This window comes from Micromonospora phaseoli (assembly GCF_900109115.1).
GTDB classification, from domain to species: domain Bacteria; phylum Actinomycetota; class Actinomycetes; order Mycobacteriales; family Micromonosporaceae; genus Micromonospora; species Micromonospora phaseoli.
The window spans coordinates 171,043-226,925 of the sequence record NZ_FNYV01000009.1 but is presented as its reverse complement, the minus strand read 5'-3'; the positions used below and the strand labels follow the sequence as shown (position 1 = coordinate 226,925).

Sequence of the window (55,883 nt, the reverse complement as noted above, 5' to 3'; positions counted from 1 at the left end):
ACATGCCGATCTGGCTGCACATGCTCATCGGTGTCGGCGCCGCGCTGCTCGGTACGGTCATCGCCCGTGCGTCCGGTTTCGCGGAGACCGCCGGCATCGACTGGCGGGAGCTGATGCTCCAGGTGCTGCTGGCCGCCGTCGCGGTCGCGCTGGTCGTCGGTGTGGGCCGCGGTCGCCGGGGTGTCACCCGGTAACAGCTGAGTCTCGAAAGGCGCCCGACCGTCGAGGTCGGGCGCCTTTCGTGTGCGTACGTGCCGGCGGTTCCGCGCCGGCGGTGGTGCCGGGTTGTTCAGCGGAGCCAGGGGATGTTGCGGTCGAGCAGACCGCGCTCCTTGAGCTCCTTGCGCAGCGGGATCTCGTCGTCGATGTAGCCGTCCCAGTTGATGCCCCAGTAGTTCGCGGTGTGGGTGCCCTCACCGAGAAGCTGGCGCTGTACCGGCGTGCGGTTGCGGTACCACTCGCCGTCCTTGTCGGGGTGCAGCTCGTCGAGGGGCCGGATCCACCGGTAGGTGTAGCCGACGAAGAGCATCTTGCGGGTGATGTTCGACAGGTTGGTCGACCGGGAGTGCCACTGGCGGCGGTCGAAGATGAAGGCGTCACCCGGGTTGGCGGTGATCTCCACCGTGCCCTCCGGGTCCGGGTTGTGCACGCTGAGGTCCGTCGGCCGGGCCAGCGAGTTCCGCAGGTGACTGCCCGGGATGACCTTGGTCGCGCCCCGGCCGTTCTCCGACAGGTCGGAGAGGACGTAGGCGACCTTCAGCGAGAACATCGGCCGCGGCAGGTTCGGGTCCATCGTCTCCGGGTCGGAATTCTGCCGGTACCCGTCCTGGTGCCAGCCCCAGTACGGCTTCTCCGGCTCCAGCGCCGGCGGGGTGACGTCGAGGTGGTTGTGGTGGGTGTAGATGTTCCACCCGGCCAGACCCCACATGTAGGGGAATGCGATCGGGTGGGTGAGCAGTTCGCCGAAGAGCTCGTCCCGCTCAAGGAAGCCCAGCAGGTGCAGGGTGCCGTCCTTGGTGGTGTTGCCCTTGGCCTTCTCCTCCTCGTACACCCGGTCGACCGCGGCTTCGAGCGCGGCCCGGTGGTCCTCGGTCAGGACGTTACGCAGCAGGAGAAAACCCTGCTCATGAAACTCCTTGCGGTCGACGTCACTGATCGGTTCATATCCGGTCCGGTCGCCGTAGTCGAATGCCACGTCGTGCCCCTCCCCAAGAGGTGAAACCATTTCTGGCGCAGACGGCCGATCGTAACCCCTCCGCGTGCGTGGTTGGGGGTGCCCGGTCGCGATCTCACAGACGCCGCGACGGAAGGCGGTGGCGCGACTACGTGGCGTTGCGCGGCGCAGTGAGGCGGTGACATTGCGGAGCTTTTGCCGGATTTTGCGGTGACTGCGGGTAAGGAGATCGGGGTCCGTTACGCGTCCGCGAAGACCTCGGCCACGACCTCGGCGGGCTGCGCTGACCCGTCGCCGACCTGGCTCCAGGAGCCGGCCCGGTTGGTCCACTCCAGGTCGCCGAAGCGCACCCGCTTGACCCCGTGGTCGTTGGCGTGTGAGACCAGCCAGTGCGCGTAGCGCCAGCCCGCCCGCTGATCCACCGCGGCCACCGTGAGACCGGTCAGCCCCGCCGTGGTGGCCGCCGAGGTCAGCCCCCAGTCGAGGTTGAGCCCCCGGGTCAGCGCCACGGCGGCGGCCTCGCCGCGCATCGCCGGATCGCCGCCGAAGGTGCAGGCCACCGCGCCGGTGGCGTGGCCGAGCAGGGCGCGGGTGAGCACCTCCGACTCGTCGGCCCACTTCTCGTACGCCTCCGGAAAGGCCGAACGCTGCACCTTCTGCGCGGCGTCGGTGACCCGCATGTCCTCCCAGCCGCGCACCTTCTTGAGCGCGGCGTAGAACTTGTCGGCCGCGTATCGCGGATCGCGGATCTTGGCCGGGGTACCCCAGCCCTGGCTCGGCCGCTGCTGGAACAGCCCCACCGAGTCGCGGTCGCCGCCGGCCAGGTTACGCAGCCCGGACTCCTGGTAGGCGGTGGCCAGCGCCACCACCACGGCCCGGTCGGGCAGTTCGTGCTGAATGCCGATGGCCGCGATCGTCGCCGCGTTGGCCATCTGGTGCGAATCCAGGGTGACCTTCCCGTCGGCCTGCACCGTGCAGCTCCGGCCGGTCAACGGCAGCCGGATCCGCTCGCCGACCTGCCGCATCCCGAGAACGATCCCGAGCGCGGCGATCACCACGAGAACCACCAAACCGGCGACGACTGCCCGAGTCCGCACCCACACCTCCCGTACGACGGTCCGCCAAGCGTACGTCCCTCGTTGGCCCGAACGGGTCGTCCGACCGGTTCCGCCCGCCGCGCGGCACCCCTGGCAGCGGAAGTTCCCCGCCCGGGCCGACCCTCACCTGCCGAGTTCGGCGACCCAGCGCGGCGGCCGCTTCTCCCGGAACGCGGTGACTCCCTCGATCCCGTCAGTGGACAGGAAGTAACCGGTGGAGAGGGCGGCCAGCTCCGCCAGCTCGGCCCTCAGGTCGGTGGCGGCCCGGCGGCGCAGCAACTGCTTCGCGCCGGCCAGTGCCGTCGGAGCGCCGCGCACCAGCGAATCGCAGTACCGCGCCACGGCGGCATCCAGCTCCTCGGCCGGCACCGCGGCGGTCACCAGGCCGATCTCGGCCGCCCGCCGCCCGTCGAAGGAGTCGCCGGTCAGGTACAGCTCGGCCGCCGCGCGGGGGTGCAGCCGGGGCAGCACGGTCGCGGAGATCACCGCCGGGATCACCCCGATCCGCACCTCGGTGAAGGCGAACGTGGCCTCGGCGGCGCAGACCGCCAGATCGGCCGCCGCGATCAGCCCCAGTCCGCCGGCCCGGGCGGGGCCGCCGACCTTGGCCAGCACCGGCTTCGGGCACTCCCAGACCGCCGCGAGCACGTCACCCAGCATCCCGGCCGGCACCGTCCCGCTGGCGTACGCCGCCGCGGTCTCCTTCAGGTCCGCCCCGGAACAGAAGACCGGACCGGTGTGGTCGAGCACGATCACCCGGACCGTGTCATCGGCGACCGCGGTGGCCAACCCGGCGAGCAGTTCGGTCATCAGCGGCGTGGAGAGCGCGTTGCGGTTGTGCGGGCTGTCCAGGGTGAGGGTGGTCACCCCGGGGGCCGTGGCGACCCGCACGAGCGCGTCGGGAGAGGTCATGTGAGGGCACACTAGTGGCCATGCCCGGCCTCCTTCCAGCAGGCGAACCCGTTCCGGCCGACGGGTCGCTGCCCGCGTCCGCCCGCACCACCGTCGGCGCCCGCGGTTTCGGGGTGTACGTGCACGTGCCCTTCTGTGCCAGCCGCTGCGGCTACTGCGACTTCAACACCTACACCGCCGACGAACTGGGCGGCGGCGCGAGCCGGGACGGCTACGCAGACACGGTGCTGGCCGAGCTGGCGCTCGCCGCGCGGGTACTGGGCGACAACCCGCCGCCGCGGGTGCAGACCGTCTTCGTCGGCGGCGGCACCCCCACCCTGCTGCCCGCCGACGACCTGGCCCGGATCCTCGACGCCGTCGACCGGACCTGGGGGTTGGCCGGTGACGCGGAGGTGACTACCGAGGCCAACCCGGAGTCGGTGACGCCCGCGTCGTTGAAGGAGCTGCGTGCGGCCGGGTACACCCGGATCTCGCTGGGCATGCAGTCGGCCGCGCCGAGGGTGCTCGCCATCCTGGACCGCCGGCACAACGCCGGCCGGGCCACCGCCGCTGCGCTGGAGGCCCGGGAAGCCGGATTCGACCACGTCAACCTCGACCTGATCTACGGGACGCCGGGGGAGCGGGCCGAGGACTTCGCCGCCTCGCTGGAGCAGGTCGTGGCGGCGGGGGTGGACCATGTCAGCGCGTACGCCCTGATCGTGGAGGACGGCACCCGACTGGCCGGCCGGATGCACCGCGGTGAGCTGCCGTATCCGGACGACGACGTGGCGGCGGACCGCTACCTGGCTGCCGAGGCCGCCCTCGACGCGGCCGGTTTCTCCTGGTACGAGGTCTCCAACTGGGCCCGTACGCCGGCCGCCCGGTGTCGGCACAACCTGCTCTACTGGACCGGCGGCGACTGGTGGGGCCTGGGGCCGGGAGCGCACAGCCACATCGGCGGCGTGCGCTGGTGGAACGTCAAGCACCCCACCGCGTACGCGCAACGCCTCGCCGCTGGCCGGTCACCCGGGCTGGCCCGGGAGGTGCTGACCGGCGACGAGGCGCACATGGAGGACGTCATGCTGCGGCTGCGGCTGGCCGCCGGGCTGCCGCTGGATGTCCTGGACGACGCCGGTCGGGCGGCCGCGACGCGGGCGGTGGCGCAGGGTCTGCTCGCCGCACCCGCCCACGCCGCCGGCCGCGCCGTGCTCACTCTGCGCGGCCGGCTGCTCGCCGACGCCGTGGTGCGGGACCTGCTGCCCTGACCCTCAGCGCGTCAGCGCGTCAGGAGGCTGCTGGCTCGTCAGCGCTTCACGAATGCGTAGGTCATCGGGTAGCGGTAGAGCGCGCCCTCGTTGGCCTTGACCCCACCGATGATTCCGAAGATCACCGGCACGATCCCGGCGAGGATCGGGAGGAAGAACAGGACCCCGCAGGTGATCGTGGCGAGCACCCAGCTCAGCACTCCGGCGATGGCCCAGGTGAGCTGGAAGTTCAGCGCGGCCACCGAGTGTGCCCGGACGACGGGGGACTGCTGCCCGCGAGTCATCATCGCGATCAGCGGCGCCACCCAGCCGAGGAGGCCGCCACCGACGACCACGCCGAGCGGACCGCCGAAGTGGGCGATCAGCGCCCAGGTCTTGTCCTCGTTGCTGGCGTAGCCGCCGCCGGGAGCGCCGTAGCCGCCGGTCGGGTAGCCGACACCGGGCGCGCCGCCGGGCGGAGGGTAACCACCGGGTGGCGGATAGCCACCGGGCGGCGGATAGCCGGCCGCGGGCGGCTGGTCACCGGGGGGCGGATAACCGCCGGGCGGGGGATAGCCGCCGGGCGGGGGATAGCCGGGCTGGCCTGACGACCCGGACAGTGGGGTCGTGGGTTCGTCGCCGGAGTCTGGGGGGCGAGGTGGTTCAGTCATGGAGGTCACGGTAGGTGCCACCGGCAACGGTGCACCATAGCGACACCGGCGAGTGTCAACCCGCCGATCGGTTCGGGCGCAGAAGGAGGCGTCTTGATCATCGCGTCGACGGGTCCCCCGACGTAGACTGGCACTCGCTACAGTCGAGTGCCAGAGTGTTTCTCCGGCGGCCGTGGCGCCGAGGTCGAGCTGCGACAGGAGGTGGGCAGGATGGGTCTCGACGACCGCAAACTCGCCGTGCTCCGCGCGATCGTCGAGGATTACGTCGCCACCCAGGAGCCGGTCGGCAGCAGGGCGCTGGTCGAGCGGCACCAGCTCGGCGTCTCGCCGGCCACCGTCCGCAACGACATGGCCGTGCTGGAGGAGGAGGGTTACATCCGCCAGCCGCACACCAGTGCCGGACGGGTGCCCACCGACCGTGGCTACCGGCTGTTCGTCGACCGGCTGAGCCGGGTCAAGCCGCTCAGCCCCGCCGAACGCCGGGCGATCGAGCGCTTCCTGGCCGGTGCCGTCGACCTCGACGACGTGGTGCACCGCACCGTGCGGCTGCTGGCGCAGCTGACCCGGCAGGTCGCCGTGGTGCAGTACCCGAGCCTGGCCCGCTCCCGGGTGCGTCACCTGGAGCTGGTCCCGATCTCCACCACCCGGCTCACGCTGGTGATGATCGCCGATACCGGTCGGGTCGAGCAGCGGCTGGTCGAGCTGCCGGCGCCGCTGCTCGCCGACGCCGTCATCGACCTGCGCCGGCTGGCTAACGAGAAGCTGGTCGGCGTGCGCCTGTCGGACACCCCACCGCTGGTGCAGGCACTCATCGACGAGTCTCCGCCGCACCTGCGTCCGGCCATGACGACCCTGTCCACCGTGCTGCTGGAGACCCTGGTCGAGCGGCACGAGGAGCGGCTGGCGCTGGCCGGCACCGCCAACCTCACCCGAGGTGGCCTGCTCGACTTCCAGGGTTCGCTACGTCCCGTGCTCGAAGCGCTCGAGGAGGAAGTCGTCCTGCTCAAGCTCATCGGCGAGGTCGAGGCGAGCACGCTGCGGGTGCGGATCGGCGATGAGAACGAGATCGACAACCTGCGGGCGGCATCCGTGGTCAGCACCGGATACGGCCCGGGCGCGACCATCGTCGGGGGGATGGGCGTGTTGGGGCCGACCCGGATGGACTACCCCGGAACCATCGCCACGGTGAGGGCCGTGGCACGCTACGTGGGCGAGCTGCTGGCCCAGAACTGACCAGTCAGGGCCGACGGCCGGCTGTCGCCGCCGACCGGCGTAACGCGAGACGAACACGAGGACACGGAACGCAGTGGCCAGGGACTACTACGGCATTCTCGGCGTGAGCAAGGGTGCCTCCGACGACGAGATCAAGCGCGCCTACCGCAAGCTGGCGCGGCAGTATCACCCGGACGTGAATCCGGACCCGGAGGCACAGGAGAAGTTCAAGGACATCAACGCCGCGTACGAGGTCCTCTCGGACGATCGGAAACGGCAGATCGTCGACCTCGGCGGCGACCCGCTCGCGCCGGGCGGCGGTGGCGCCGGTGGTCCGGGTGGGCCGGGCGGAGCCGGCCCGTTCGTCGGCTTCCAGGACATCATGGACGCGTTCTTCGGCGGTGCCACCGGTGCCGGACGAGGCCCGCGACCGCGTACCCGGCCGGGCGCCGACGCGATCCTGCGGCTGGAACTGGACCTGCAGGAGACCGCCTTCGGCGTCGAGGCGCCGATCACGGTCGACACCGCCGTGCTCTGCACCACCTGCTCCGGCGCCGGCACCGCCGCCGGCACCCACCTGGCCACCTGCGAGGCGTGCGGTGGCCGGGGCGAGGTGCAGTCGGTGCAGCGCACCTTTCTCGGCCAGGTGGTCTCCGCCCGGCCGTGCACGGTCTGCCAGGGTTACGGCACCACCATTCCGCACCCCTGTCCGACGTGTGCCGGAGACGGCCGGGTCCGCACCCGACGCTCGCTGACCGTCAAGATCCCCGCCGGGGTGGAGGACGGCATGCGGATCCGCCTCGCCCAGCAGGGGGAGGTCGGCCCGGGTGGCGGCACCGCCGGAGACCTCTACGTGGAGATCCACGAGCGGCCGCACGACGTCTTCTCCCGCAAGGGTGACGACCTGCACTGCCGGGTCACCGTCCCGATGACCGCCGCCGCGCTCGGCACCCGGTTGACCATCAAGGCGCTCGACAGCGAGGAGCCGGTCGACGTCAAGCCGGGCACCCAGCCGGGCAGCACCCTGCGACTGCGGGCCCGTGGCGTACCGCACCTGCGCGGCACCGGCCGGGGGGACCTCTACGTTCACCTGGACGTGCGGACCCCCACCAAGCTCGACGCCGACCAGGAGCGCATGCTTCGCGATTTCGCCAAGACCCGGGGCGAGGAGGTCGCCGAGCTGACCAAGCAGGGCGGCTTCTTCTCCCGGATGCGCGACGCCTTCAACGGCCACGGCTGAGGTGTCCGCCCCGCTGTTCCTGGTCGACTCGCTGACCACCGCCGGCTCGATGGTGCTCGACGGCCCGGAGGGCCACCACGCCGCCACCGTGCAACGGCTGCGGGTCGGCGAGGAGCTGCTGCTCGCCGACGGGCGCGGTGGCACCGCCACCGCCGTGGTCACCGCCGTCGGCCGGGGCACTCTCGACCTCGACGTGGTCGCCCGGGGGTACGTCGACGCGGCGAACCCCCGGCTGGTGGTGGTGCAGGGCATCGCCAAGGGCGACCGGGGTGAGCTGGCGGTGCAGGCGATGACCGAGGTGGGCGTGGACGAGATCGTCCCCTGGGCGGCGAGCCGCTCGGTCGTGCAGTGGCGCGGCGACCGGGGCGTACGGGCCCGCGGCAAGTGGGTGGCGACCGCCCGCGAGGCGGCGAAGCAGGCCCGTCGGCCGTGGCTGCCGGTGGTGGCGGGCGCGCCGGACGAGGCGACCACGTCGGTGGCCCGCCGGATCGCCGGTGCCGCCGCCGGGTACGTCCTGCACGAGGAGGCGACGGATCGGCTGACCACCGTCGAGCTGCCCGAACGCGGTGAGATCGTGCTGGTGGTCGGCCCCGAGGGCGGCATCACCGCCGCCGAGCTGTCGGCCTTCGAGGGCGCCGGCGCCCGACCGGTACGCCTCGGCCCCTCGGTGCTGCGTACCTCCACCGCCGGTGTCGCGGCCCTGGCACTCCTGGCCACCCGCCTGCTGCGCTGGTGACGTACCCACCGTGACCCGAAGTCCGGCGGTCGTCAGGTGCGCAGGTAGGACGCGCCGTTCAGGTCGATGATGGTGCCGGAGGCCCACTCCGCCTCGGTGCTGGCGAGCCAGTGCACGGCCGCCGCGATCTCCTCGGGCCGGGCCACCCGGTCGAACGGGCTCTGCGCCCGGATCGCCGCGCCGCGCGGTGACTTGAGGTGCTCGTTGGTCATGTCCGTCGCCACGAAGCCGGGCGCGACGGTGGCCACCGCGATGCCGTACGGCGCCAGCGCCACCGCCAACGACTGGGCCATCGCGTTGAGACCGGCCTTGCTGGCGCCGTACGCCGGATTGGCGGGCTCCCCGCGGAACGCGCCCCGCGACGAGACGTTGACGATCCGGCCACCTCGCGCCCGCATGTGCTGGGCGGCGCACCAGGCGGCGTTGGCCGCCCCGAACAGGTTCGTGTCCAGGACCTCGCGCCAGCGCTGGCGCCACTGCTCGTAGCTGCTGCCGAAGACCGGGTGCGGCGGGTCGGCCGGCCCGAACACACCGGCGTTGTTGACCAGCACGTCGAGTCCGCCGAGCCGGTCCGCGGCCCAGTCCACCATCGTCCGTACGGCGTCGGGGTCGGCCAGGTCTGCGCGGACCACCACGTGGCCCTCGCCCGGCAGCTCCGCCCGGAGCTGTTCGGCCAGCTCGGTCGAGTCGCGGTGGTGGATGGCCAGCCGGTCGCCGCCGGCCGCGAAGGCCCGGACCACCGCCCGCCCGATACCGCGCGAACCGCCGGTCACCAGTACCGCCCGTCCCGTCATGCGCGCCATCCTGCCGCACCCGGCGCCGCTGCTAAGAAGGGACCCTTCCTATACCGGAGACGTTAAGAAGGGGCCCTTCCTTACACTGCTCGGATGGGAAGTGACTGCCTGTTCTGCCGCATCGTCGCCGGGGAGATTCCGGCCACCGTGGTCCGCGAGACCCCCGCCACGCTCGCCTTCCGTGACATCGACCCGAAGGCGCCGGTGCACGTGCTGGTCATCCCGAAGGAGCACTACGCCGACGTGGCCACCCTGGCCCAGGGCGATCCGGCGCTGGCCGGCGAGGTGCTGGCCACGGCCGCCGCGGTGGCCGAGGACGAGGGCCTGCTCGGCGACGGATTCCGGCTGATGTTCAACACCGGGGCGTACGGCGGGCAGGAGGTGTTCCACGCGCACGCGCACGTGCTGGGTGGCGCACCGCTCGGACCGATGCTGGCGCGGAGCATCGCGTGACCGCAGCCGCCGGCCGTACCGCGGCTGCCGGGACCACTGCGGCTGCTGCCGGCACGACTGAGGCCGCCGGGACCAGTGCGGCTGCCGGTCAGCTGGCGCGGATGACCCGGCAGATGCAGGTGCAGGCCCGGGTGCCGGCCCTCGCGGCGGCGGTGTTCCGGGCCGACCGGCCACTGTGGACCTGCACGGTCGGCGGAACCGGCAACGACACGGCGCTGGACGAGCAGACCCGGTTCCGGATCGGTTCGGTGACCAAGACGTTTACCGCCGTGCTGACCATGCAGTGCCGGGACGACGGGCTGCTCGACCTCGACGACCCGTTGGACCGGCACCTCGACCTGCCGGCGCACGGCGAGCTGACCGTCCGCCGGCTGCTGTCGCACACCGCCGGCCTGCAACGGGAGCCGTACGGTGACGTCTGGGACACGCTGCGCGCGCCGGATGCCGAGCAGTTGATCGCCGAGCTGGCCCGGGCCGAGCGGGTGCTGCCGTCTGGCCGCCGCTACCACTACTCGAATCTGGGCATGGCGCTGCTCGGCCGGCTGGTGGAGCAGGTACGCGGCGGCACGTGGGCGCAGGTGCTGACCGAGAAGGTGCTGACCCCGCTCGGGCTGATGGCCACCACGGTCACCCCGGGCCCACGGGCCGCGACCGGGTTCCTGGTCGACGCCTACTCCGACGAGGCGCACCCGGAGCCGCCCACCGACTTCGGCGCGGTCGGTCCCGCCGCGCAGCTGTGGAGCACGGCGCCCGACATGGCCCGCTGGGCCGCCTTCCTCGCCGACCCGGCGGCGCTGGACGCGACGGGCCGGGTGCTCGCACCGACCACGCTGGAGGAGATGCGCTGGCCGGTGACGGTCACCGACGAGTCCGTGTGGAGCGGCGGCTTCGGGCTCGGCCTGATCCTGGTACCGCAGGGGGAGCGGGTGGTGCACGTCGGGCACGACGGCGCGATGCCCGGTTTCCTCGCCGGGGTGTACGGACGGCGGGGCGGCGAGGGCACCCCCGCCGCGCTGGGCGCGGCCGTGTTGGGCTCCTCGGGGACCGCGGCGCAGCTGCTGGAGCTGCCGCACCGGCTGCTCGCGGCGGCGGTCGAGCACGACCCGGCCGACATCGACCCCTGGCTGCCCGGCGAACCGGCACCGGAGAACGTACGCGGGTTGCTCGGCCGGTGGTGGGGCGAGGGCTTCGAGTACGTCTTCTCCTGGCACGACGGGACCCTGCGCGCGCGTGGCGCCGGTGACCCGGCGGGCAGACCGCCGGCGGTCTTCGCGCCGGTGGCGGATCGGCCGGACGTGTACCGCACCGTCTCCGGGCGGGAGGTCGGTGAACTTCTCCGGCTGACCCGGGACTCCGACGGCGTGGTGGTCCGGATGCACTGGGCGACCTATCGGTTCACCCGGCACCAGGAGTCCTTCGACCGCTACGACTTCCGTGCCTGACCTGCCGGCACCTCCTGCCGTGCCCGCCGGTTTTGTCCCGTGGTGCGAGGCCGCCGTACCGGCGGAAATGGGCAGCGTGCCCGCGCCGTTGACCCGATACGATGGCAGGTAACGTCCGCCCGCCGCGGCACCAGGCCCGGCACCGAGATCGAGAGCAGGTGGCGCAGGGCCCCTCGGCCCGACCTATGACCGGCACCCCACCTCCCGGCCCGCCCCGGGTACAGACCAGGATCACGGTCCCCGACTCGAAGATCATGGTCAACCTGCTCGGCGCGGGTGACGAGATCCTGCGACTGGTCGAGCGCTCGGTGAACAGTGACGTGCACGTGCGAGGCAACGAGATCACCATCACCGGTGCCCCCGCCGACAATGCACTCGCCGAGCGGCTCTTCAGCGAGCTGCTCGAACTCATCGAGAAAGGCGAGACCCTGACCACAGACGCCGTCCGGCGTACCGTCGGCATGCTTGAGCAGGGCGGCACCGAGCGGCCCGCCGAGGTCCTGACGCTCAACATCCTCTCCCGGCGCGGGCGCACCATCCGTCCCAAGACGCTCGGGCAGAAGCGCTACGTCGACGCGATCGACGCGCACACCATCGTCTTCGGCATCGGCCCGGCCGGCACCGGCAAGACCTACCTGGCCATGGCCAAGGCGGTCCAGGCGCTGCAGGCCAAGCAGATCAACCGGATCATCCTCACCCGGCCGGCGGTGGAGGCGGGGGAGCGGTTGGGCTTCCTGCCCGGCACGCTCAACGAGAAGATCGACCCGTACCTGCGCCCGCTCTACGACGCGCTGCACGACATGCTCGACCCGGAGACGATCCCGAAGCTGATGGCGGCGGGCACGATCGAGGTCGCCCCCCTGGCCTACATGAGAGGCCGGACGCTCAATGACGCGTTCATCATCCTCGACGAGGCGCAGAACACCACGCCGGAGCAGATGAAGATGTTCCTCACCCGGCTCGGGTTCGGCTCCAAGATCGTGGTCACCGGCGACGTCACCCAGGTCGACCTGCCCGGTGGGACGACCAGCGGCCTGCGTGTCGTACAGGAGATTCTGAAGGGCGTCCAGGACGTGCACTTCGCGCAGTTGTCCAGCGCCGACGTGGTGCGTCACCGGCTGGTCGGGGAGATCGTCGACGCGTACGCCCGGTGGGATGCCGAGTGGGAGAGCCAGCAGGGGCAGGGCGTGCACGCGGTGGCCGGGCGCAGCGCCCAGGGCAACCGCGCCACCCGGCGCCGCTAACCGAGGGAAGACAGTTGTCCATCGAGATCGCCAACGAGTCCGGTGTCGACGTCGACACCGACGCCGTGCTCGCCGTCGCCCGGCACGCGCTCGACGAGATGGGGGTAAACCCCCTCGCCGAGCTCTCCGTGCTGCTGGTCGACGTCGACTACATGACCGAGCTAAACCACCGCTGGATGGGCGGCGACGGCCCGACCGACGTGCTCGCGTTCCCCATGGACGAGGGCAGCGTCGACCACGGGCCCGGTGAGAACGCCGCCGCCGGCGGCGAGCCGGCACTGCTCGGCGACATCGTGCTCTGCCCGGAGGTGGCGGCGAAGCAGGCCGCGGCCGCCGGGCACAGCTCCGCCGACGAGCTGCACCTGCTCACCGTGCACGGCGTCCTGCATCTGCTCGGCTACGACCACGCGGAGCCGGAGGAGGAGCGGGAGATGTTCGGGCTACAGGCCCGGCTGCTGGCCAGCTGGCGGTCGACCCGCTCCCGGTGATGGACACTCCACTGGCCGTGTCCGCCACCGGCCTTCCCGATCTGCAACTACTCGTCTTCGCCGCCGGGCTGGTGGTCCTCGCCGGCCTGATCGCGATGACCGAGGCCGCCCTGGCAGCGGTCTCCCCGGCCCGGGCGGCCGAACTGGCCCGCGACGGCGCACGCGGTGCGCGTACCCTCCAGACGGTCGCCGGTGACGTGGTGCGTCACCTCAACCTGCTGCTGCTGCTCCGACTGCTCGCCGAGCTCACCGCCACCACCCTGGTGGCGCTGGTCGCGGTGGACACCTTCGGGGCGGGTTGGCGGGCGGCACTGGTCACCGCCGGGGCGATGACCGTGGTCAGCTTCGTCGTGGTCGGCGTCGGTCCACGTACCCTCGGCCGGCAGCACGCGTACGCCGTGGGGCGGGCCGCCGCGCCGCTGGTCCGCTGGTTGGGCCGGGTGCTCAACCCGCTCGCGTCGCTGCTGATCCTGATCGGCAACGCGGTCACCCCGGGCCGTGGTTTCCGGGAGGGGCCGTTCGCCACCCAGGTCGAGCTGCGTGAGCTGGTCGACCTCGCCGAGCAGCGGGGCGTGGTGGAGCACGGGGAACGGCAGATGATCCAATCGGTCTTCGCCCTCGGCGACACCATCGCCCGCGAGGTGATGGTGCCGCGTACCGAGATGGTGTGGATCGAGTCGGGCAAGAACCTGACCCAGGCGCTCGCCCTCTTCCTGCGCTCCGGGTTCTCCCGGATCCCGGTGATCGGCGAGAGCGTCGACGACGTGCTCGGCGTGCTCTACCTCAAGGACCTGGTCCGGCGTACCCAGGGCGGCGCGGCGGAGGACCACCAGCTCCCGGTGGCCGAGTTGATGCGACCGGCCACCTTCGTGCCGGAGTCCAAGCCCGTCGACGACCTGCTGTCCGAGATGCAGGCCGCCCGCAACCATCTGGTCATCGTGGTCGACGAGTATGGCGGCACCGGCGGGCTGGTCACCATCGAGGACATCCTCGAGGAGATCGTCGGGGAGATCACCGACGAGTACGACGTCGAGCGCCCGCCGATCGAGCAGTTGCCCGACGGCGCGGTCCGGGTCACCGCCCGGCTGCCGGTCGAGGATCTCGGCGAGCTGTTCGACACCGAGCTGCCGCACGACGAGGTGGAGACCGTGGGCGGCCTGCTCGCGCAGTCCCTCGGGCGGGTGCCGATCCCGGGTGCGCAGGTCGAGGTGGCCGGGCTGCGGCTGGTCGCCGAGGGCACCACCGGCCGCCGCAACCGGATCGACACCGTGCTGGTACGCCGGGTGGAACCGACCGACGCGCGGGAAGGCCCCGGCGGTCCGCCGGCCGCCTCCCGTTCTGATACCGACCGATCCGAGGAGAGGCAACCCGCCGATGCCTGAGTCGCCCGCCGCACCGGCCGTCCGGTCCACCGGCTCCGAATTGAGCGCCGAGGACGGCAAGTTGGTCATCCTCGCCCGGGGTGCCCGGGGTCGGGTGGGGGCCGTGGAGGGTGCCGCGGTCCGGGACCAGGACGGACGCACCTACGCGGCGGCCAGCGTGTCGCTGCCCTCGCTGACGATCACCGCGCTCCAGCTGGCCGTGGCCTCGGCGGCTGCCGCCGGCGCGACCCGGTTGGAGGCCGCCGTGGTGGTGACCGAGGCATCCACGCTGGACGGTGCCGGCTATGCCGCGGTGCGTGACCTGGCCGCGGACGCGCCGGTGCACGTCGCCGCGCCGGACGGCACGGTGCTCGGCTCGGTGACGGCATGAGCGAGCGCAGCGGAGTGACGGCATGAGTGAGCGTAGCGAGCGCGACGGGGGACCGTACCGGGCCGGGTTTGCCTGTTTCGTCGGCCGGCCCAACGCCGGCAAGTCCACCTTGACGAACGCGATCGTCGGGCAGAAGATCGCCATCACCTCGAACAAGCCGCAGACCACCCGGCACATCATCCGGGCGGTGCTGCACCGGCCGGACTCGCAGCTGGTGCTGGTCGACACGCCAGGTCTGCACCGTCCCCGTACGCTGCTCGGCGAGCGGCTCAACGACCTGGTCCGGCAGACCTGGAGTGAGGTCGACGTGATCGGCCTCTGCATCCCTGCCGACGAGGCGATCGGCCGCGGCGACCGGTTCATCACCGGGGAGTTGGCCGAGCTTAAGGCGACCGTGCTGGCGGTGGTCACGAAGACCGACCTGGTCGACCGGAAGCGGCTGGCCGAGCAACTGGTGGCGGTCAGCGAGCTGGGCGAGTTCGCGGAGGTGGTTCCGGTCAGCGCCGTCTCCGGGCACCAGGTGGACACCCTGGTCGAGGTGATGACGCGGTATCTCCCCGAGTCTCCCCAGTTGTATCCGGACGATATGCTCACCGACGATCCGGAGCAGGTGCTGGTCGCGGAGTTGATCCGGGAGGCCGCGCTGGAGGGTGTCCGGGACGAGCTGCCGCACTCCATCGCCGTGGTGGTGGAGGAGATGATCCCCGAGGGGCAGCTCATCAAGATCTACGCCGACGTGTACGTGGAACGGTCCAGTCAGAAGGGGATCGTGATCGGGCACCGGGGCAGTCGCCTCAAGGCGGTCGGCACCGCGGCGCGGCGGCAGATCGAGGAGCTGCTGGGCACCAGGGTCTACCTCGATCTGCACGTGCGGGTCGCCCAGGACTGGCAGCGGGACCCGAAGCAGTTGCGCAAGCTCGGCTTCTGAACCCGCCCGACAGGGATGGGTCGAATCGGACCACTGCTGTCTGATCGGCCGATCAGCACCCAGAATGCCTGATCGGTACCGGTCAGGCATATGGGAAGTTCCACTATCGCGGTAGGTATCTGGTCGTTTCGGTGGCGCACCCCGGAGGGTAGAGGCAGCACGCCTCAATGCCCCCGGACCCAGATGCAGGCTGATGCGAAACAGATACCTGGACCTGCTGCGTCTCCTGGCCATCGTGCGGGTCGTCGTCTACCACGTCACCGGCTGGGCCTCACTGACGTTGCTCTTCCCGGCGATGTCGGTGATGTTCGCCCTCGCCGGGTCGCTGATGGCGACGTCCCTGCTCCGATCCGGGCCACCGGCGGTCGGCCGGCGGCTGCGGCGGCTGCTGCCGTCGCTCTGGGTGGTGGCCGCGATCTTCGTGCCGGCGATGCTGCTCACCGGGTTGCCGCTGACCCCTGGGGTGCTGCTCTGGCTCTTCCCGGTGGCCGACCCGCCGGCGAACTACTGGGGTGCGCTGGCGCTGAGCCCGATCTGGTACCTGCGTGACTACCTCTGGTTCGTGCTCGCCTCCCCGATCGCGATCTGGCTGTTCCGGCGCTTCCCGGTGCCGACCCTGCTCGCCCCGTACTGCCTGCTGCTGGCGATCGAGATGGGCATCTATCCGAACGCGCCGGTCGTGCTGCGGGAGTTCGGCCTCTACTTCGGTGCCTGGCTACTCGGCTTCGCCCACCAGAGCGGGATGCTACGTCGCATGACCAACCGGGTCCTGGTGCCGACCGTGCTCGTCCTGGCCGCGCTCGGCGGGGCCTGGATCCTGGCGAATCCCGGTCCGCGCGGCTACGACCTGAACGACAACCCGCTCGGCAACGCCCTCTGGTCGGCCGCGTTCATCCTGGTGGCGCTTGGTCGGGCCCCGGCGAGCGCGCAGTGGGTGGACCGCAACGCGCTGTTCGGCCGGATCGTCACGGTGTTCAACCGGCGGGCGCTGACGGTCTATCTGTGGCACATGGCGTTCGTGGTGCTGCTCACCCCGCTGGTGGACGTGGTCGGCTGGTCGCATCAGGATCCGCTGGGACTGGCCATCCGGGTGGCCCTGGTATTCCTGCTGGTGGGCCTGGTGACCGCGCTGGTCGGCTGGGTCGAGGACGTGGCGGCGGGGCGTCCGCCGGAGTTGATTCCCGGTGGGCGCCGCACCAGCGGCCGGACGGTGGACGCCGACCGTTCCGCCGGCCCGCCGAGCGCCGAGGGACCGCAGCGCCGCGAGGAGGAGGTACCGGGTCAGCGCGACCCGATCAGCGCGAGGTGACGGTGATGTTGCCGCTGCCGGTGCGTACGTCGAGGACGAGCGCGGCGGACGGGTCGTGCGCCACGTCGAGTTCGACGTCGCCGGAACCGGCCTTGGACCGGACCTGGTACGCACCCGTCGGCACGGTCAGCTCGACATTGCCGCTCGACGCGTGCACCCGCGCGGAGGCCGGTCGGTCCAGTTCGACGGTGACGTTGCCGGACTTGGCCTCCGCGTCGACCTCGCCACCGAGCCGGGTGCCCGTCACATCTCCGGAGGACGCCCGTAGCACCACGGGCGAGGAGACGTCGTACACCTCGATGTTGCCCGAGCCGGTCTCCACCCGGACCGGCCCGGTGGCCTCGGCCACCCGCACGTCGCCGGAACCGACCTTGAGGTCCACCGTGCTGACACGGCTCAGGTCGACGTTTCCGGAGCCGGTCTCGCCCCGCAGGCTGACCCCCTCGCCGGCGGTCACCTCGAAGGAGACGCTGCACCGCTGGCCGCACGAGGTGTCCAGCACCAGTTCGGTGTCCTTGATCTCGTACGTCGTACCCGGCTCGGCGCCCTGGTAGCGCACCACCCGCTTGATGCGTACCCCGTCCACGCTGCCGTCGGCCCGGACCAGCACATCTCCGGCGCCGGGCAGGACCCGGATCGCGGTGATCCGCGCGGACTCGGTGGTGTCGAAGTCCAACCGGCGGAACGAGAGGTTGTCACACCCGACGAGGACGATGAGAGCGGCGGTCGCGGCGACCGCGATGCCGGTCCGGCGTGCGGTGCTGGTCCGGTGTGCGGTGCTGGTCCGGCGTGCGGTGGTGGTCCGGTCTAGAGCCATGCTGAGACGCTACGACCGGTGCGGGCGGGTGCGCATCCGGGTTCGCCGGCACGACGACCCCGAGCGGACCCTGAATTCCGACCCGGGGTCGGACCTGATTTCCGGCCTGGAGGGAGAATGGCGCGATGGCCGGGTACCGCCGACAGCTCTACCGCGACGACGCGGTGGTGCTGCGTGTGCAGAAGCTCGGCGAGTCGGACCGGATCATCACCCTGCTCACCCGGCGGCACGGCCGACTGCGCGCGGTCGCCCGGGGGGTACGCCGGACCACCTCGAAGTTCGGCGCCCGGCTGGAGCCGTTCGGCCACGTCGACCTGCAACTCGCCGGTGACCCCAAGGGGGAGCTGGGCAGTTCGCTGCACAGCGTCAGTCAGGTCGAGGGGATCGACCTCTACGGCAAGCGGTTCCTCGGCGACTATCCCCGCTACACCGCGGCCAGCGCGATCGCCGAGACCGCCGAACGCCTCACCCCGGTGGAGCGGGAGCCGTCGCTGCGGCTGTTCCAGCTCACCCTGGGGGCGCTGCGGGCCCTCGCCGAGGGCAGCCACGCCACGACGCTGGTGCTCGACGCGTACCTGCTGCGTGGCATGGCGCTGGCCGGCTGGGCGCCGGCGCTGATCGCCTGTGCGGTCTGTGGCACCCCGGGCCGGCACCGGGCCTTCTCGGTACCGGCCGGCGGCGCGGTCTGCCCGGACTGCCGCCCACCCGGCGCCGCCCATCCGGCCCCGGCCACCATCGACCTGATGTCGGCGCTGGCGGTCGGCGACTGGCGGGTCGCCGACGCCACCGAGACCGGGGTACGTCGAGAATGCAGTGGACTGGTCGCGGCGCACCTGCAGTGGCACCTGGAGCGCGCGCTACGCTCGCTGCCGCTGGTCGACCGGGGCGGCGGGCCGGCGGCACCCGGCGCGCTCCAGCCACCTGGCGACCTGCCCGCTGTGGTGCCACCGCCGCGGGCCGCCGATGCAGGGCCGCCCGACCGGGCTTCGCAGGACGTGAGCAGGGAGTGAACCGAGTGATTCGATCCACCAGGGCCGGCCGGCGCGCGCCGGTGCCGCCGACACCGCACCCGTCGGGTGCCCGACCGCCGGCGCTGCCGTCGGGGGCGGTGCCCCGGCACGTCGCCGTGGTGATGGACGGCAACGGCCGGTGGGCCAAGGATCGCGGGCTGCCCCGCACCAAGGGGCACGAGGCGGGGGAGTTTTCTCTCTTCGACACCATCGAGGGCGCTGTCGAGCTGGGCATCCCCTACCTGTCGGCGTACGCCTTCTCCACCGAGAACTGGCGGCGCTCGCCGGACGAGGTGCGGTTCCTGATGGGCTTCAACCGCGATGTCATCCGGCGTCGCCGGGACCAACTGGTCGACCTCGGGGTACGGGTGGTGTGGTCCGGTCGGGCCGGGCGGCTGTGGAAGAGCGTCATCAGCGAGTTGCAGACCGCCGAGGAGATGTCCCGCGGGAACTCGACGCTGACCCTGCAGTTCTGCGTCAACTACGGCGGCCAGGCGGAGATCGCCGACGCCACCGCGGCGATCGCCCGGGACGTGGCCGCCGGACGGCTCGACCCGGCGAAGATCACCGAGAAGACGATCGGGCGGTACCTCTACCACCCCGAGGTGCCCGAGGTGGACCTGTTCCTTCGGCCGTCGGGCGAGCAGCGGACGTCGAACTTCCTGCTCTGGCAGAGCGCGTACGCCGAGCTGGTCTTCCTGGACACGCTCTGGCCCGACTTCGACCGCCGCCACCTCTGGTACGCCTGCGAGCTGTACGCCCAGCGGGACCGCCGGTTCGGTGGCGCGCTACCCAATCCGGTGGCGCCGACCACCTGACGCATAGCATCGGGCCGGGCTGGGTATCACCTCCGCAGCAGCCACTGACGGAGGTGAACCCATATGATCCGCAAGCGCGTTGGCCAGTGGGCGGTGATGGCCGTGGCGGTGCCGTTGGCAGCCGCCGGCGCTCGCCGGCTCAGCCAATCGTTGGAGTCTCGCCGCGGCCCGTCCCGAGCGAGCAACCTGCTCACCCGGGGAGCCGACCTGATCCGCCCGCAGAAGGCCCGGCGTAGCCGCTTCTTCTGACCTGCACAGCACCGTGCCCCGCCTTCGAGGTCGAAGGCGGGGCACGGTCCTTTTGACCTGCACAGCACCGTGCCCCGCCTTCGAAGCTGAAGGCGGGGCACGTCAGGTCGTCGCCTCAGGCCTCGACCTCGGCGCGGTCGGGGGTTGCCCAGAGGGTGTGGTAGGAGCCGTCCCGGTCGACGCGGCGGTAGGTGTGCGCGCCGAAGTTGTCGCGCAGGCCCTGGATCAGCGCGGCCGGCAGTCGCTGGGCGCGCAGCGCGTCGAAGTAGGCCAGCGACGAGGCGAACGCGGGCGCCGGCACCCCGGCGCGGGCCGCGTCGGCCACCACCCGCCGCCAGCTCGGCACGCCGTCGCGGACGGTGTCGGCGAACCACGTCGCCACCAGCAGGGTGGGCAGCTCCGGCTGCTCGTCGTACGCCTGCTTGATCCGGTCGAGGAAGCGGGCCCGGATGATGCAGCCGCCCCGCCAGATGGTGGCGGTGCCGCCCAGGTCGATGTTCCAGTCGTACTCGGCACTGCCGGCCCGAATCTGGTCGAAGCCCTGGGCGTACGCGACGATCTTCGAGGCCAGCAGGGCGCGCCGGACGTCCTCGATGAAGGTCTCGCGGTCACTGACCTGCCACTTCTCCCCGGCCTCGGGGAACGCCCGGACCGCTGCCTCGCGCTGACCGACGTGGCCGGAGAGCGACCGGGCGAAGGTCGCCTCGGCGATGCCGGTGATCGGGATGCCCAGGTCGAGGGCGATCTGGACGGTCCACCGGCCGGTGCCCTTCTGCTCGGCCTGGTCCTGCACCACGTCGACGAAGGCCTCGCCGGTGGCCGCGTCGGTGTGTGCCAGCACGTCGGCGGTGATCTCGATCAGGAAGGACTCCAGCTCGCCGGAGTTCCACTCCCGGAAGATCTGCGCGATCTCCGCCGGCGTCGCGCCCAGCCCGGCCCGCAGCAGGTCGTACGCCTCGGCGATGAGCTGCATGTCGGCGTACTCGATGCCGTTGTGCACCATCTTGACGAAGTGCCCGGCGCCGTCCGGCCCGACGTGCTGGCAGCAGGGCACCCCGTCGACGTGCGCGGCGATCTTCTCGAAGATCGGACCGAGCTTGCGGTACGACTCGGTCGAGCCGCCCGGCATGATGCTCGGTCCCCACAGCGCGCCCTCCTCGCCGCCGGAGACGCCGGTGCCGACGAAGTGCAGGCCCTGTGCCCGCAGCGCCTCCTCACGGCGGCGGGTGTCGGCGAAGTGTGCGTTGCCGCAGTCGATGATGATGTCGCCCGCTTCGAGCAGGGGCACCAACTCGTCGATCACCGCGTCGGTGGGGCCGCCCGCCTTCACCATGATGATCACCGCTCGGGGGCGCTCCAGCGCGGCGACGAAGTCCGCGAGGGACTCCGTCGGGACGAAGGTGCCCTCGTCGCCGTGCTCGGCCACCAGCGACCGGGTCCGCTCCGGCGAGCGGTTGTGCACCGCCACGGTGAATCCGTTGCGGGCCAGGTTGCGGGCCAGGTTCCGGCCCATCACCGCCAGCCCGGTCACACCGATCTGCGCCGTAGCCCGATCCGCCATCCTCGTCGCCACCTTCCGCCTTCGACCTGTAGTGCTGCGACGGTATCGCGGTCCCGCGCGTTCGTGCGCCGACCCCCACCGCCGGTCATCAGGTGGTCGCATTGCGCACGTGGAGTAATTCGGGTGCGGTCACCGCCGCCTGCGGCTAGCCTACGGTCATGCGCTACTGACGCCCCTCTTCCGAGCCGGGTCCGCCGCCGTCGTGCCGCGACCCGTGTGCTCCCGGGCGTCCGCGTCTCGCCATCCACCGTAACCGTCGGTGGTGTCCTCCGTGGTCGGTCCCGGGGAGCAGTCCCCATCCGTTCGGCCGCCGTCGCGGCGGTCACCAGACACCGCGGATCAACCGGCTCCGGCCGGTCGCCGCAGAGCAAGGAGGCACGGATGCCCGCCAAGCGCAGCTCCCGCAAGTCCCGTCCGGCCCGTCCCGCGCCCCAGGTCGCGGACCTCACGCCGGCAAACCTCGACCAGGTCGTCGTCGCGCCGGCCGTCGCCCTGCCGGCGGTGCGACCGGCGGCACCGAAGGCCGGCCCGCCGGTGACCGGTGCCCCCGGTGTGGGGCGCGGCCAGCAGGCGGGCTCGGCTCGCCGGTACGCCTTCCGGCGCAGCTGACAGTTCAGCCGGGGTGGTCGCCCGCACCGGGGCGACCACACCCGGTTCAGTGGTCGGCGCAGCAGGGAGTCGGATCCGGCACCTCGAAGGGGGCCAGACCTGTCGAGTGGTGTGGCACGGTCACCAGCACCAACTCGCCGGCCTGCCACTGCGGCCGGACGAAGTCCCGGGTGTGCACCGGGGTGTCCGGCGCGGCCGAGGCCCCGCCCAGCACCACGACCCGTTCGATCGCGCTGGTGGCGAGCAGGTCGCCGACGGTGAGCGTGCCCACCAACCGCTCCGCGCCCGGGAAGCGCACCGCGCGGCCCGACCGGCGGGCCGTGTGCTCGCTCGCCGCCTGGATCGCCGCGTCGTGCAGTTCGGGCGGTGTACTGGGCAGGCCCGCGAGCCGGTCGGGCTCCGGCGTCGCCACGCTGAGGGCCACGTGCGGGTACGGCGCGGCAACCAGGTGGGTGCAGGTGACCAGATTCGGCCCGGCGAGTGGGCCGACGTGCCGGTCCAGCCAGTCCTCGGCCTCCCGGAGGGTCCGGTGACCCAGACTGATGCCGAGGATCACTGCGGCAGAACCCAGATCGGGTTCGCGTAGAACCAGAGGTCCTCCCACGGGTTGGCGGCGCCGGGGACGTCCAGCGCCGGGCCGAACGGGTCCACCGCCGCACCCATCAGGCCGGGCTGGCTGCGCTTGCCGTCCGTGCCACGGATGCGCAGGTAGAACGGCTCGTTGGCCCGACCGAAGGAGTGGCTGACGGAGATTCGTCCGGTGCGCCTGGTCACCTCGAAGGACTTGACCACCTTCGTGTTCGGCGCGGTGAAAGCGTCCTGGTCGGCGACCGGGCCGGTCACCCGGCCGGCGATCACGTCGACGCGAGAGAGCACCGGCACGAACTGCGACCAGTTGGGGACGTCGGCCAGGTCGATGTCGATGGTCACCTCGACGGACGTACCGCGTTTGACCCGCAGCACGCCGCCGAGCGGCGTACCCGAGTTGGCGCGCCGGTCACCGGCGACGCGGGCCCGGACGTCGAGGCTCCTGATCAGACCGCCGTGGTCCACCCAGACCCGGCCGGCCCGCAGGCCGTCCATCACGGCACGGTAGCTGAAGGTCTTCGCCCCGACGTGGGTACGGCTGTACTGGCCGGGCCAGTAGTCGCCGGCCTCGGTGATCACCGGCCCGTGAACCGGGTCGTTGTACCTGCCGTTGAGGTTGAAGTCGCTGTCCGGCCCGCGCTGGGAGGTGTCCAGGTAGTTGACGTGCGAGTCGGAGTTGGCACTGATCCACCAGGCCCGTCCCTCGGCGAGCAGGCTGTCCCAGAGCCCACCGACGGTGGAGGTCATCCAGTCGTACCCGCCCCAGGTCCGGTAGCTCTCCAACGGGTAGCCGGGGAACGAGTTCGCCGAGGGGTTGTTGTCGTAGTAGCCGCGGGCCCGGCCGCCGCTCGCCCGAGGCAGGCCGGCGGCTTGGTGGCCCGGCGCGCCCTCCATGCCGATGGCGACGCTCGGGTCGGCGTCCCGCCAGGCCCGAATCTCGTGCGGGGAGTCGATGCCCCGGCGGGCCGGGTGGTTGGCCAGGAAGAGCGCGCCCTCGACCCGGCGCTTGCGGACCGCCTCGCCCAGGAACTTGATGCCGGCGATGGCGAGCGCCTCGTTGGCCGGGGTGGAGTCGCCGGCGTTGCGGACGCCGCCGTCGAAGGAGTTCTCGAACTCCTTGAGCACCGCGACCTCGTCGCGTCCCGGGTGGACGAAGACGGTGGCGTGCTCGGCCGCCGGGATGTTCCACTCCAGGCCCTGGTAGATCAGCAGGTCCTTGAGCCGGCCCCGGGCATCGACGATGTCCGGGTTGACCTTCTCCACGCCGATCTTCGCATGGGTCGCGCTGCCGTGGTCGGTGACGACCATCCAGTCCAGGCCGTAGGCCCGAGCGTGCCGGGCCTGGTCGATGACCCGGTACATGGCGTCCGAGCTGTACTGGGTGTGGATGTGGTGGTCGCCGGCGAGCCAGCGGAACCCGCCGGTCTTGCCGTGGTCGCCACCGGGACCGTGGCCGTGGCCGCCGGCCGAGGCGGGTGCGCCGGCGGCCAGCACGGTGGTGGCCGCGCCGGCCCCGAGCAGGCCGGCGTTGCGGAGGAAACCACGCCGGCTGAGGTCGGCCGGCGGCAGTTCCCGGTCCGGGATGGACAGGTCGAGCGCCGGGGGTACGTCGGTACCGGTGGTCGAGTCGTGATCGTGGTGGTGCGCGTGGCCGTGGCCCATCTGCTGCTCCGGTTTGTTCGAGGAGACGTCGCAGGCCAATCTGGTCGAGTCAGCCGAACGTCGCGTGTCACCTTCGCGGCGCAGATGCGAACATGCGGCTCCGGCCATATGTGCGTGGCTCGGTCTCCCCGCCGTCCCGCTGTGTCAGCCGATCAGCGGGCGGAAGGTGCCGAGCATGATGCTGATCGCCAGCGCGGTGCCGGCCAACGCCGTCGCGCCGACCACGAGCAGCCAGTCGGCGGCGCCGAAGTGCTGCCGACGGGCGAAACTGCGGGGGACACCGGAGTCGAAGCCGCGCGCGTCCATCGCCACCGCCAGCCGGGTCCCCCGCCGGATCGCTCCGACCAGCAGCGTGAACGCGGTCGAGGCGAACAGCCGCAGCCGGGCCAGCGGGTTGCGGCCCGCCTCGACGCCGCGTGCCCGGCGGGCCATCGCGATCATCTGCCACTCCGCACCGAGCAGCGGCACCAACCGGAACGCCGCCAGCGCGCCGATCGCGAACCGGGCCGGCGCCCGGGCGTTCTGGACCAGCGCGTCGGCCAGGTCGGTCGGGTCGGTGGTGGCGAAGACGATCACCCCGGGTAGGGCCACCGCGAACAGCCGCAGCACCAGGCCGAGCGCGGTGACCAACACTCCCGAGGTGACCAGGACCGGCCCGGCGTCGAGCAGCACCCGTCCCGACCGGTCGGCCGCGAAGAGCACCAGGGTGACCAGTACGCCGCCGGCAGCGGCCAGCAGGGGCCAGGCCCGCCGGACCAGCACCCGGGGGTGGATGCCGAACAGTGGCAGCACCGCCAACTCCACCGCGATCGCGATGGCCGGCGCAACCGGGTCCAGCGTCGCCATCAGCGGGATGGCGAACAGCAACGCCGCCGCCAGCTTGGCCACCGGGTTTCGCCGGGCCAACGGCGCGTCCGACCGGGCGATCGGCTCCAGGTCGATCATCGCTGCTCCGGTGCGCCGCCGGTGGACGCGGCCGGGTCAGCGGTTGCGGCCGGTGCACTGCCGGAACCCCTGGTCGGTGCCGGGGGATGGCCGAGGATCAACGTGCGGTCGGCCAGCGCGGTCACGAATTCGGTGTCGTGGGTGACCGTGACGAGGCCGTGGCCCGCCTCGCGCAGCTCCGCGAAGAGATCCACCAACTCCCACCAGGTCCGGCGGTCCTGGCCGAAGGTGGGTTCGTCGCAGATCAGCAGGCGGGGGGCGGTGGCCAGGGCGGTCGCCACGCTCAACCGCCGGGCCTCGCCACCGCTGAGGGTGTACGGGTTGGCCGCGGCGAGTCGGGCCAGCCGTAGCCGGTGCAGCAGCTCCTCGACGCGGTCGCCGACCGCTGCCTCGATGGCCCCGGCCCGGCGGGGGCCAAGCGCCAACTCGTCGCGAACCGTGTCGGTGACGAACTGGTGCTCGGGGTCCTGGAACACCGAACCGATCCGGCCGGCCAGCGCGGGCGCCCGCCAGCGGTGCGGGGGAGTGCCGGTGTCCTTTCCGGCCAGGTCCCGGCTTGCCGTAAGTCGCCCGCTGCCCGGCTTGAGCAGTCCGCCGAGCAGCAGCGCGAGGGTGGACTTGCCGGCGCCGTTGCGCCCGAGCACGGCGAGCGTCTCACCGGCACGTACGGTCAGGTCGGTGGGGGCCAGCCGGGGTGGCAGGCCGAGTCGGTCCGCGGTGAGCAGCACCTCGCCGGCCGGGCCGGTGGCCCGGCGCGGTGGGATCTCCCGGCCGGGCACCCAGACCCCCTCGGCGGCGAGCGCGTCGCCGTGGGCGGCGAAGATCGCCTCCGGCGCTCCGTCGGCGCGCACCCCGCCGCCGGGTTCGAGCACCACCACCCGGTCGACCAGGGGCAGCGCGTCGGCGACCCGGTGCTCGACCAGGATCAGTGTGGTCTCGTCGCCGACCGCCCGGGTCAGTGCCGCGCGGATCAGGGCGGCGCCGGCCGGGTCGAGGTTGGCGGTGGGCTCGTCGAGCAGCAGCAGGCCGGGACGCAGCGCCAGCACGCCGGCCAGCGCGAGACGCTGCTGTTCGCCGCCGGAGAGGGCGGCCGTGGGGCGGTCCCGGTGGTAGGGGAAGCCGACCCGGTGCAGCGCCTGGTCCACCCGGGGCCAGATCAGCCCGGCCGGTACGCCCCGGTTCTCCAGCCCGAACGCCACGTCGTCGCCGCTGCGGGCCATCACGAGCTGCGTCTGTGGGTCCTGGAAGACGATGCCCACCCCGTCCCGGGCCTCGCCGGCCGGCCGGCCGTCGATCTCGATCGTGCCCTCGTGCTCGCCGGAGTCCTCGGGTAGCAGCCCGGCCAGCGCGGCCAGCAGCGTGCTCTTGCCGGCGCCCGAGGGCCCGAGCAGCAACACCCGTTCGCCGCGCTCTACCCGCAGGTCCACTCCGCGTACCGCCCAGGCCCGACGCCCGGCGTGCCGCCAGCCGAATCCGCGCAGCCTCACCCCACCCACACCCCACCCCTCCCCTCCTGAGCGCTCGACCCTGCCCGGTTGACCATGAGGTTGGCGGGTGGTTCGAAGATCGGACTCCCCGCCAACGCCATGATCAACGCGATGGACGAGGTCAGACGAGGGGTCGGTCGCGGCCGGAGGGGAAGCGGGCGAGGACGCCGGTGCCGGCCAGGGCGCGGGTGAGCAGGTGCGCGCCGGCCCCCGCGATCACGGTGGCGCTGAGCACAGTGAGCAGCGCGTACGGGATGCGGTAGCTGACCAGCGCGTACGGGGCGTTCCAGACGAAGAAGTCGAACAACGCCGCGCCGAGCCCGGTCAGTGCGCCGGCCAGCAACGCGGTCGGCAGCCGGAACGAGCGGTACCGGAACGCGGCGAACGCCAACTCCGCGCCGAGACCCTGGATCAGTCCCTGGACGATGGTGATGCCGCCCCACTCCGAGCCGAGCAGCGCGGAGACCGTCGCGGCGACCGCCTCGCAGAACAGCGCGGCACCCGGCTTACGGATCACCAGCCCGCCGAGCACCGCGGGGACCAGCCAGACGCCGTACATGAGGGCCTGGCTTGCCGGGAAGAACGCGAAGGCCGGGTCGGCGGCCCGCCAGAGCAGTCCCCAGGCCCAGAAGATGACACCGAAGCCGACGGCGATCACCGCAGCCACGACGATGTCGATGGTGCGCCACCGGCTACTTGTCGGTTGATTCATGATTGCTCCCAGTTCAGGGTCGAACCAGGCAAGACGCACGCTCGGCCCGGCGGTGCCGAGCGTGGCGGGCTGGAGGTGGACCGAACTCCCTGCGCTGGCATTACCCAGATCAGGTATCGAGGGTCTGCGGGCGGACCCGCACTCTCAGCGCTGTGCGCTCCCCTGTCGGAGGTGTTGTCTGTCCCGCCGACGCTAGCACCATCGAAGATCGACAGACAATGTGATCTTCGCAGGTCGTGACGGGTGCTCGCGTCCGACGTGGCGGCGCCGGACGGGATCCGGGGCCGGGCCAATTCTGTGACATTCATCGACGTTGCCGGTTCCGAACGGTAATCTCAGGCCGCCGATCCGCAACTGGCCGAGGGGCGACGGGTGACCACAGAAACTGATCAGGCCGCGGCGGCCGGCGAACCGGAGCCCCCAGCTGCGGGCGCGGGCGTCGCCACCCGGGTGCGCGTGCCGGAGCCCGCCGGCGAGCAGCCGCCCCGCCGATGGCTCGGCGACCGGATCGGTTCGGTGGAGGTCCTGGCCGCGCTGCTGGTCCTGCTGATCGTCTTCCGGGATCCGTTGGCCGCCGCACTGGACGATCCCCGTCTGCAGACCTGGACCACCGTCTTCGTCTCGATCATGGTGCAGGCGGTGCCGTTCCTCGTCTTCGGGATCCTGCTCTCGGCCGTGATCGCGGTCTTCGTACCCCGGTCGTTCTGGGCGCGGGCGCTGCCTCGGCATCCGGCGCTGGCGGTGCCGGCGGCCAGCGCGGCCGGGGTGGTGCTGCCGGGCTGCGAGTGTGGCGCGGTGCCGATCGCGGGCTCGCTCATCCGGCGGGGCGTCACGCCGGCCGCCGCGCTGGCCTTCCTGCTTGCCGCCCCGGCGGTCAACCCGATCGTGCTCGTCGCCACCGCCGTCGCCTTCCCCAACAACCCCGAGATGGTCGTCGCCCGTGGCGTCGCCAGCCTGGTCGTCGCAATGGTGATGGGCTGGCTCTGGCTGCGGCTCGGCCGCACCGAATGGATCAGGATGCCGCGCCGGCCGGAGCTGGACGACGCCTCCCGGTCCCGCGCCTTCTGGGCGGCCGTCCGGCACGACGTCACCCACGCGGGTGGGTTCCTGGTGCTCGGCGCGATGGCCGCGGCCAGCATCAACGTGCTGGTGCCGGAGCGGTGGCTACAGAACCTGGCCGACAACGCCTGGCTGTCGATCCTGGCACTGGCGTTGCTCGCGGTGCTGCTCTCGCTCTGCTCGGAGGCGGACGCCTTCGTCGCGGCCTCGCTGTCGCAGTTCTCCCTCACGTCCCGACTGGTGTTCCTGGTGGTGGGGCCGATGGTCGATCTCAAGCTCATCTCGATGCAGGCCGGTGTTTTCGGCCGCCGGTTCGCCTTCCGGTTCGCACCGACCACGTTCGCGGTGGCCCTGCTGGTCGCCACCGGAGCCGGGATGGTGCTGCTGTGAACCGGCAGGCGCAGGCGGTGGTCCTGCTGCTGCTCGGTGGTGCGGTGATCCGGGCCAGCGTCACCGACCTCTACCTGCGATACGTCAAGGAGGGGCTGCGCCCCTTCCTGATCGCCGCCGGCCTGCTGCTGGTGGTCGCCGCGATCATGACGCTCTGGCACGAGCTACGCCCGGCCGCCCCCCGCGCGCTCGTGCCGGCGGGCGGCGCCGCTGACGGCCCCGGCGATGCGCCCGGCCCCGGCGATGCGCCCGGCGACAGTGCCGCCGCCGACCACGACGAGGGACACGGGCACGGCCATCACGAGCCGCGCGTCGGGTGGCTGCTCATCCTGCCCGTGCTCGGCCTGCTGCTGGTCGCCCCGCCGGCCCTCGGGTCGTACGCCGCAGGGCAGGCCGGCACCGCGCTCAGCAGCCAGCAGCAGTCGGACTACCCACCACTGCCCGAGGGCGACCCGGTGCAGGTCAGCGTGCTCGACTATGCCTCCCGGGCGTTGTTCGACCGGGGTGCCTCGATCGGCGATCGGCGGGTGCTGCTCACCGGCTTCATCGCCAGCGGTGCCGGCGGGGAGCCGATCCTGGCCCGGATGGTGCTGTCCTGCTGCGCCGCCGACGGCCGGCCGATCAAGCTCGGGCTGACCGGCGACGTGCCCGCCGGGCTGCCCGACGACAGCTGGGTGGAGGTCGTCGGGCGCTACAGCGACCGGCTGGGCCGGGACCCGGTCAACGACGCGGAGATCCCCTACCTGGAGGTCGAGTCCTGGCGGCAGGTGCCGGTACCCAGGCAGCAGTACGACTGACCCGGCCGGGCAGGCCGGGTGCCGGCCGTCGGTAGGCTGCCGGCATGCGTATCGACGCCCGGGGTCTGCGATTCGAGGTCACCGCCGGGGGACCCGAGCAGGGCGAACCGGTGCTGCTGCTGCACGGCTTCCCGCAACATTCGGGCGAGTGGGACGCCGTGTCGCCCGTCCTGCACGCCGCCGGTCTGCGCACCTACGCCCTGGACCAGCGGGGCTACTCGCCGCAGGCGCGACCCACCCAGGTCGAGGCGTACCGGCTCGGTGAGTTGGTCGCCGACGCGGTGGCGGTGCTGGACGCCCTCGGTGTGGCCACCGCGCACGTGGTAGGACACGACTGGGGCGCCATCGTCGGCTGGGCGCTGGCCGCCACCCGTCCGGACCGGGTACGCACCCTGACCGCGGTCTCCGTGCCGCATCCGGCTGCCATGGCGCACGCGCTGGCCCACGATCCGCAGCAGAAGGCGCGCTCGGCGTACATGCTGCTGTTCCGGCAGCCGGTGGTGGCCGAGAAGACCCTGCTGGCCCTGGGCGCCGCCGGGCTGCGCCGGCTGCTGCACGGAGTCGGCGACGCCACCCGGGTGGCCGGGTACGCCGATCCGATGCGCGAGCCGGGCGCGCTGACCGCCGCGTTGAACTGGTACCGGGCGATGTCCCGGGGGGAGTTGGCGGCGGTCGGCCCGGTGGCGGTGCCGACCACCTACGTCTGGAGCGACGGTGACGTCGCCATCGGAGGCGTAGCGGCGCAGGCCTGCGCCGCCCACGTGACCGGCGACTTCCGGTTCGTCGAGCTGGCCGGGGTCACCCACTGGATCCCGGATGCGGCACCGACGCCGTTGGCCGAGGCGATCCTGGCCCGGACGAGTGCGACCGGCTGAGCGAGCGGAGAGAACATGGTGCCCAGTGCCGAGGACTACCTGGCCACGGTGATCGAGACGATGAACCGGGTGGCGCACGGCCAGCGCGACCAGGTGGCCCGGGCAGCCGACCTGATCGCCGCGGCGGTCCGGGCCGACGGGGTGGTGCACGCGTTCGGCACCGGTCACTCCGAGGCGTTGGCGATGGAGATCGCCGGTCGGGCCGGTGGGCTGGTGCCGACCAACCGGATCGCCCTGCGGGACCTGGTGCTGCACGGCGCGGAGCCGGCCGGCGTGCTGGGCCCGAAGCTGGAGCGCGATCCGGCCGTGGCCCACCGCCTCTACGATCTCGCCCCGGTCGGTCCGCACGACGTCTTCGTGCTCGCCTCGAACTCCGGGGTGAACGGGGCGATGGTGGAGTTCGCCTCGCTGGTCCGGCAGCGGGGCCACCGGCTGGTGGCGATCACCTCCGGGCAGCACTCGGCCCGGATGGAGTCCCGCCATCCGTCGGGGCGCAAGCTCGCCGACTTCGCCGACGTGGTGCTGGACAACGGAGCACCTTACGGTGATGCCACCCTGCCGCTGCCCGGTGGTGGCGCGGTCGGCGCGGTCTCCTCGATCACCGCGGCCTTGCTGGCCCAGCAGATCGTGGTCGAGGTGGTGGCCCGGCTGCTCGCCGCGGGCGAGCGCCCGCCGGTCTACCTGTCGGCCAACATCGCCGGTGGCGACGCGCACAACGACGCCCTCGAGGCTCGGTACGCGGGACGGATCCGCCGCGGCTGTTGAGCCGGTTTCGCGTTGCCGCCGTTCGGGCATCAGCGATGCCGCCGGCAGGATCAGGGCCGGCGGAGTTTCTCCCCCGGAGGTCCGCAGTGTCCAAGGAAACCGAGAAGCAGCGGTGGCAGCGCAACTTCGCCGACCTGCTGCAGGAGTTGCGGGTCGCGCAGACCGGCGTGCAGATTCTCTTCGCCTTCCTGCTCACCCTGCCGTTCAGTAGCGGCTTCAGCCGTACCACGCCGTTTCAGCAGGACGTCTACATCGTCGCGCTGCTCGCGGCGGCCGGCGCCACCGCGATGATCATCTCGCCGGTCGCCTTCCACCGGGCGCTGTTTCGTCAGGGGCGCAAGCCGGAGCTGGTCCGTTTCGCGCACCGGATGGCCAGTGGCGGCCTGGCCTTCATGCTGGTCGCGATGGTCAGCTCGGTGCTGCTGATCACCGACTTCGTGCTGGACCGGCCGATCGCCTTCCTGCTCAGCGCGGTCACCGGTCTCTGGTTCCTCACCTTCTGGGTGGCGCTGCCGTTCTCCCGGCGAAGCTGGGGTGAGGACGACATCGACGACGAGGAGGATCCGAGCGGCCTTCAGCAGAGCTGAGGAGCGAGGCCGTCTCGGATATTGCTGACTACCTTTGGGTAACAAACGCGGGTAGCCTGCTGAACAGGCGGAACAGACTCCAGTGTCCGGATCCAGCCCGGGGGGTTAGCCGTGGCCATCGCCGAGAATGACCGTTCGCCAGCCATCGAAGACCGCAGCGCCGACCCGCCGCCCAGCGGTTCGGGCCAGGCGCCGTCCGGCGCGGCGGGCCAGGCGCCGTCCGGCGCGACAGAAGGGGTCTCCGAGAAGGAAGCCCGACAGGTCGCCGAGGGGGCCCGGCAGACCAGTTGGGACCGGCCCAGCTTCGGCAAGGAACTCTTCCTGGGCCGGCTGCGGCTGGACCTGATCGACCCGTGGCCCCGGCCGGACCCGGCCGAGCAGGCCCGGGCCGAGGAGTTCCTCGGCAAGCTCCGCGACTTCGTGGCGTCCGACATGGATGGTGCGGCGATCGAGCGCGACGCCCGCATCCCCGACGAGGTCTTCCAGGGCCTGGCCCGGTTGGGCGCTTTCGGCATGAAGATCGACCGGGAGTACGGCGGGCTCGGGCTGAGCAACCTGCACTACTGCCGGGCGCTGATGCTGGCCGGCTCGGTAAGCCCGGCGATCGGCGCGCTGCTCTCGGCGCACCAGTCGATCGGCGTACCGCAGCCGCTGAAGATGTTCGGCACCGACGAACAGAAGCAGCGGTTCCTGCCCCGGCTGGCCGCCGGCGAGGTCTCCGCGTTCCTGCTCACCGAACCGGATGTGGGCTCCGACCCGGCCCGGTTGGCGACCAGCGCGGAGCCGACCCCGGACGGCACCGGCTACCGCCTCAACGGCGTCAAGCTGTGGGCCACCAACGGCACCGTGGCCACCCAGCTCGTGGTGCTGGCCCGGGTGCCGAAGACCGAGGGGCACCGGGGTGGCATCACCGCGTTCGTGGTCGACGGCGACGCCGAGGGCATCACGGTCGAGCGGCGTAACGCCTTCGTCGGCCTGCGTGGCCTGGAGAACAGCCTCACCCGCTTCCACGACGTCTTCGTGCCGAGGGAGAACGTCATCGGCGGCGAGGGCAAGGGGCTCCGGATCGCCCTGAGCACCCTGACCACCGGTCGGCTGTCGCTGCCGGCGATGTGCGTCGGTGCCGGCAAGTGGGCCCTGAACGTGGCCCGGGAGTGGTCCGCCGAGCGGGTGCAGTGGGGCCGACCCGTCGGCGAGCACGAGGCGGTCGCGCAGAAGCTCTCCTTCATCGCCGCCACCACGTACGGCATGGAGACGATGCTCGACCTCTGCTGCCTGCTCGCCGACGACGACCGCAACGACATCCGGATCGAGGCGGCGCTGGTGAAGCTCTACGCCAGCGAGATGGCGTGGCGGATCGCCGACGAGCTGGTCCAGATTCGCGGTGGCCGGGGCTACGAGACGGCCGAGTCGCTGGCCGCCCGGGGCGAGCGCCCGGCCGCGGTCGAACAGATGCTGCGCGACCTGCGGATCAACCGGATCTTCGAGGGGTCGACCGAGATCATGCATCTGCTCATCGCCCGCGAGGCGGTGGACGCCCACCTCTCCGTCGCCGGGGACATCATCGACCCCGACGCCGGGCTCGGTCGCAAGGCCAGGGCCGGTGTGCGGGCCGGCGCGTTCTACGCGCGGTGGCTGCCGACCCTCGCGGTCGGCAAGGGACAGCAACCGACCGGGTACGCCGAGTTCGGTCCGCTCGCCGGGCACCTGCGTCACGTCGAGCGCGCCAGTCGGAAGCTGGCCCGGTCCACCTTCTACGCGATGTCCCGCTGGCAGGGGAAGATGGAGCGCAAGCAGGCGTTCCTCGGCCGGGTGGTGGACATCGGGGCGGAGCTGTTCGCGATGAGCGCGGTCTGCGTACGCGCCCACTCGGAGCGGGACACCCGCCCGGAGAACGTCGAGCTGGCCGACCTGTTCTGCCGCCAGGCCCGGGTCCGGGTAGACGCGTTGTTCACCGCACTGTGGGACAACACCGACTCGGTCGACGTGGTGGCGGCCAAACGGATCCTCGCCGGCCGCTACGCCGCCCTGGAGGACGGCATCATCACCCCACCGGCGGACCTGCCCTGGGTAACCCCCTGGACCCCCGGCCCCACCACCGTCACCACCGACGCCCGCCGCCGCATCCCCCCACCCTCCTGACCCGACCCAACCCGCCAGCCCTTGTTGATCAAGAGGTTTGGGTCGGGAATCCCGCGGAATCGTGACTCAAACTTCTTGGTCAACAGGGGGTTGGGGTGGGAGGTCAGCGACGCGGGTCGCGGAGGCCGAGGCGGCGTAGTTCGAGGGCGGCCAGGGCGTCGACGGTGGCGTCGTCACCGCGGCGCCACGCCTCGGCCACGTCCGGGGCGATCCGGGTCAGCTTGCCCAGTGGCTGCCCTGCCAGGGCGCGCAGGGCCAGCAGGTCCCGACCGGCGGGCGCGGCGGCCAGCGCCGCCGCCGAGCCGGCCCGGCGCATCCAGCGCACCCGCAGCGGCAGCCAGCCGAACAGCACCAGGCTGAGCGGGACGATCAGCATCCCGACGGCGAGCGCCAGCGCCAGCTGGTCGACGAGTTCCTGCTGGTCCCGTCCGGCCTCGGCGAGCGAACGGGCCGCCTCGGCCGCCCGCTCGAACGGTGCGGTCAACTCGTCGCCGACCAGCGGTACCCGGCCGACCTTCCCGCCGGCGTCGGCGAGGTTGTCGGCCAGCCCACCGCCGGCCCCCTCCATCTTCTGCCCGGGTACGGCCAGCTTCTGCACGAGATCGTGCAGCCACAGCGCACCCCGGATCGCCGCGTACACCCAGGCGACGACGAGCAGGTCGGTGAGCAGTTGCCGCAGGGCGGTCGGAAAGCGATCAGCGTAGATCTTCACGCCGGACAGCGTGCCACGGCGCGGCCCACCGGGCATCCCGACCTCGGCGCTCGCCGCCCCGCCGATCATGCACTTCTGGTCGCCGGTATGCCCGCCCTTGTCCCGACGAAAAGTGCAAGATCGGCGAGCGTGGTGGGGGCCGCGGTGGGGCCCGGCGGGTTAGCGGGCGCAGGTGGGGCAGGTGCCGAAGATCTCCAGGGTGTGGCTGACGTCGGTGAAGCCATGCTGGGCGGCCACCCGGTCGGCCCAGGTCTCCACGGTGGGGCCGGCGACCTCCACCGTACGTCCGCAGGCCCGGCAGACGAGGTGGTGGTGGTGCCCCTCGCTGCATCGGCGGTAGAGATGCTCCCCGCCGGGGGGCCGCATCACGTCGATCTCGCCCGCGTCGGCGAGACCCTGCAACGTCCGGTAGACCGTGGTCAGCCCGACCCGCTCGCCCCGATCGCGCAGCATCGCGTGCAGGTCCTGGGCGCTGTGGAAGCCCTCCACCTCCGCCAGCAGGGCACTCACGGCGGAGCGCTGGCGGGTGTTACGGACAGCGGTACCGCTCTCGCTCATGACAGCACTCCGTTTCGCTGCGTGCCGCCCTGAGGCGCCACCGCGCTCGGCCGCCTGGTTCGCTGGCTCATGATCCCTCCCCGGCGTGGCTGACGGCGTCGGCCACGATATGCGCGACGTGCTCGTCGACCAGGGTGTACGCGATCTCCCGACCTCGCCGGGAGCCGCGAACCACGCCCGCCCCACGTAGCACCCGCAGATGCTGGGAGACCAGCGGCTGCGTGACCCCGAGTTTGTCCACCAACTCGTGCACGCAACGCTCACCGCCGGCCAGTTCGCTGACGATGGCCAGCCGGATCGGCGCCGAAAGAGCGCGCAGAAGCTCGCTGGCACCCTCGTACGCGTCGTAGCCGGATCCGCTGGTCACCCTGCAACGGTAACCAATACCGGCGCGGACCTCGTGGTCAGGACCCGCCGAGCACGACCTCGTGCGGTTCGGGTGTCGGCGTCGGCTCCGGTCGGGACCGCCGAATCCGGCGCCAGACGGCGGCCAGCAGGGTGACCACGACGAACGAGGCGATCGCGAGCACCACCACCGAGGCGCCGGGCGCGGTGTCGGCGACCGCGGCCAGCCAGACCCCCGCGCCCGCGGCGAAGAGGCCGAGCGCCATCGCCGCCGCCATGGTGCTCCGGAACCCCCGGGTGACCTGCTGGGCGGTGGCCACCGGAACGACCATCAGGGCGCTGATCAGCAGGACGCCCACCGCCCGCATGGCGATCGTCACCGTGATCGCGGTGGTCACCGCGAGCAGCAGGTTCAATGCCCGCACCGGCAGGCCGGAGACGCGGGCGTACTCCTCGTCGTGGCAGACCGCGAAGAGGGCGGGTCGCAGCGCGATCATGGTGATCAGCACTGCGACGCCGAGCACCGCGATGGTGACCAGGTCGTTGCGGGAGGTGGTGGTGAGCGCACCGAACAGGTACGCGTTCAGGTTGGCGCTGGTGCTGTCGGAGAGCCCGACCAGGACCACCCCGCCGGCGATGCCGCCGTAGAACAGCAGCGCCAGGGCCAGGTCGCCGGAGGTACGTCCGCGTTCCCGGATCAACTCGATGACGATCGCGCCGAGGGTGGCCGCGATCACCGCCATGATCACGGGGGAGGTCTGGAAGAGCAGGCCGGCGCCGACACCGGTCAGCGCCACGTGCCCGATGCCGTCCCCGATCAGCGCCAGCCGCCGTTGCACCAGGTAGATGCCGAGCGTCGGCGCGGCCAGGCCGATGATCATCGCGCCGATCAGGGCGCGCACCATGAACTCGTACTGGAAGAGGCTCATCGGGAACTCCACAGCCCGACGGGCTCCTCGGGACCGTGCGGGTGCACGTGGTCGTGGTCCGGCGCGGCGTGGTGCCCGGCCGGTTCGGGCACCACACCGTCGTGCGCGATCAACCCCTGGTGTACGACGATCGCCCGGCTGATCAGCGGTCGCAACGGGCCCAGCTCGTGCGCGACGAGCAGCACGGTCCCGCCGTCGTCGACGAAGCTGCGCAGCGCACCGGCGAAGGCCTCCTGGCTGGCCGCGTCCACGCCGGCCGTCGGCTCGTCGAGCACCAGCAGCTCGGGACGGCCGGCCAGCGCCCGGGCGATCAGCGTGCGCTGCTGCTGCCCGCCGGAGAGGGTGGCCACCGGGTCCTTGGCCCGGTCGGCCAGCCCGACGGCGCGCAACGCCGCGGCGACCGCCTCCCGGTCGGCGCGCCCCGGTGGACGCAGGACGCCCCGGCGGGCCAGCCGGCCGGAGGCGACCACCTCGGCCACCGTTGCCGGTACGCCGCTGCCGGCGCCGAGGCGCTGCGGGACGTACCCGATGCGGCGCCACTGCCGGAACCGGCGCGCCGGCTCGCCGAAGAGGGTAACCGTGCCGGCGCTGAGCGGGACCAGCCCGAGGATGGCGCGGATCAGGGTGGACTTGCCGGAGCCGTTGGCGCCGAGGACCGCGACCACCTCACCGGCGGTCACGGTCAGCGAGACGTCACGGAGCACGGGGCGGCCGTCGTAGCCGACCACCCCGTGCGCGACGGTGATGACTTCAGGTGTCACGAGCAGCTCAACGCCGTCCTCAGGGTCTGCAGGTTGGTGCGCATCACCGAAAGGTAGTCCGCGCCGTTGCCCTCGGACAGTCCCTCGATGGGATCGAGCACCGCGGTCTGGGCGCCGACCTCCTGGGCGATGGTCTCGGCGACCTTGGGGCTGACCAACGTCTCGAAGAAGATCGTGGTCGCCTGGTGCTCCCGGGCCTCCTCGGCGACCACGGCCAGTCGCTGCGGGGACGGCTCGTCCTCCGGGCTCAGACCGCTGATTCCGATCTGCTCCAGCTGGTACTTCTGCGTCAGGTAACCGAAGGCGGCGTGGCTGACCACGATCTCCCGCCGCTGGCAGGTCTTGAGGCCCTCGGTGAACTCGGCGTCGAGCTTCTCCAGCTCGGTACGCAGGGCCGTCGCCCGCTGGGTGTAGTCGCCGGCCCGGTCCGGGTCGACGGCGCCGAGCCGCTCGGCGAGCTTGTCGCCGATGGTGGCAAGCCGGGTCGGGTCGAGCCAGACGTGCGGGTCCTTGGCGCCCGACTCACCTTCGGCGGGCTCCTCCTCGGCGTGCGCCTCCTCTTCGTCATGGCCGTGCTCGTCCTCGTCGGCGTGCTCCCCGCCGTGGTCGTGCCCGCCGGCCGCGGCGTCCAGCAGCGGCTGCACGCCTGCCACGTCGAAGGCGCGGTCACCGGCGTTCTGCTCGACCGCCTCGTCCACGGCGGGCTGGAAGCCGTCCAGGAAGAGGACCAGCTCCGCCTCGCTGATCTGCCCGACCTGGCCCGGGTTCAGCTCGAGGTCGTGCGGCTCGGCGCCGGGCCGGGCCAGGTTGGTCACGGCGACCGCGTCGCCGCCGATCTGCTCGGCGAGGAACTGCAACGGGTAGAAGCCGGCCACCACGTCGACCCGCTCCGGGTCGGCGCCGGCCGGACTGTCATCGGTCGAACACGCGGCGACGCCGGTCAGGGCGAGCAGGGCGGCCGTGGCGGTGGCCAGGGCGCGCGGGGCGGGGCGGAAGGTCATGTCATCGACTCTCCGCGACAACGAGAATGATTGTCAAAAACGCATGATTGCATGTCAGAGCAGCTTCACCAGTCCGGCGGTGACCAGCAGGGTCAGCGCCAGCAGCCGGATCACCCGGGTCTGCGGGGTCTGTACCCGCCAGGTGGTGACCATCAGCGCGCCCAACCCACCGGCCAGCAGCAGGGTCAGCAGCCCGCCGAGGACCCCCGGGGTGAAGAACGCCACCAGTACCAGGAGCAGGGTGACCAGGAACACCGTCGTCGGGTTGACCCGGGCCAGTCGGCCGGTGATCCCGAGCTGCGTACGCTGCATTCCTCAGACTCTACGAGGAGGAGGCCCCGGTGCTGGTGACCAACCGGTTCGTGGTGGAAGACGACGCCGCCGAGGCGTTCCCCGCCCGGGCCCACGCGGCCCTTGCCGCGCTCGCCGCCCGACCCGGCTACCTGCGCGGACAGCTGGTCCGGGCGCTGGACGACCCCCGGCACTGGTGCCTGGTCACCGAGTGGGAGTCGGTCGGCACCTACCGCCGCGCCCTCGGCGGCTTCGACGTGAAGATCACGGCGGTGCCGCTGCTCGCCGAGAGCATCGACGAGCCGTCCGCGTACGAGGAGTTGGCCTCCGCCGCGCCGGGCGGGGACGTGGTGACGGTCGCCAGCGACCGGGCTGCGGGTCCTTACCGCTGAGCCGCCGGGCACTACGCTGACCCCTATGACCGCTCCCGGACCGGCAGCCCCACCACCGGACCCCTCGCTGCCCGGCCAGCAGGGACCTCAGGTCCCGAGCGAGACCGGCACGCTGCCGGGCGGGTCCGGTCCGCCGTCCACCGACGGCACCGGCGTGACCCCCACCAGCCCCGCCGCGTCGACACCTCCGGAAGGCGCCACCCCGGGCGTACCGGCGCCGCCGCCCGGGCCCGGGGTGGCCCCGCCGTTCGCGGCCCCACCGACCGAGGGAGGCCGGTCCCGGCTCTGGCTCGGCCTGGGCGCCGGGGCGCTGGCCCTGCTGCTGTGTTGCGGTGGCGGCGGTACCGCGGTGGTCGGCCTGCTGGTCAGCGGGGTGCAGGCGATCGAGGAGCAGGGCCGCACGGTCTCCGGGGACTACTACCGGGCCCTCGCCGACGGCGAGTACGGCCGGGCGTACGACCAGCTCTGCGAGGACGCCCGGCGACGCGAATCCCGGCAGGAGTTCGAGCGCCGCAGCGCCGCGGAGCCGCAGATCGCCGCCTACCGGGTCGGCGAGGTGGACACCACCACCCTCACCGTGCCGGTGGAGGTGACCTTCGCCGGCGGTGGCCAGGAGCGGCAGCAGGTCGTGCTCGCACAGGACAGCCAGACCGGTGGCATGGAGGTCTGCGGAGTCAACTGACCGGTCGCAGGTAATGTGCTGGGCCGGGGCCCACACCGGCCGTACCGTTGTCCCGGACTGTTCGATCCATCCCACCACGTCCCCGCCGACCGCCAGTCGGCGTAGGAGGAAAAATGCCAGCCGACCGAATCGACGCCGTCGTCAGCCTCGCCAAGCGCCGAGGCTTCGTCTTTCCCTCCAGCGAGATCTACGGAGGCACCCGGTCGGCGTGGGACTACGGTCCGCTCGGGGTGGAGCTCAAGGAGAACGTCCGCCGGCAGTGGTGGAAGACCATGGTCCAGCAGCGCGACGACGTGGTGGGCCTGGACTCCGCGGTGATCCTGGCCCGCGACGTCTGGGCCGCCTCGGGCCACCTGGACGCCTTCGTCGACCCGCTGACCGAGTGCCAGTCCTGCCACAAGCGGTTCCGCGCCGACCACCTGGAGGAGGCGTACGAGGCCAAGCACGGTCGCCCGCCGACCTCGCTGGCCGAGCTGAACTGCCCCAACTGCGGCAACAAGGGCACCTTCACCGAGCCGCGGATGTTCAACGGCCTGATGAAGACCTACCTGGGCCCGGTGGAGAGCGACGAGGGCCTGCACTACCTGCGACCGGAGACCGCCCAGGGCATCTTCGTCAACTACCGGAACGTGGAGACCGTCGCCCGCAAGAAGCCGCCGTTCGGCATCGCGCAGACCGGCAAGTCGTTCCGCAACGAGATCACCCCGGGCAACTTCATCTTCCGTACCCGCGAGTTCGAGCAGATGGAGATGGAGTTCTTCGTCGAGCCGGGCACCGACGAGCAGTGGCACGAGTACTGGCTCGCCGAGCGTTGGAACTGGTACCTCGACCTCGGTCTGTCCGAGAACAACCTGCGCTTGCACGAGCACCCCAAGGAGAAGCTCTCCCACTACTCGAAGCGCACCGTCGACATCGAGTACCGGTTCCAGTTCGGCGGCACCGAGTTCGCCGAGCTGGAGGGCGTCGCCAACCGCACCGACTTCGACCTGTCCACGCACAGCAAGCACTCCGGCGTCGACCTCTCCTACTTCGACCAGGCCAAGCAGGAACGGTGGATTCCGTACGTGATCGAGCCGGCGGCCGGCCTCACCCGCGCGGTGCTGGCGTTCCTGCTCGAGGCGTACGACGAGGACGAGGCACCGAACACCAAGGGCGGCGTCGACAAGCGGACCGTGATGCGCTTCGACCCGCGGCTGGCCCCGGTCAAGGTGGCGGTGCTGCCGCTGTCGCGTAACGAGGCGCTCTCGCCCAAGGCGAAGGCCCTCGCCGCGCAGCTGCGCAAGCGCTGGGTGGTCGAGTTCGACGACTCGCAGGCCATCGGCCGCCGCTACCGTCGTCAGGACGAGATCGGCACCCCGTTCTGCGTCACCGTCGACTTCGACACCCTGGACGACGATGCGGTGACCGTCCGTAACCGGGACACGATGACCCAGGAGCGGATCGCCCTGGACCAGGTCGAGCGCTTCCTGATCGACCACCTCCCCGGCTGCTGACGGGTAAGGAGGGGCCCCTTCTTAACGCCTCGCGTAGAGCAGGGGCCCCCTGTTAACACTCACCACCACCCGCCCCGTCGCCGGCCGACCGGGTGGAGGCTCACCGGCTGGCGGGTTCAGGCGGGTGCGGCGGGTCGATTCGCAGCCGGAGGGTGACACCGAGGCCGCGCCGGGACTCGTACGCGTCCTGCACCGTCTGGCGGATCCGACGCGGATCGCGGCGGATCTGGGCCGGCGTGAAGTGCAGGACCAGGATGCCGTGCCGGCTCAGCTCGTTGTGCCGGTCGAGGGTGCGTGTCCAGTCGCCCGGACGGAAGTGGTACTCCTGTGAGTCGACCTCCAGCGCCACCGCCGCGTCGGGCAGATAAGCGTCGGGCGTCGGCAACGGCGCGCCGCCCGCATCCCGCAGTCGAGGATTCCAGTGGAGCTGCGACAGCACCGGGCTCCCCGCGAGGCACTCCCCGAGCTCGGCTTCGGGCGCCGACCGGGCACCCTGCGACACCTCCGAGAAGGCCTTTCTGATCAGCGCCGTCCGGCTCCGTCGGGCCCGGCGGATCTCCTCCTCCAGGGACGCGAGGTCGGCGTACCCCCGCTGGATGGCCTCGGCGACGACCGCTCGCACCGGACGTAGCTGTCGCAGGTCGCGCGCCGCGTCCACCACCGCGCGAGCCGGCGAGCAGACCGGGTAGAGCGGCGTGGTCCGGGCCCGGGCGTCCAGGGCCAGGGCCCGCGAGATCACCGCGTGGCCGGCAGACTTGCGGCGCGCGTGATGCGGCACGACCAGCTGTACGGCGTCGGTGCGCGGGCTCTGCCGGAAGCCGTACCAGATCAGCGCGGCGAGGCCGGTCAGCTGCGCCTCGGAGCCGGCGTACAGGGCTGCCGAGATGCGCCGTTGCTCATCGGTCAGGACGCCGGTGACCAGTGCGTACGTTGCGGGCAGGACCCGCTGCCACACGGCCCGGCGGGTCTGCCGGTACAGGTACATGTCGTCGAAGCCCGCGGCCAGCAGTTGGGCGCGGGTGACGATCTGCTGTTGCCGCTCGGCCAGGTCGGAGAACTCGGGTGGATGCGTCCGCATGAGGCGCAGCATCGGCGGTGCCGGTCGTCGCTGTCCGGCCCGGCCGGTACGCCTGTGGATGGCCAGCCGGGCTGTGGACAACGCCCCGCGCCAGCCTGGGTGTGTTATGCGTCGCGTTAACAGGGGGCCCTTCCTATGCACGAGGCGTTAAGTAGGGGGCCCTTCCTTACACTTGGGCGGTGCCGACGATCGTTGCTGCCCCACGCCCGCTGAGTATCGGGCCGTACCAGGTGTGGCCGCCGGTGGTGCTCGCGCCGATGGCCGGCATCACCAACGTCGGGTTCCGGCAGCTCTGCCGGGAGCAGGGCGGCGGCATCTACGTCTGCGAGATGATCACCACCGTCGCGCTGGTGGAGCGGAATCCGAAGACGCTGCGGATGATCGCGTTCGGGCCGGACGAGCGCCCACGCAGCCTCCAGCTCTACGGCACCGATCCGGAGACCACCGCCGCCGCCGTGCGGATCGTGGTCGCCAAGGGGCTCGCCGACCATATCGACCTCAACTTCGGCTGTCCGGTCCCGAAGGTCACCCGCCGAGGTGGCGGCGCGGCGCTGCCCTGGCGGCGTCGGCTCTTCGCCCGCCTGGTGCGGGCCGCGGTGGACGCCGCGTCGCCCGCCGGGGTGCCGGTCACGGTGAAGATGCGCAAGGGCATCGACGACGACCACCTGACGTACGTCGAGGCGGGGCTCGCCGCACAGGAGGCCGGCGTCGCCGCCGTCGCGCTGCACGGGCGTACGGCAGCGCAGCGGTATTCGGGCACGGCCGACTGGGATGCCATCGCCACCCTCAAGCAGGCGCTCGACGTGCCGGTGCTCGGCAACGGCGACATCTGGGAGGCCGACGACGCGCTGCGGATGGTGGCGCACACCGGTGTCGACGGGGTGGTGATCGGGCGCGGCTGCCTGGGCCGGCCGTGGCTCTTCGCCGACCTGGAGGCCGCGTTCGACGGCCGCGCACAGCGGCGACTGCCCACCCTCGGCGAGGTGGCGGTGACCATGCGCCGGCACGCCGAGCTGCTGGTCGAGCAGTTCAGCGTGGGTGCGCGCAACCCGGCCCGGGGGGAGCGCGACGGCTGCACCGACTTCCGCAAGCACGTCGCCTGGTACCTCAAGGGTTTCCCGATCGGCAGTGAGCTGCGCCGCGCCCTGGCGATGATCGACAGCCTGGCCCAGCTCGACGACCTGCTCGGCAAGCTTGACCCGGCCGTGCCGTTCCCGGTGGAGACGCTGGGGCAGCCACGCGGACGGACCAACTCTCCGGGCAAGGTCTTCCTGCCCGATGGCTGGCTGGCCAGCCGCGACGACGACACCGTCCCCGAGGGTGCCGAGCTGGACGACTCCGGCGGCTGACGGGTAGCCGCCGGCGCCTCCACGACCTGCTGGCGCGGAGCCTGGAGACGACGAAGGGCCGACCCCGGTGGGGTCGGCCCTTCGTGTGGTCGGGTCAGGAGGTGGCGCTGTAGCCGCGGGTGGCGATCCAGTCGGCCAGGTTGTCGATGCTGATTCGGTAGGAGGCCTGGTTGGGGTCGGCGGAGTCGGCGATCGTGACGATGTCGCCGTTGTCGCGGTAGCCGACGACACTGACGTAGTGGCCGCCTTCGAAGCTGTGGGTGGTGCCGTCGGTGTCGGTGGTGGTGCCGGCGATGTTGGCGACCACGGCCCGGCCCTCGTCCACGGTGCGGACGACGTCGGCACGCAGCTTGTCGGTCTGCTTGTCGTCGGCCTTGGCGCCGGAGATCTCGACGGACTTGTAGACGTCCTTACCGGTCTCCTTGTTCAGCACCGGGGTGATGTCGTTGATCGAGTTGGTGCCGGCCTCGGTGGTGCCCATCTCCTTGGCCATGGCATCCACGTTGATGTCCTTGCCCTGCACGCTCAGGGCGTTACGGGTGGCGGCGGGGCCACAGTAGAAGAAGTTCGGCTGGGCCTCGTAGCGCACGTCGAGCTCGCGCTCGCCACTGGTCTTGCGGTCGGTCTGCACGGTCGTGGTGACCTGCCCGGTCGGGGCCGCGTAGGCGGCGGTGACGGGGCCGGCGATGGCGCCGCCGGTGAAGGCGAGGCCGGCAGCGGTCAGGGCAGCCTTACGAATGATGGCGGTACGCATGATGAGTCACGCCTTTCGTTCGGGGGTTCCGCAGGCCCGCGGGGGATGCGGATGCGCTGCGGGGAAGGGGATGGTGCTCGGGACCGTCGGAGATCCGTAGGACCGTTCACGACGTCCGGGGGGATGTAACGCCGGGCCCGGCGGGGTCATTCCGACCCGGGTGCCTCGGCCCGGAGATGTGCTCGGGGCTGTGCCGGGGGCGCGGCGCCGGGGGACGCTGCGGTTACGCCATGTACAACGACCGGGGTGGGGCCATGATTCCGCCCGGCGGGTGACCCAGGCCACCGGCCAAACAGGGCTTAAACGGACATCTCACCCTTGGTGCTCTGAGATCTTGGAGAGTTTTCGTCAGGAGACGACGGGAGCTTTCCAAGATCTCGTCAGATGTTCCGTCCGTCCCACTGCGTTGGATTGGTGCGGAACGCCGGGCCCTCGGATCTCGGAGGCCTCTTGGTGCCTGGGGTGCAGCAGAGCGAGGACGCGCACTTGTCACCGGCTCGACTAATCGGTCACGATTGTCTGTTTGGTGACCGAATACCCCGTTGGGGGGTATATGCCTGCCTGGTGTGAGATGCGGGTTGTCTTACCGACAGACCTGGGCGCTCTGCCGACGGGTCAGCCCTGAGCGGGCCGGGTCGCCTCCTGGTCGAGCGGCGGCGTTCGAGGAGCGGGGATGCTCGCCGGTGTCGGCCAGGGCACCTCGGGGCTGCGGTGGAAGGCGATCCCCGCCGTCGTCCAGCGGGGCCCGTGCCCGGCCAGCCGGCGCCGGAATCCGTCCCAGCCGTGCGTCGAGCGTGGCGACCAGCCCAACTCGGCGATGGCGGGCAGCCGGGGGAGGAGCATGAACTCGATCTCGGCGAGGGTCGTCACCGACTCGGTCCACAGCGGTGCCTCGACACCGAGCACCGCGTCGGGGCAGACGCCGGTGAGGTGTGTCGCCGGGTCCCAGTCGTACGCGCGGCGCACGTCGACGAGGCCGGCCCAGTCGTGCCCGATCGGGGTGTCCGGGTCGTACTTCATGTCGAGGTACGCATGGTTGCCAGGGGAGAGGATCAGCTTGGCGCCCCGGCGTACCGCCTCGGTGGTGACCGGGTCATCGCCGGCGGTGCCCCACCACTGGAGGATCCGTCCGTCGGCGTGGGCGGCGGGGGCGATCTGGTGCCAGCCGACGACCGTCTTCCCGAGCCCGGCGACGATCCCCTGCACCCGCTCGACGAAGCGGGCGTACACCTCTGCGGGCACCTTGAACGCCTCGTCGCCGCCGATGTGCAGCCACTGGCCGGGGGAGAGCGTGGCGAGTTCGCCGAGCACGTCGGCGATGAAGTCGTACGTGCGCTCGCTGGCCGGGTCGACGTAGCTGAACCCGACCTCGGTGCCGGTGTACGGCGGCGGTGCGACCCCGTCGGGCGCCAGTTCGGCGTACGCGGTCAGCGCCGCGTTGGTGTGACCGGGCAGGTCGATCTCGGGGATCACGGTGATGTGCCGGTCGGCGGCGTACGCCACGATCCGGCGGTAGTCGGCCTGGGTGTAGTGCCCGCCGGGGCTGCCGCCCACCGCGCCGGCCCCACCCACGGCGGCCAGCGCGGGCCAGGAGTTGATCGCGATCCGCCAGCCCTGGTCGTCGGTGAGGTGCAGGTGCAGGCGGTTGAACTTGTACCGGGCCAGGTGGTCGATCACCCGCAGCACGTCGGTGACGCCGAAGAAGTGCCGGGCCACGTCGAGCATCGCGCCCCGGTGCGGGTAGCGGGGGCGGTCGAGGATCGACCCGCCGGGCAGGATCCAGCGTTTGCTGACCGGCGTGGCGCTCTCGACGGCGGCCGGTAGCAGCTGCCGCAGGGTCTGCACCCCGTGGAAGAGGCCGGCGGCGGTGCCGGCGGTGATCCGTACCCCGTCGGCGGTGACGTCGAGCCGGTAGCCCTCCGCGCCGAGGTCGGAGTCGTCGGTCAGGTCCAGGGCGATACCGCCGGTCGGCGCGGGCGCGGTGGCGTCGGTCACCGGCAGTGGATATCCGGTGGCCGGGCGCAGCAGCGCGGCGAGCTGCTCGGCGACGGCCAGGGCGGCCGGGTCGGCGCTGACCCGGATCACCGTGTCGGCGGCGAGCAGGTGGTCGGCGTCCGCGTTCGGTGTGACCTGCTCCGGCGCGGGCACCACATCGCCGAGCCGGACCGGCGGTGGGGGAGCGAGCAGCGCGGCGGCCGCCCGCTCCGCCGCGCCCGCCAGCTCTCCGGCGGTACCCGTCGAGGTGCCCGGCATCTCGCGGACAGCACGCCCGACCGGGCTGCCGCCGACCGGGCTGCCGCCGACCGGGTCCAGCGGATCGGGTGCGGTGACGGGGGACGATGACACGACGACGCCTCCGAGGGGTGTATTCGCGGCGGTTGTGGCAATGGTGCGAGGTGTGGTGACGCTGCGTGCCCCCAAGGGTACGGGGAGGTTGGTGGTTGCTTGTTAGTGCGCGTGGGACCGTTCCCAAAAACTGTCGTGAACGCGGACAGTCGGGATTGCTGTGCCTATTGTCACCGAATGCTCGCGGGCCGCGCCTTGGTCGCTTAACCTTCGCCCACCGACCGGCACAGCTCCCTGGATTACCAGTGGTCAGTCCCGGGGTATCGAAGAACTGAACCTTCGTTAAGTGTCAGTCCGGGCGCGTGGGAGGCTTTGGTGACAACGCAACAGACGGTTGAGCACAAGTACGTCTACGACTTCGCCGAGGGCAACAAGGACCTCAAGGACCTCCTCGGTGGCAAGGGGGCCAACCTGGCCGAGATGACCAGGCTCGGCCTGCCGGTACCGCCCGGCTTCACCATCACCACCGAGGCGTGCAAGGCGTACCTGGAGACCGGCGCCGAACCCGCGGGGCTGGCCGACCAGATCGCCGCCCACCTGGCCGCGCTGGAGCGGGAGATGGGCCGGCGTCTCGGCGACCCGGACGACCCGCTGCTGGTCTCCGTGCGGTCCGGGGCGAAGTTCTCGATGCCCGGGATGATGGAGACCGTCCTCAACGTGGGGCTCAACGACCGCAGCGTCGAAGGACTTGCCCGGCAGGCCGGCGGCTCGACCGACCCGGCGACCTCCGGCGGCTCAAGCGCCCCGGCCGGCGGCGGGGACAGGTTCGCCTGGGACTCCTACCGGCGACTGATCCAGATGTTCGGCAAGACGGTCTGCGAGGTGCCCGGCGAGGAGTTCGAGCACGCGCTCGACGAGGCCAAGCGCGCTCGGGGCACCAGCGACGATCTCGATCTGGACGCGACCGACCTGCGCGGGCTGGTCGACGCGTACAAGAAGATCTTCAGGGAGCACACCGGGCGGGAGTTCCCGCAGGACCCGCGGGTGCAGCTCGACCTGGCCGTACGGGCGGTGTTCGAGTCGTGGAACGCCGAGCGGGCGGTGGTCTACCGCCGCCAGGAGCGTATCCCGGCCGACCTCGGCACCGCGGTCAACGTGGTGGCGATGGTCTTCGGCAACCTCGGCCCCGACTCCGGTACCGGTGTCGCCTTCACCCGCGACCCGGCCAGCGGCGCGCAGGGCATCTACGGCGACTACCTGGCCAACGCCCAGGGCGAGGACGTCGTTGCCGGCATCCGCAACACGGTGCCGTTGCAGGAGTTGGCGCGGATCGACAAGGACTCCTACGACGAGCTGCTCGACTACATGGCCCGGCTGGAGCGGCACTACCGGGACCTGTGCGACATCGAGTTCACCATCGAGCGCGGCAAGCTGTGGATGCTGCAGACCCGGGTCGGCAAGCGCACCGCCGCCGCCGCGTTCGTCATCGCCGGCCAGCTGGTCGACGAGGGTCTGATCGACCTCGACGAGGCGCTGCACCGGGTAAACGGTGCGCAACTGGCCCAGCTGATGTTCCCCCGCTTCCAACTCGACCACGACATCCAGCCGGTCGCCACCGGCATCGGTGCCTCGCCGGGCGCGGCGGTCGGCAAGGTGGTCTTCACCTCGGCCCGCGCGGTGGAGCTGGCCGCGCAGGGCGAGGCCGTCATCCTGGTCCGTCGGGAGACCAACCCGGACGACCTGAACGGCATGATCGCGGCGCAGGGCATCCTCACCTCGCGTGGCGGCAAGACCAGCCACGCCGCGGTGGTCGCCCGGGGAATGGGCAAGACCTGCGTCTCCGGCGCCGACGAGCTGGACATCGACGTGCCGAAGCGGCGGTTCGCGGTGGCCGGGCGGACGGTGACCGAGGGCGACGTCGTGTCGATCGACGGCACCACCGGCAAGGTGTACCTCGGCGAGGTGCCGGTCAGCCCGTCGGAGGTGGTGCGGTACTTCGAGGGTGAGGTCGACCCGGCGAGCACCGACGACGCGCTGGTCGTGGCCGTACACCGGATCATGTCGCACGCCGACGCCCACCGGCGGCTCGCGGTACGCACCAACGCCGACACCGCGGCCGACGCGGCCCGGGCCCGGCGGTTCGGTGCCGAGGGCATCGGGTTGTGTCGCACCGAGCACATGTTTCTCGGCGACCGGCGTGAGCTGGTCGAGCGGTTGATCCTGGCCCGCGAGGCGGGTGAACGGGAGAAGGCGCTCGCCGCGCTGCTTCCGTTGCAGCGGGCGGATTTCGTGGACCTCTTCCGGGAGATGGACGGCCTGCCGATCACCGTCCGGCTGATCGACCCGCCGCTGCACGAGTTCCTGCCCCCGCTGGAGCAGCTCGCGGTCGACGTCGCGGTCGCCCAGGAGCGTGGCGAGGACGTCGCCAAGGAGGAGGCGCTGCTCGCCGCCGTACGCCGGATGCACGAGGAGAACCCGATGCTCGGGCTGCGCGGGGTGCGCCTCGGCCTGGTCATCCCCGGCCTGTTCGCGATGCAGGTGCGGGCGATCGTGGAGGCCGCCGTGGAGTCCGCGAAGGGTGGCGGCGACCCGAAGCCGGAGATCATGGTGCCGCTGGTCGGTGCGGTGCAGGAGCTGGAGACGGTCCGCGCCGAGGCGGAGCGGATCATCGCCGAGGTGACCCGGGAGAGGGCCGTCGACGTACTGATCGGCACGATGATCGAGGTGCCCCGGGCGGCGCTGACCGCCGGCCAGATCGCCGAGGCGGCCGAGTTCTTCTCCTTCGGCACCAACGACCTGACCCAGATGGGCTGGGGTTTCTCCCGCGACGACGTGGAGGGCGCGTTCTTCTGGCGCTACCTGGAGCTGGGCATCTTCGGCATCTCACCGTTCGAGTCCATCGACGCCGACGGGATCGGCCGGCTGGTGCGCATCGCCACCGAGGAGGGACGGGCGGCCCGTCCCGGGCTGAAGATCGGCATCTGCGGCGAGCACGGCGGCGACCCGGAGTCGGTGCACTTCTTCCACGCGGTCGGGCTGGACTACGTCTCCTGCTCGCCGTTCCGGGTGCCGGTGGCGCGGTTGGAGGCCGGCCGGGCCGCGGTGGTCACCACCGGCTCGGACAGCCGCTGACGCTCGACCCTGCCGGGCCGGCCCGATCAGATCGGCGGTCGACGCCAGTTGACGGGATCCCGGCGCGGACGCTGGTTCGGCAGGGTCGCCATCGGGGTTCGCACGGCCAGCGGGGCGTGTGGGTCCGGTTGGTTGGGCAGCAGTGTCGGGCGGCGGCAGGCGGCCAGCGCCGGGCCGGTGCGGTGGACCATGGCCCGCGCCTCCTCGCGCAGCGCCGTCAGGTCCGCGCCCGGCGATGCGACCAGGGTCAGCAGGGCATCCCGGCCGGCCGGGTAGGTGACCACGCAGCCGGCCGCGGTGTGCACCACGGACTCGTGGAACTCGCCGTGCCGGATGGTGGCCGCCATCCGGTGGCCGAGGCCGAAGCTGGCCGCGGCCAGGGCCGCCAGGTGGGTGGCGTCGGTGGTGGGCAGGTCGCTGGAGATGAGCAGGCCGTCCGTGCCGGCCAGGAGCGTGCCGGCGACCTCGGGGCGGCGTCGGCGCAGCCCGCGCAGTTCGGTGCCCACCATCGTTTCCGCGTTCACGAGCGTGTCTCTCCCACCGGTCGTGTCTCGCCGTAACAGGTGACGTTCCGCGATGGCGACGCTACCCGTGGGCGTCGATGTTCGCGATCCCGTGACCGTCGGCAATCAGGCCGCAACTCTCGTCTGATCGGTGGATGTGGACCCGCCGGGCCCACGTCGTCGGCGCGCCGTGCGGGGCGGCCGGGCGTAACCTGAGCTCGCCCGAGGACCGTCGTCGCGAAGGGGTGGCCGGATGAGATCGCGTACCGAGCTGTCGATGGGAAGTTTCGCCCGCGCGGCGGCGGTGTCGGCATGACCAGCGTCTGGGAGAGCTTGACCGTCGACGCCCGCGACCCGGGCCGGCTGGCCCGCTGGTGGGCGGAGGCGCTCGGCTACCAGGTGGTCGACGAGCGGCCGGAGGAGGTGGAGATCCGGCAGGGCGTCGACCGGCTGCCCGGCATCGTCTTCGTGGCGGTCAGCGGCGGCAAGCAGGGCAAGAACCGGTTGCATCTCGACCTTCGCCCGGCGGACCGGGAGGCCGAGGTGGAACGGCTGGTCGACATGGGGGCCCGGCACGTCGACGTGGGCCAGAACGGCGACGACTGGACGGTGCTGGCCGACCCGGAGGGCAACGAGTTCTGCGTGCTGCGGCAGCGTGGGGATTGAGCGCTGCGCCGATCGGGCCGGACGCGGCTCGCCGAGTGGAGGAACCGGCCAAGGATCCCGGTCACGGCCGGTCGCCGTTCGAGCGGGACCGGGCGCGGGTGCTGCACTCGGCGGCGTTCCGCCGGCTCGCCGCGAAGACCCAGGTGCACGCGGCGGGCACGGACGACTTTCTGCGTACCCGGCTGACGCACTCACTGGAGGTGGCCCAGATCGCCCGTGAGATGGGTGCCGGGCTGGGCTGCGACCCGGACGTGGTGGACACCGCCGGCCTGGCCCACGACCTCGGGCATCCGCCGTTCGGGCACAACGGCGAGGCAGCGCTGGACGAGGTCGCCGCCGGCTGTGGCGGCTTCGAGGGCAACGCACAGACGTTGCGGGTACTGACCCGCCTGGAGGCGAAGGTGTACGGCCCCGACGGCGCCTCCGTCGGCCTGAACCTCACCCGGGCCTGCCTCGACGCGGTCGGCAAGTACCCGTGGGCCCGTCGGCCGGGTCGCCGCAAGTTCGGGGTGTACGCCGACGACCTGCCCGTCTTCGTCTGGCTGCGGGAGGGCTCGCCGGCCGGCGAGCGGCGCTGCCTGGAGGCGCAGGTGATGGACTGGGCCGACGACGTGGCCTACTCGGTGCACGACGTGGAGGACGGGATCCACGGTGGTTACCTCACCCTGGAGCCGCTGCTCGCCGACTCCGACGAGCGGGCGGCGCTCTGCGCCGACGTGGCCGTCGCCTACTCGACCGAGTCGCCCGGCTACCTCGGCGAGGTGCTGGTCGACCTGCTCGCCGATCCGGTGCTCGCCCCGCTGGCCGGCTATGACGGCAGCCACCGCGCCCAGGCCGCGCTCAAGGCCACCACCAGCGCGCTGACCGGCCGTTTCGTGGCGACCGCCGTCGCCGCCACCACCGACCGGTTCGGTCCCGGGCCGCATCGGCGGTATGCGGCCGACCTCGTCGTACCCCGGTCGTTGCGGGCCCGCTGCGCGCTGCTCAAGGGCATCGCCCTGCGGTACGTGATGCGTCGGCCCGACGCGCAGGGGCGGTACCAGCGGCAGCGGGAGATCGTCACCGACCTGGTGGCCACGCTGGTGGCGCGGGCGCCGGAGGCCCTCGACCCGGTCTTCGCCCCGCTGTGGCGGGCCGCGCCGGACGACGCGGCCCGGCTGCGGGTGGTGGTCGACCAGGTGGCCTCGCTGACGGACCCGGCCGCAGTCACCTGGCACGATCGTCTGCTCGGCACCTGAGGTCAGGGCCGTCGGGCGCCGGTCAGCACCGGCCCGGCGCGAGGCGGCGATGCGGGTGGCCGGCCGTCCGGCACCGAGTGAGGTTAGCCTAACCGAATGACTGAGCGTCCGAAGAAGGTCACCTCCGCCCGCGTGTTGCGCACCTGGCGGCCCACCGCGCACGTGATCAGGCTGGTGCTCGGCGGTGCGGAACTGGTCGGCCTGCCGGTCGGCGAGTTCACCGACCACTACATCAAGATCGTTTTTCCGGTCGCCGGAGTGGATCATCCCCGGCCGATCGACCTCGCCGCGATCCGCCGCGAGCTGCCGCGTGAGCAGTGGCCCCGGCTGCGCGCGTACACGGTGCGTGCCTGGGACGAGGCGGCCGGGGAGATGACCGTCGACGTGGTGCACCACGGTGACGAGGGGCTGGCGGGACCGTGGGCTGCCGCGCTGCGACCCGGCGACGAGGTGCTGTTCACCGGCCCCGGTGGGGCGTACGCGCCGAGCCCGGAGGCCGACTGGCACCTGCTGGTCGGCGACGAGAGCGCGTTGCCGGCGATCGCCGCGTCGCTGGCCCGGCTGCCGGTCGGCGCGCCCGCACACGTGTTCGTCGAGGTCGACGGACCGGCCGACGAGCAACCGCTGCCCAGCCCGGGCGCGGTACGCCTGACCTGGCTGCACCGGGGCGCTCGGCCGGTGGGTGAGGCGCTGGTGGCCGCGGTACGCGGACTGGACTTCCCGCCCGGCACCGTGCACGCCTTCGTGCACGGCGAGGCGTCCTTCGTCCGCCAGTTGCGCCGTCTCCTGCGGGTGGAACGTGGCCTGTCCCGCGAGTGGTTGTCCATTTCGGGCTACTGGCGCCAGGGCCTGGACGACGAGGGCTGGCGGGCCGCCAAACCCGACTGGAATCGACAGGTCGAGGCCGACGAGCAGGCCCGCAGCCTCGCGCCGCTCGGTTGACCTTCCGGCCGACAACCGGCAAGGTGGCACCCCAACATGCCCGGCCCGGGGGCCGAAAGCCGACCGTCGGGGGTGATTTGCCCGGAACACCGCCGACGACGGCAGCGGAACAGGAGGATGGTCAGGGGTGACCATGAGCGAGCAGACAGACGAGAAATCCGCCGGTACGGGCGGCACGATCGACCGGGTGGTACTCGGTCTCGGCGTGGGCGGAGTGCTCGCCGTCGTGGTCTGGGGCGTGCTGGCGCGCGACTCACTGGCCAGCGTCGGTGAGTCGGGCCTGGCCTGGGTGATCGACACGTTCGGCTGGTTCTTCGTGGTCGCGGCCAACGCCTTCCTGGTGCTCGCGGTGGTGCTGGCGCTGTCCCGGTTCGGCCGGATCCGGCTCGGCAAGGACGACGACGAGCCGGAGTTCAGCTCGCTGGCCTGGATCGCCATGATGTTCAGCGCCGGCATGGGGATCGGCCTGGTCTTCTTCGCCGTCGCCGAACCCATCCAGCACTACGCCACCCCGCCACCGGCGACCGGCGTGGAGCCGCAGACCGGCGCGGCGGCCTCGGCAGCCATGCAGTACACCCTCTTCCACTGGACCCTGCACCCGTGGGCGATCTACGCGGTGGTGGCCCTGGCGCTGGCGTACTCGACGTTCCGTCGCGGCCGGGAGAACCGCATCTCGGCGGCGTTCCGCCCGCTCATCGGTGACCGGGCCGACGGTGCCACCGGCCGGGTCATCGACCTGCTGGCCGTCTTCGCCACCGTTTTCGGCTCGGCCACCAGCCTCGGTCTCGGCGCCCTCCAGGTCGCCGCCGGGCTGGACCTGGTCGCCGGCGTACCCGACAGCACCACGGTGGAACTGATCGTGATCGGGTCGCTCACGCTGGCCTTCGTCATCTCCGCCTTCACCGGGCTGCATCGCGGCATCAAGTGGCTCTCCACCACCAACGTGGTGCTGGCCGTCGCGCTGATGCTCTTCGTCTTCGTGGTCGGGCCGACCATCTACACCCTTGAGGTGCTGCCCGCCGCCATCGGCGACTACCTGAGCGGCCTGGTCGTCATGTCCACCCGTACCGGGGCATTCTCGGACCCGGCATGGCTCGGTGGCTGGACGATCTTCTACTGGGCGTGGTGGATCTCCTGGGCGCCGTTCGTCGGCACCTTCATCGCCCGCATCTCCCGCGGGCGCACGGTCCGGCAGTTCCTGATCGGTGTGCTGCTGGTGCCCAGCGGCGCCAGCGCCGTGTGGTTCGCGATCATGGGTGGCAGCGCGCTGCGGGTGCAGGCCACCGGGGTCCGCGATCTGGTCGCGGACGCCTCGACGAGCAGTGAGCAGGCCCTGTTCGGGTTGCTCGACGCGTTGCCGCTGGCGGCGCTGACCAGCGTGCTGGCCATGGTGCTGGTGGCGCTGTACTTCGTCACCAGCGCCGACTCCGCGTCCCTGGTGCTCGGCTCGCTGACCTCCCGGGGTGCGCTGCGACCGCACCGGGTGCTCGTGGTCCTCTGGGGCATCCTGATCGGCTCGATCGCCGGGGTGCTGCTGTTCACCGGCGGTCTCGACGCGCTCCAGCAGGCCACCATCATGGTCGCGTTGCCGTTCGTGGTGGTGATGCTCGGTCTGGCCGTCGCGCTGATCAAGGACATGGCCCGCGATCCGCTGCTGGCGGCGTCGCCGCGCAACCGCCCGCAGGGCCTGGCCGACGCGGTGCGCACCGCCCGGTCGTACGAGGAGGAGGACCCCCCGCCGGTACGCCGCTACCTGCGCCGTCGCCCCCGCTGACGTCCCGCTCGGGCCGCTGTCGGATGTTAACAAGGGCCCCTTCCTATGCCGCAGGCGTTAGGAAGGGGCCCTTCCTTCGCTGTCGGCCGGGCAGGGCAGGATGTAGCCGAGGAGGTGGCCGAATGGCGGGGCGGATCCGAGACGAGGACATCGCGTTGGTCCGGGAGCGCACGTCCATCGCCGAGGTCATCTCCGACACGGTGACCCTCAGGTCGGCCGGCGGCGGCAACCTCAAGGGCCTCTGCCCGTTCCACGACGAGAAGAGCCCGTCGTTCAACGTGTCGCCCGCCCGCAACGTCTGGTACTGCTTCGGCTGCGGCGCGGGCGGCGACGCGATCAAGTTCCTGATGGACGCCGAGCACCTCAGCTTCGTCGAGTCGGTGGAGCGGCTCGCCGCCCGAGCCGGACTGCAACTGCGCTATGTCGAGGAAGACCGTTCCGCGCCGCGTGGCAACCGTCCCCAGCAGGGGCAGCGGCAGCGGCTCGTCGCCGCGCACGCCGCCGCCGTGGAGTTCTACACCGCCCAGCTGAGCACGGCCGGCGCGCGCGCCGCCCGGGAGTTCCTGGCCGAGCGCGGTTTCGACCGGGCCGCCGCGCAGCGCTACGACTGCGGGTTCGCCCCCGACGGCTGGGACCTGCTCACCCGGCACCTGCGCCAGCGCGGTTTCAGCCACGACGAGCTGGTCACCGCGGGGCTGTCCCGCCCGGCCCGTTCGGGCAGCCTGATCGACCGATTCCGGCGCCGGCTGCTCTGGCCGATCCGCGACCTCACCGGCGACGTGATCGGCTTCGGTGCGCGCAAACTCTTCGCCGACGACGACGGCCCGAAGTACCTGAACACCCCCGAGACGCCGATCTACAAGAAGTCGCACGTGCTCTACGGCATCGACCAGGCCAAGCGGGAGATCGCCAAGCAGGGTCGGGTGGTGGTGGTCGAGGGCTACACCGACGTGATGGCCTGCCACCTGGCCGACGTACCGACCGCCGTGGCGACCTGCGGCACCGCGTTCGGCGGCGACCACATCGGCGTACTGCGCCGGCTGCTGCTGGACACCGACGCGGTCGCCGGTGAGATCATCTTCACCTTCGACGGCGACGCCGCCGGGCAGAAGGCCGCGCTGCGGGCGTTCGAGGACGATCAGCGCTTCGTCGGGCGTACCTTCATCGCGGTGAGCCCCGACAACATGGACCCGTGCGATCTGCGCCTGGCAAAGGGCGACCTGGCCGTCCGTGACCTGGTCGCCCGTCG

General features: G+C 71.9%; 56 protein-coding genes and 1 riboswitch (2 of these 57 only partly in view). Of the genes, 33 read left to right on the top strand and 23 right to left on the bottom strand.

Annotated features, from left to right (window positions below):
* Nucleotides 1-194, top strand: the 3' portion of a protein-coding gene (locus BMY89_RS22455) for a GlsB/YeaQ/YmgE family stress response membrane protein (RefSeq protein ID WP_092382005.1). Its footprint begins 91 nt before the window's first position; only the last 194 of its 285 coding nucleotides appear in the window; its start codon lies off the left edge, out of view; the stop codon is at nt 192-194.
* A 95-nt stretch (nt 195-289) separates the two neighbouring features.
* On the opposite strand, the gene BMY89_RS22450 is transcribed toward BMY89_RS22455, so the two are convergent.
* The 3 genes from BMY89_RS22450 to BMY89_RS22440 form a co-directional block, all read right to left on the bottom strand.
* The gene (locus BMY89_RS22450; RefSeq protein WP_232521490.1) at nt 290-1,195 is read right to left on the bottom strand and encodes a phytanoyl-CoA dioxygenase family protein; all 906 of its coding nucleotides are present in this window, start codon (nt 1,193-1,195) and stop codon (nt 290-292) included.
* A gap of 218 nt (nt 1,196-1,413) precedes the next feature.
* Nucleotides 1,414-2,277, bottom strand: a complete 864-nt coding sequence (locus BMY89_RS22445) for a hypothetical protein (protein ID WP_092382003.1) — start codon at nt 2,275-2,277, stop codon at nt 1,414-1,416.
* A 117-nt stretch (nt 2,278-2,394) separates the two neighbouring features.
* Complete coding sequence (locus BMY89_RS22440; RefSeq protein ID WP_092382002.1) at nt 2,395-3,183, bottom strand: enoyl-CoA hydratase-related protein; 789 nt, start codon at nt 3,181-3,183, stop codon at nt 2,395-2,397.
* 20 nt (nt 3,184-3,203) lie between these two features.
* Here BMY89_RS22440 and hemW point away from each other — a divergent pair, with 20 nt between their 5' ends.
* Nucleotides 3,204-4,427 (top strand): radical SAM family heme chaperone HemW, encoded by a 1,224-nt coding sequence (hemW, locus tag BMY89_RS22435; RefSeq protein WP_092382001.1) that lies wholly within the window; start codon nt 3,204-3,206, stop codon nt 4,425-4,427.
* A 38-nt stretch (nt 4,428-4,465) separates the two neighbouring features.
* On the opposite strand, the gene BMY89_RS22430 is transcribed toward hemW, so the two are convergent.
* Nucleotides 4,466-5,077, bottom strand: a complete 612-nt coding sequence (locus tag BMY89_RS22430) for a DUF4870 domain-containing protein (RefSeq protein WP_092382000.1) — start codon at nt 5,075-5,077, stop codon at nt 4,466-4,468.
* Nucleotides 5,078-5,287: 210 nt separating this feature from the next.
* Here BMY89_RS22430 and hrcA point away from each other — a divergent pair, with 210 nt between their 5' ends.
* From hrcA to BMY89_RS22415, 3 genes are all read left to right on the top strand, one after another.
* Entirely contained in the window at nt 5,288-6,310 is a 1,023-nt protein-coding gene (gene hrcA / locus BMY89_RS22425) for a heat-inducible transcriptional repressor HrcA (protein WP_092382070.1), read from the top strand.
* Nucleotides 6,311-6,383: 73 nt separating this feature from the next.
* Nucleotides 6,384-7,529, top strand: coding sequence for a molecular chaperone DnaJ (dnaJ, locus tag BMY89_RS22420; RefSeq protein ID WP_092381999.1), 1,146 nt, complete (start codon nt 6,384-6,386; stop codon nt 7,527-7,529).
* Nucleotide 7,530: 1 nt separating this feature from the next.
* Nucleotides 7,531-8,265 (top strand): 16S rRNA (uracil(1498)-N(3))-methyltransferase, encoded by a 735-nt coding sequence (locus tag BMY89_RS22415; protein WP_092381998.1) that lies wholly within the window; start codon nt 7,531-7,533, stop codon nt 8,263-8,265.
* Between the two features lie 32 nt (nt 8,266-8,297).
* Here BMY89_RS22415 and BMY89_RS22410 read toward each other — a convergent pair whose 3' ends face one another.
* Nucleotides 8,298-9,059 (bottom strand): SDR family NAD(P)-dependent oxidoreductase, encoded by a 762-nt coding sequence (locus tag BMY89_RS22410; protein WP_092381997.1) that lies wholly within the window; start codon nt 9,057-9,059, stop codon nt 8,298-8,300.
* 93 nt (nt 9,060-9,152) lie between these two features.
* Here BMY89_RS22410 and BMY89_RS22405 point away from each other — a divergent pair, with 93 nt between their 5' ends.
* The 8 genes from BMY89_RS22405 to BMY89_RS22370 all read left to right on the top strand — a co-directional run bounded on the left by BMY89_RS22405 (nt 9,153) and on the right by BMY89_RS22370 (nt 16,675).
* Nucleotides 9,153-9,512, top strand: a complete 360-nt coding sequence (locus BMY89_RS22405) for a histidine triad nucleotide-binding protein (RefSeq protein ID WP_092381996.1) — start codon at nt 9,153-9,155, stop codon at nt 9,510-9,512.
* A 101-nt stretch (nt 9,513-9,613) separates the two neighbouring features.
* The gene (locus BMY89_RS22400) at nt 9,614-10,954 is read left to right on the top strand and encodes a serine hydrolase domain-containing protein (RefSeq protein WP_092382069.1); all 1,341 of its coding nucleotides are present in this window, start codon (nt 9,614-9,616) and stop codon (nt 10,952-10,954) included.
* Nucleotides 10,955-11,139: 185 nt separating this feature from the next.
* On the top strand, nt 11,140-12,198 hold the full coding sequence (locus tag BMY89_RS22395) for a PhoH family protein (RefSeq protein ID WP_092381995.1): 1,059 nt from the start codon (nt 11,140-11,142) through the stop codon (nt 12,196-12,198).
* A gap of 14 nt (nt 12,199-12,212) precedes the next feature.
* Nucleotides 12,213-12,686: an rRNA maturation RNase YbeY gene (ybeY, locus tag BMY89_RS22390; RefSeq protein ID WP_092381994.1), complete on the top strand. Its 474-nt coding sequence runs from the start codon at nt 12,213-12,215 to the stop codon at nt 12,684-12,686.
* Nucleotides 12,662-14,068: a hemolysin family protein gene (locus tag BMY89_RS22385; RefSeq protein WP_175510405.1), complete on the top strand. Its 1,407-nt coding sequence runs from the start codon at nt 12,662-12,664 to the stop codon at nt 14,066-14,068. Before ybeY ends, BMY89_RS22385 begins: the two co-directional genes overlap by 25 nt.
* Nucleotides 14,061-14,438: a cytidine deaminase gene (locus BMY89_RS22380; protein WP_092381992.1), complete on the top strand. Its 378-nt coding sequence runs from the start codon at nt 14,061-14,063 to the stop codon at nt 14,436-14,438. Before BMY89_RS22385 ends, BMY89_RS22380 begins: the two co-directional genes overlap by 8 nt.
* Before the next feature lie 22 nt (nt 14,439-14,460).
* Nucleotides 14,461-15,366 carry a GTPase Era gene (gene era / locus BMY89_RS22375; RefSeq protein WP_092381991.1) on the top strand — a complete coding sequence of 302 codons (906 nt, stop codon included), beginning with the start codon at nt 14,461-14,463 and terminating at the stop codon, nt 15,364-15,366.
* A gap of 193 nt (nt 15,367-15,559) precedes the next feature.
* The gene (locus BMY89_RS22370; protein WP_092381990.1) at nt 15,560-16,675 is read left to right on the top strand and encodes an acyltransferase family protein; all 1,116 of its coding nucleotides are present in this window, start codon (nt 15,560-15,562) and stop codon (nt 16,673-16,675) included.
* On the opposite strand, the gene BMY89_RS22365 is transcribed toward BMY89_RS22370, so the two are convergent.
* Entirely contained in the window at nt 16,662-17,492 is an 831-nt protein-coding gene (locus tag BMY89_RS22365; protein ID WP_092381989.1) for a DUF4097 family beta strand repeat-containing protein, read from the bottom strand. The two genes, BMY89_RS22370 and BMY89_RS22365, sit on opposite strands and share 14 nt — an antisense overlap.
* Before the next feature lie 125 nt (nt 17,493-17,617).
* On the opposite strand from BMY89_RS22365, the gene recO reads away from it, so the two are divergent.
* The 3 genes from recO (at nt 17,618) to BMY89_RS22350 (ending at nt 19,569) form a co-directional block, all read left to right on the top strand.
* Nucleotides 17,618-18,502, top strand: a complete 885-nt coding sequence (recO, locus tag BMY89_RS22360; protein WP_092381988.1) for a DNA repair protein RecO — start codon at nt 17,618-17,620, stop codon at nt 18,500-18,502.
* A gap of 41 nt (nt 18,503-18,543) precedes the next feature.
* Nucleotides 18,544-19,320 (top strand): isoprenyl transferase, encoded by a 777-nt coding sequence (locus BMY89_RS22355; RefSeq protein WP_175510404.1) that lies wholly within the window; start codon nt 18,544-18,546, stop codon nt 19,318-19,320.
* 63 nt (nt 19,321-19,383) lie between these two features.
* Nucleotides 19,384-19,569 carry a hypothetical protein gene (locus tag BMY89_RS22350; RefSeq protein ID WP_092381987.1) on the top strand — a complete coding sequence of 62 codons (186 nt, stop codon included), beginning with the start codon at nt 19,384-19,386 and terminating at the stop codon, nt 19,567-19,569.
* 115 nt (nt 19,570-19,684) lie between these two features.
* Here BMY89_RS22350 and gndA read toward each other — a convergent pair whose 3' ends face one another.
* A complete protein-coding gene (gndA, locus tag BMY89_RS22345; RefSeq protein ID WP_092381986.1) occupies nt 19,685-21,130 on the bottom strand; it encodes an NADP-dependent phosphogluconate dehydrogenase in 1,446 nt (481 codons plus the stop codon).
* A 381-nt stretch (nt 21,131-21,511) separates the two neighbouring features.
* Between gndA and BMY89_RS22340 the strand changes: the two genes are divergently transcribed.
* On the top strand, nt 21,512-21,739 hold the full coding sequence (locus tag BMY89_RS22340; protein ID WP_092381985.1) for a hypothetical protein: 228 nt from the start codon (nt 21,512-21,514) through the stop codon (nt 21,737-21,739).
* Between the two features lie 46 nt (nt 21,740-21,785).
* On the opposite strand, the gene BMY89_RS22335 is transcribed toward BMY89_RS22340, so the two are convergent.
* The 5 genes from BMY89_RS22335 to BMY89_RS22315 form a co-directional block, all read right to left on the bottom strand.
* Entirely contained in the window at nt 21,786-22,295 is a 510-nt protein-coding gene (locus BMY89_RS22335; protein WP_232521489.1) for a hypothetical protein, read from the bottom strand.
* On the bottom strand, nt 22,292-23,989 hold the full coding sequence (locus tag BMY89_RS22330) for a PHP domain-containing protein (RefSeq protein ID WP_092381984.1): 1,698 nt from the start codon (nt 23,987-23,989) through the stop codon (nt 22,292-22,294). Before BMY89_RS22330 ends, BMY89_RS22335 begins: the two co-directional genes overlap by 4 nt.
* A gap of 144 nt (nt 23,990-24,133) precedes the next feature.
* A complete protein-coding gene (locus BMY89_RS22325) occupies nt 24,134-24,934 on the bottom strand; it encodes an energy-coupling factor transporter transmembrane component T family protein (RefSeq protein WP_092381983.1) in 801 nt (266 codons plus the stop codon).
* Nucleotides 24,931-26,430: an ABC transporter ATP-binding protein gene (locus tag BMY89_RS22320; protein ID WP_092381982.1), complete on the bottom strand. Its 1,500-nt coding sequence runs from the start codon at nt 26,428-26,430 to the stop codon at nt 24,931-24,933. The genes BMY89_RS22325 and BMY89_RS22320 overlap by 4 nt, the downstream gene beginning before the upstream one ends.
* A gap of 112 nt (nt 26,431-26,542) precedes the next feature.
* A complete protein-coding gene (locus tag BMY89_RS22315; RefSeq protein WP_092382066.1) occupies nt 26,543-27,133 on the bottom strand; it encodes an ECF transporter S component in 591 nt (196 codons plus the stop codon).
* Nucleotides 27,134-27,201: 68 nt separating this feature from the next.
* Nucleotides 27,202-27,307, bottom strand: a riboswitch (TPP riboswitch).
* Between the two features lie 282 nt (nt 27,308-27,589).
* Between BMY89_RS22315 and BMY89_RS22310 the strand changes: the two genes are divergently transcribed.
* The 6 genes from BMY89_RS22310 (at nt 27,590) to BMY89_RS22285 (ending at nt 33,748) form a co-directional block, all read left to right on the top strand.
* Nucleotides 27,590-28,582: a permease gene (locus BMY89_RS22310; protein ID WP_372433311.1), complete on the top strand. Its 993-nt coding sequence runs from the start codon at nt 27,590-27,592 to the stop codon at nt 28,580-28,582.
* Complete coding sequence (locus tag BMY89_RS22305; RefSeq protein ID WP_092381980.1) at nt 28,579-29,379, top strand: TIGR03943 family putative permease subunit; 801 nt, start codon at nt 28,579-28,581, stop codon at nt 29,377-29,379. The genes BMY89_RS22310 and BMY89_RS22305 overlap by 4 nt, the downstream gene beginning before the upstream one ends.
* Nucleotides 29,380-29,423: 44 nt before the next feature.
* Nucleotides 29,424-30,254 (top strand): alpha/beta fold hydrolase, encoded by an 831-nt coding sequence (locus tag BMY89_RS22300; protein ID WP_092381979.1) that lies wholly within the window; start codon nt 29,424-29,426, stop codon nt 30,252-30,254.
* 15 nt (nt 30,255-30,269) lie between these two features.
* The gene (locus BMY89_RS22295; RefSeq protein ID WP_092381978.1) at nt 30,270-31,019 is read left to right on the top strand and encodes a sugar isomerase domain-containing protein; all 750 of its coding nucleotides are present in this window, start codon (nt 30,270-30,272) and stop codon (nt 31,017-31,019) included.
* Between the two features lie 86 nt (nt 31,020-31,105).
* A complete protein-coding gene (locus BMY89_RS22290; protein ID WP_092381977.1) occupies nt 31,106-31,606 on the top strand; it encodes a DUF6328 family protein in 501 nt (166 codons plus the stop codon).
* A 144-nt stretch (nt 31,607-31,750) separates the two neighbouring features.
* On the top strand, nt 31,751-33,748 hold the full coding sequence (locus tag BMY89_RS22285) for an acyl-CoA dehydrogenase family protein (RefSeq protein ID WP_092382065.1): 1,998 nt from the start codon (nt 31,751-31,753) through the stop codon (nt 33,746-33,748).
* Between the two features lie 103 nt (nt 33,749-33,851).
* On the opposite strand, the gene BMY89_RS22280 is transcribed toward BMY89_RS22285, so the two are convergent.
* From BMY89_RS22280 to BMY89_RS22250, 7 genes are all read right to left on the bottom strand, one after another.
* Nucleotides 33,852-34,460 carry a hypothetical protein gene (locus tag BMY89_RS22280; RefSeq protein WP_092382064.1) on the bottom strand — a complete coding sequence of 203 codons (609 nt, stop codon included), beginning with the start codon at nt 34,458-34,460 and terminating at the stop codon, nt 33,852-33,854.
* 159 nt (nt 34,461-34,619) lie between these two features.
* The gene (locus tag BMY89_RS22275; RefSeq protein WP_092381976.1) at nt 34,620-35,018 is read right to left on the bottom strand and encodes a Fur family transcriptional regulator; all 399 of its coding nucleotides are present in this window, start codon (nt 35,016-35,018) and stop codon (nt 34,620-34,622) included.
* A 67-nt stretch (nt 35,019-35,085) separates the two neighbouring features.
* Nucleotides 35,086-35,385, bottom strand: a complete 300-nt coding sequence (locus tag BMY89_RS22270; RefSeq protein ID WP_092381975.1) for an ArsR/SmtB family transcription factor — start codon at nt 35,383-35,385, stop codon at nt 35,086-35,088.
* Nucleotides 35,386-35,422: 37 nt separating this feature from the next.
* A complete protein-coding gene (locus BMY89_RS22265) occupies nt 35,423-36,292 on the bottom strand; it encodes a metal ABC transporter permease (protein WP_092382063.1) in 870 nt (289 codons plus the stop codon).
* Complete coding sequence (locus tag BMY89_RS22260) at nt 36,289-37,053, bottom strand: metal ABC transporter ATP-binding protein (RefSeq protein ID WP_092381974.1); 765 nt, start codon at nt 37,051-37,053, stop codon at nt 36,289-36,291. Before BMY89_RS22260 ends, BMY89_RS22265 begins: the two co-directional genes overlap by 4 nt.
* Nucleotides 37,050-38,054 (bottom strand): metal ABC transporter substrate-binding protein, encoded by a 1,005-nt coding sequence (locus BMY89_RS22255; protein ID WP_092381973.1) that lies wholly within the window; start codon nt 38,052-38,054, stop codon nt 37,050-37,052. Before BMY89_RS22255 ends, BMY89_RS22260 begins: the two co-directional genes overlap by 4 nt.
* 54 nt (nt 38,055-38,108) lie before the next feature.
* A complete protein-coding gene (locus BMY89_RS22250) occupies nt 38,109-38,366 on the bottom strand; it encodes a hypothetical protein (protein WP_092381972.1) in 258 nt (85 codons plus the stop codon).
* A gap of 29 nt (nt 38,367-38,395) precedes the next feature.
* Between BMY89_RS22250 and BMY89_RS22245 the strand changes: the two genes are divergently transcribed.
* The 3 genes from BMY89_RS22245 (at nt 38,396) to BMY89_RS22235 (ending at nt 40,912) form a co-directional block, all read left to right on the top strand.
* Nucleotides 38,396-38,737, top strand: coding sequence for an antibiotic biosynthesis monooxygenase (locus BMY89_RS22245; protein WP_092381971.1), 342 nt, complete (start codon nt 38,396-38,398; stop codon nt 38,735-38,737).
* Between the two features lie 154 nt (nt 38,738-38,891).
* The gene (locus BMY89_RS22240; protein WP_092382062.1) at nt 38,892-39,419 is read left to right on the top strand and encodes an Rv0361 family membrane protein; all 528 of its coding nucleotides are present in this window, start codon (nt 38,892-38,894) and stop codon (nt 39,417-39,419) included.
* A gap of 113 nt (nt 39,420-39,532) precedes the next feature.
* Nucleotides 39,533-40,912: a glycine--tRNA ligase gene (locus tag BMY89_RS22235; RefSeq protein ID WP_092381970.1), complete on the top strand. Its 1,380-nt coding sequence runs from the start codon at nt 39,533-39,535 to the stop codon at nt 40,910-40,912.
* Nucleotides 40,913-41,012: 100 nt separating this feature from the next.
* Here the strand turns inward: BMY89_RS22235 and BMY89_RS22230 are convergent, their stop codons facing one another.
* Entirely contained in the window at nt 41,013-41,990 is a 978-nt protein-coding gene (locus BMY89_RS22230; protein WP_092382061.1) for a type IV toxin-antitoxin system AbiEi family antitoxin domain-containing protein, read from the bottom strand.
* A 179-nt stretch (nt 41,991-42,169) separates the two neighbouring features.
* On the opposite strand from BMY89_RS22230, the gene dusB reads away from it, so the two are divergent.
* Nucleotides 42,170-43,339: a tRNA dihydrouridine synthase DusB gene (gene dusB / locus BMY89_RS22225; protein WP_092381969.1), complete on the top strand. Its 1,170-nt coding sequence runs from the start codon at nt 42,170-42,172 to the stop codon at nt 43,337-43,339.
* Nucleotides 43,340-43,433: 94 nt separating this feature from the next.
* Here dusB and BMY89_RS22220 read toward each other — a convergent pair whose 3' ends face one another.
* Nucleotides 43,434-44,093 carry a C39 family peptidase gene (locus BMY89_RS22220; protein ID WP_092381968.1) on the bottom strand — a complete coding sequence of 220 codons (660 nt, stop codon included), beginning with the start codon at nt 44,091-44,093 and terminating at the stop codon, nt 43,434-43,436.
* A 615-nt stretch (nt 44,094-44,708) separates the two neighbouring features.
* The gene (locus BMY89_RS22215) at nt 44,709-46,439 is read right to left on the bottom strand and encodes a beta-N-acetylhexosaminidase (RefSeq protein WP_372433308.1); all 1,731 of its coding nucleotides are present in this window, start codon (nt 46,437-46,439) and stop codon (nt 44,709-44,711) included.
* Between the two features lie 315 nt (nt 46,440-46,754).
* Here BMY89_RS22215 and ppdK point away from each other — a divergent pair, with 315 nt between their 5' ends.
* On the top strand, nt 46,755-49,511 hold the full coding sequence (gene ppdK / locus BMY89_RS22210; protein WP_092381967.1) for a pyruvate, phosphate dikinase: 2,757 nt from the start codon (nt 46,755-46,757) through the stop codon (nt 49,509-49,511).
* A 26-nt stretch (nt 49,512-49,537) separates the two neighbouring features.
* Here the strand turns inward: ppdK and BMY89_RS22205 are convergent, their stop codons facing one another.
* Complete coding sequence (locus BMY89_RS22205; protein WP_092381966.1) at nt 49,538-50,035, bottom strand: roadblock/LC7 domain-containing protein; 498 nt, start codon at nt 50,033-50,035, stop codon at nt 49,538-49,540.
* Nucleotides 50,036-50,326: 291 nt separating this feature from the next.
* On the opposite strand from BMY89_RS22205, the gene BMY89_RS22200 reads away from it, so the two are divergent.
* The 5 genes from BMY89_RS22200 to dnaG form a co-directional block, all read left to right on the top strand.
* Nucleotides 50,327-50,680, top strand: coding sequence for a VOC family protein (locus BMY89_RS22200; protein WP_092381965.1), 354 nt, complete (start codon nt 50,327-50,329; stop codon nt 50,678-50,680).
* Entirely contained in the window at nt 50,677-51,918 is a 1,242-nt protein-coding gene (locus BMY89_RS22195; protein ID WP_092381964.1) for a deoxyguanosinetriphosphate triphosphohydrolase, read from the top strand. The genes BMY89_RS22200 and BMY89_RS22195 overlap by 4 nt, the downstream gene beginning before the upstream one ends.
* 96 nt (nt 51,919-52,014) lie before the next feature.
* The gene (locus BMY89_RS22190) at nt 52,015-52,860 is read left to right on the top strand and encodes a siderophore-interacting protein (protein WP_092381963.1); all 846 of its coding nucleotides are present in this window, start codon (nt 52,015-52,017) and stop codon (nt 52,858-52,860) included.
* Nucleotides 52,861-52,993: 133 nt separating this feature from the next.
* Nucleotides 52,994-54,634: a BCCT family transporter gene (locus BMY89_RS22185; RefSeq protein ID WP_092381962.1), complete on the top strand. Its 1,641-nt coding sequence runs from the start codon at nt 52,994-52,996 to the stop codon at nt 54,632-54,634.
* Between the two features lie 122 nt (nt 54,635-54,756).
* Nucleotides 54,757-55,883, top strand: partial view of a DNA primase gene (dnaG, locus tag BMY89_RS22180; RefSeq protein ID WP_092381961.1) — the 5' portion only. The gene runs 736 nt beyond the window's last position; 1,127 of the gene's 1,863 nt are visible here — the first part of the coding sequence; it begins with the start codon at nt 54,757-54,759; the stop codon falls past the right edge of the window.

What these genes read in the sequence shown, in the direction of transcription:
- BMY89_RS22235 (WP_092381970.1), top strand. Translation starts at nt 39,533, where the DNA reads ATGCCAGCCGACCGAATCGACGCCGTCGTCAGCCTCGCCAAGCGCCGA.
- BMY89_RS22330 (WP_092381984.1), bottom strand. Translation starts at nt 23,989, where the DNA reads ATGGGCCACGGCCACGCGCACCACCACGATCACGACTCGACCACCGGT.
- BMY89_RS22255 (WP_092381973.1), bottom strand. Translation starts at nt 38,054, where the DNA reads ATGACCTTCCGCCCCGCCCCGCGCGCCCTGGCCACCGCCACGGCCGCC.
- recO (WP_092381988.1), top strand. Translation starts at nt 17,618, where the DNA reads ATGGCCGGGTACCGCCGACAGCTCTACCGCGACGACGCGGTGGTGCTG.
- BMY89_RS22185 (WP_092381962.1), top strand. Translation starts at nt 52,994, where the DNA reads ATGAGCGAGCAGACAGACGAGAAATCCGCCGGTACGGGCGGCACGATC.
- BMY89_RS22395 (WP_092381995.1), top strand. Translation starts at nt 11,140, where the DNA reads ATGACCGGCACCCCACCTCCCGGCCCGCCCCGGGTACAGACCAGGATC.
- BMY89_RS22300 (WP_092381979.1), top strand. Translation starts at nt 29,424, where the DNA reads ATGCGTATCGACGCCCGGGGTCTGCGATTCGAGGTCACCGCCGGGGGA.
- BMY89_RS22365 (WP_092381989.1), bottom strand. Translation starts at nt 17,492, where the DNA reads ATGGCTCTAGACCGGACCACCACCGCACGCCGGACCAGCACCGCACAC.
- BMY89_RS22250 (WP_092381972.1), bottom strand. Translation starts at nt 38,366, where the DNA reads ATGCAGCGTACGCAGCTCGGGATCACCGGCCGACTGGCCCGGGTCAAC.
- BMY89_RS22190 (WP_092381963.1), top strand. Translation starts at nt 52,015, where the DNA reads ATGACTGAGCGTCCGAAGAAGGTCACCTCCGCCCGCGTGTTGCGCACC.
- BMY89_RS22275 (WP_092381976.1), bottom strand. Translation starts at nt 35,018, where the DNA reads ATGAGCGAGAGCGGTACCGCTGTCCGTAACACCCGCCAGCGCTCCGCC.
- BMY89_RS22230 (WP_092382061.1), bottom strand. Translation starts at nt 41,990, where the DNA reads ATGCGGACGCATCCACCCGAGTTCTCCGACCTGGCCGAGCGGCAACAG.
- BMY89_RS22325 (WP_092381983.1), bottom strand. Translation starts at nt 24,934, where the DNA reads ATGATCGACCTGGAGCCGATCGCCCGGTCGGACGCGCCGTTGGCCCGG.
- era (WP_092381991.1), top strand. Translation starts at nt 14,461, where the DNA reads ATGAGTGAGCGTAGCGAGCGCGACGGGGGACCGTACCGGGCCGGGTTT.
- BMY89_RS22265 (WP_092382063.1), bottom strand. Translation starts at nt 36,292, where the DNA reads ATGAGCCTCTTCCAGTACGAGTTCATGGTGCGCGCCCTGATCGGCGCG.
- BMY89_RS22370 (WP_092381990.1), top strand. Translation starts at nt 15,560, where the DNA reads ATGCGAAACAGATACCTGGACCTGCTGCGTCTCCTGGCCATCGTGCGG.
- BMY89_RS22340 (WP_092381985.1), top strand. Translation starts at nt 21,512, where the DNA reads ATGCCCGCCAAGCGCAGCTCCCGCAAGTCCCGTCCGGCCCGTCCCGCG.
- BMY89_RS22400 (WP_092382069.1), top strand. Translation starts at nt 9,614, where the DNA reads ATGACCCGGCAGATGCAGGTGCAGGCCCGGGTGCCGGCCCTCGCGGCG.
- gndA (WP_092381986.1), bottom strand. Translation starts at nt 21,130, where the DNA reads ATGGCGGATCGGGCTACGGCGCAGATCGGTGTGACCGGGCTGGCGGTG.
- BMY89_RS22220 (WP_092381968.1), bottom strand. Translation starts at nt 44,093, where the DNA reads ATGCGTACCGCCATCATTCGTAAGGCTGCCCTGACCGCTGCCGGCCTC.
- BMY89_RS22410 (WP_092381997.1), bottom strand. Translation starts at nt 9,059, where the DNA reads ATGACGGGACGGGCGGTACTGGTGACCGGCGGTTCGCGCGGTATCGGG.
- BMY89_RS22315 (WP_092382066.1), bottom strand. Translation starts at nt 27,133, where the DNA reads ATGAATCAACCGACAAGTAGCCGGTGGCGCACCATCGACATCGTCGTG.
- BMY89_RS22295 (WP_092381978.1), top strand. Translation starts at nt 30,270, where the DNA reads ATGGTGCCCAGTGCCGAGGACTACCTGGCCACGGTGATCGAGACGATG.
- hrcA (WP_092382070.1), top strand. Translation starts at nt 5,288, where the DNA reads ATGGGTCTCGACGACCGCAAACTCGCCGTGCTCCGCGCGATCGTCGAG.
- BMY89_RS22380 (WP_092381992.1), top strand. Translation starts at nt 14,061, where the DNA reads ATGCCTGAGTCGCCCGCCGCACCGGCCGTCCGGTCCACCGGCTCCGAA.
- BMY89_RS22200 (WP_092381965.1), top strand. Translation starts at nt 50,327, where the DNA reads ATGACCAGCGTCTGGGAGAGCTTGACCGTCGACGCCCGCGACCCGGGC.
- BMY89_RS22350 (WP_092381987.1), top strand. Translation starts at nt 19,384, where the DNA reads ATGATCCGCAAGCGCGTTGGCCAGTGGGCGGTGATGGCCGTGGCGGTG.
- BMY89_RS22430 (WP_092382000.1), bottom strand. Translation starts at nt 5,077, where the DNA reads ATGACTGAACCACCTCGCCCCCCAGACTCCGGCGACGAACCCACGACC.
- hemW (WP_092382001.1), top strand. Translation starts at nt 3,204, where the DNA reads ATGCCCGGCCTCCTTCCAGCAGGCGAACCCGTTCCGGCCGACGGGTCG.
- BMY89_RS22440 (WP_092382002.1), bottom strand. Translation starts at nt 3,183, where the DNA reads ATGACCTCTCCCGACGCGCTCGTGCGGGTCGCCACGGCCCCCGGGGTG.
- BMY89_RS22405 (WP_092381996.1), top strand. Translation starts at nt 9,153, where the DNA reads ATGGGAAGTGACTGCCTGTTCTGCCGCATCGTCGCCGGGGAGATTCCG.